This window comes from Lacinutrix sp. YIN62 (genome assembly GCF_057219185.1).
Genome location: NZ_JBXVVH010000003.1, coordinates 115,343 through 173,013 on the forward strand (window position 1 = coordinate 115,343; position 57,671 = coordinate 173,013).

Below are 57,671 nucleotides of genomic sequence, written 5' to 3' on the forward strand. Positions count from 1 at the left end.
TTTAGAGTCTCTAATGTTTTAAAAACTATAGAGAATCTATTATCTAGAGTTCCTGCGTCCAATGCTAATGACACTGGCCCCATACTCAAATTATGAAACGAATCATTACTATTATCTTTAAGGTAGACCTCAATATTCTCATCAAGATGCGCTATTCTATCGATTCCTAAACTATAATTTCCTGGATTTGTAACGTGTACTCCTAATGGAATTTCTTCTTCCGTTACCAACGTATTTAATGCCTGAATACTAAGCGCTTGATCATTTAAAACCCAATACAATCGGTCTTCAAAAGCATCATAAGATAAGGCGTCATAACCATTATCATAAGCATTTGTCGCCAAAGTATCAAACCCGAGACCAATGGTTCTTTTTATTTGTTGTTCATCTTTAAAACTTAGCCATAATTTTGTTCTTTCATCTGTATTATCTTCTTCATCTTCCATTACTCTATAAAAAATAGAATCATTATTAGACTCCTTAGCAAAAATTCGTTGTCTATTGTTAAATACAAGGTTTCCATTATTTCTTATATTTATAAAAAAAGCTTGTCCTACTGCAATTTTATTACTTGGCGCTCCTTTTGAAGGACTTCCTCCACTGGCTAATGTTGATACTGCCTCTAAAGACATCATCAAATTATAAGTTGCATATCCGCCTTCATAAGCTACAGTGACATGGCTATTGTTTGACGCAAAATGCTCCCAGAAATACAAAGTTCCATCTATAACTCCTACATTATCTGCTATAAATTGATCTGCATCTATTGCAGACGGATAAGGATTTCCTACTAAAAAATCATTTCCACTTGTTACAGAAAAGGAATAATTACCATCATTAGGCAAACCTCTAAAAATATATTCTTGTATTGTATTTGCTGCTCCAGAACCTTTCATTGAATAACCTCTTCCTGGAAATATTGGGCTTGTTGGCGTAAATGCTTGCCATCCATAATATTCACCTTCTGTAGCATTAAAACCATACAACCATCTATTGCTCAATGTTATTGGGTTTGTTGCGGGATTGGCATCATATGTGTTTTGAAAATTAACAACACCATTTGCATCTTCTAACTTTCCTATTTCCCAAACGCCACCAGTATTTACAGGAGCACTCCAGAAATTATAATTATACATATTGGACGTTCCTTGTTGTTTTACCGTAAAGCTCCCAACACCGCCATTTGCCGTTATATTCATATGGTTTTGAATTAATTGAGATTCCCCCAATAAATCCATTGTCCCATTTATTACAATTTGATTATCTACTTCTAATAAAACCCCATCAGCAACTTCGAACTGCCCGCCTGGTTCTATCTCAATTTCTCTAACGTGAGCATTTATTGTTAACGTTGACATAGCGCCTGCTTTTACAGTAAACTTTAAACAATGATCGGTATCATTTAACATATTCCCCGCTCCCGATCCATTAAAAAAAGTGGTACCATCCCAAACAATTTGATCTAAGTATTGAAGCGTAAAATAATCTCCATCTGTAAAATCAATATTTGTGACTGTTGCAATGCCCCCTGTTATGGTTAAATCATAGCTAACACCCGAAGAAAAATCGCTATTATTATCGACCACTAATTTTAAGGGCTGACAATTTTGTTTCCCAGAGATATCAATCATTGAAAGATCAAAACTAAGATCGACTGTACCTAAATTATTAACTTTACTCACACGCCATTTAGAGTCTAACTGTTCCATGTGGCTTGCATTTGTAATGAAGCTATAATTAGGGATCTTACTTTCTTCTCCCCAAAACAAATAATCGCCATTAGATACCGCTGAAGGGTTACTAATTCTTACTATTCCCGTTCCTTTGGAGTCGATATGATTTGTTCCGTCTACAGCTTGCCCTATACCGGCTACATTATAATCGTAGTTACCATTTGCTGGCGTATCTTGAGCATATAAATCATTTTGAATATTAATACTTCCGTATTTTGCTGATAAATAATTTTCTACAATAATACGTTGTGCCGTATTCAATTTAGAATTATAAACAACAACTTCATACATATTGTAATTAGCCTTATCTAAATTATTACGCCCTAAAGCTCCTATAAATAATGGGTTCCCTGACACATTTAAAGTTTCAGCGACATTATTCCTTCTAATCGTAAGACTGTTTGAACTCGCTTCCTTATCATAAGAAATAATCCCATTAATATCAAATACAGAATTTAAAGACGAGACATAATCTTGAACCCCATATCGTGTATATCCTATTCTTCCAGAATTATTCCACTGTTCTAGACGAAGGGATCTTAAATTATCATCAAACAACGTGTTTGATTGTCGTCCGCCATCTACACCATTCAGTGCAAAAAAAATAGTTCCGCCATTAAAATTATGAAATGAATTAGGAGTCATAACATTATTATTTACAGCCAGAAAATCAACAGAGTTAAATTCTCCTTCACTGTAAATAGGAGGAATTGTCCCTGTTGTTGAAAAATCATTTCCTTTACCACTAAAATCTTTCCAGACCGCGACATTTGTACCATTAGAAGGGTTATTATTTACTAGTGCATCGCCATTAATATCGTCGGCTCTAAGCCAAACACTCAAAGCGGAGCTTCCGTTAATAGTTCCCACGCCTCCTGGACCTGTTTGCGAGTATCCGTTTACAATAAAAAGTAATAAAAATAGTGCTAAAGTAGTGTAGGTTTTGTGCATAAATCAAAAAAATTTATGCAAAAAAAATAAAAATTAAAGACTATTATACTAAAAAAACAGGAAAATGAACCATAAATCGATAAACATCCAAAAACATTCGGTTAAGTTCTCATTTATCCCAAATTATTCAAACTTGTTTTAAGAACTTCTATTTTGGCTAATGCATCCGACTCTTTTTTGCGTTCATTTTCAATAACTTGCTTAGGAGCTCCAGCTACAAACCGCTCATTCGACAATTTTTTTTGCACAGATTTTAAAAACCCTTCCGTGTAACTTAACTCTTCGGTTAGTTTCTTTTTTTCGGCTTCCACATCTATACTTCCAGCCATTGGGATAAAGTATTCATTAGATTTAACTCTAAAGGTTAAAGCTCCTTCTACTGTTTCTGAAACATAATCTACAGCTTCTATATTTCCCAATTTAGCAATAACTTTATCGAAGTCTGTCTTTACTTTTTCGTTATTTATTACAGAAAAACGTATCGCATCTTTAAATGCTATATTTTTTTGTTTTCTAATATTTCTAATTCCAGAAATAACTTCCGAAGCAAAATCAAAAGCCTTTATTATACTTTCATTTACAGGTTTAATCTCTGGCCATTTCGCTATAATTAATGCTTCTTCTGGTGTTCTTTCAGAAATATGCTGCCATAATTCTTCTGTTAAAAAAGGCATAAACGGGTGCACAATTTTTAAATTATCTTCAAAAACAGCGATAATACTTTTTAACGTTTTGCCATCTATAGGTTTTTGATAACTTGGCTTTACCATTTCTAGAAGCCATCCACAGAAATCATCATAAATCAATTTATATGTCGTCATTAAAGCATCACTTAAGCGGTACTTGCTAAAATGATCTTCAATTTCAATTAATGCCTTTTGAAACTTTGATTCATACCATTCAATAGCTATTGTACTAGAATCTGGTTGTGGTAAATTTTCATCGACATCCCAACCATCAATTAAACGAAAGGCGTTCCATATCTTATTTCCAAATCCTTTACCTTGTTGGCACAATGCTTCGTCGAACATTAAATCATTTCCTGCGGCACTACTCAATAACAACCCAACTCGCACACCTCCTGCTCCATAATCTTCTATTAGTTTTAATGCATCTGGAGAATTCCCTAATGACTTACTCATTTTACGGCGTTGCTTATCTCTAACTAGTCCTGTTAAATACACATTTTCAAACGGTTTTTGATCCTTGTACTCGTAGCCTGCAATAATCATACGTGCCACCCAAAAGAACAGAATATCTGGCCCTGTTACTAAATCGTTAGTTGGGTAGTAATATTTTATTTCTTCGTTCTCTGGGTTTCTAATCCCATCGAAAACACTCATTGGCCATAACCAAGACGAAAACCATGTATCTAATGCATCTGAATCTTGCTTTAAATCTTCTAATTTTAAAGTAGGATTCCCTATTTTTTCTTGTGCTTTTATTAAAGCCTCTTCTTTAGTTTCTGCGACAACAAAGTCTTCTTTCCCATCACCATAAAAATAGGCTGGGATTTGCTGTCCCCATAGGAGTTGTCTAGAAATATTCCAATCTCTAATATTTTCCATCCAATGCCTATAAGTATTCTCAAATTTCTTAGGGAATAATTTAATATCGCCATCTTCCAAAACCGCTTTTATAGCTGGTTTCACCAATTCTTCCATTTTAAGAAACCATTGGTCACTTAATCTTGGTTCTATAACTGCCTTAGTCCTTTCCGATGTCCCTACTTTGTTTGTATGTGTCTCTGTTTTAGTTAAAACGCCTGTTTCTTCTAGTTCTTTAGCGACAGCTTTTCTTGCCACGAACCGATCTAAACCTTCAAAGTGCATTCCAAAGCTATTTAAAGAAGCATCTTCATTAAAGATATCTATAACACTCAAATTATGTTTATCTCCAAGCATTTTATCATTTTCATCATGAGCAGGTGTTACTTTTAAGCATCCTGTTCCGAATTCAACATCTACATACTCATCTTCTATAATAGGGATCACTCGATTACAGATAGGAACAATCGCTTTTTTCCCTTTTAAAGATGCAAAACGTTCGTCATTAGGATTAATACATATTGCGGTATCTCCAAAAATGGTTTCCGGTCTCGTTGTCGCAATAGTTAACAGCTCTTCACTCCCTTCTATTTTATAGTTTAGGTAATATAATACCCCTTGGCGTTCTTCATGAATAACTTCTTCATCAGACAAGGTCGTTTTTGCCTCTGGATCCCAATTAACCATACGGTAACCTCTATAGATCAATCCTTTTTCGTATAAATCTACGAACACCTTTATTACTGCCTCCGACATATCGTCGTTCATTGTAAATTTTGTACGTTCCCAATCACAAGAACACCCCAGCTTTTTAAGCTGTTCTAAAATCACACCGCCATATTCTTCTGTCCATTCCCATGCATGAGCCAAAAATTCTTCACGCGTCAAGTCATTTTTATCAATACCTTGCGCTTTCAGCTTGGCTACTACTTTTGCCTCTGTAGCAATAGAAGCATGATCTGTTCCTGGTACCCAACAGGCATTTTTGCCTTGTAATCGTGCGCGACGAATTAATACATCTTGAATCGTATTATTAAGCATATGTCCCATATGTAGCACCCCTGTAACATTTGGTGGCGGAATAACAATTGTATATGGTTCTCGCTCATCTGGTGTAGAATGAAAATAATTGTTCTTCATCCAGTAGTCGTACCACTTGTTTTCTACCTGTTTTGCATCGTATTTTGATGGAATGCTCATACCTTTGGAATAATTTTGGAATAATAATCAGCAAAAATACTTATATTTCTGCTCCTGTGAAATTATAACAGATATTAATGTGCTGTTAAATGTGACATATATATTCTCAAGAGTGCATTATGTCTATTTTTTTTGCAGAACGACTAAAAAGTAACTAGATTTACAACGAATTAAAACAGAAATAGTGATGAAACATTTATTGACAATATTATTTATCGGACTGGTTGGCTTTTCAGTTAATGCTCAAGATAAAGTAGCAAAAATTGAATTTAAACAGACTACAATAGATTACGGAACTATTGAAAAAGGAGCTAATGGTGTTAGAACCTTTGAATTTACAAATACTGGTAACGCCCCTTTAATAGTAAGTAAAGTAAGTTCTAGTTGTGGCTGTACAGTCCCTAAAAAGCCAAAAAAACCTATTATGCCAGGTAAAACTGGAGAAATTGAAGTTAAGTATGACACCAATAGAGTGATGCCTATTAGAAAAACGATTACTGTAATCTCTAATGCAGAAACGCCTACTATTGCACTAAAAATTAAAGGAGAAGTTATAGATCCTTCAAAAACAAGTGTACTTAATAACAAAAAGAAAAGCGTAATGGAACAATAAGAAATCCCTTCTTATTATAAAAGTTTTTAAAGTCGAAACTACACGTTTCGACTTTTCTATTTTAAAAGCGATTCTAAATGAAAGATCACATTTATCCTAATTCCGTTTCTTTCAACACCTAATCGAATTTTCTTACCCTCTTCTCCAAAAAACAACTCCATAATTTCCTGTAAGGTGTAATTCTCGGCATTCCTACTATTAATAGACACTACAACATCTCCTCTTTTCAAGCCCACACGAGCTGCGGGCGAATTAGGCCTGACATTCCCTATGCTATAAGCGGGCTTCACTACAAGGCGCTCTTTAACAAAAACAGCCTGTACACTTAATGGTTCTTTTTTATAAACTAACGTATTTTCACGGATACTTTTTGTTTCGGTTACTAGACGTACTCCATCATGTTCTAACTCTATTCCACTTTTATTATATTCGAATGGAGCATAAAAATTAGAATTCTTTTTCAAAGACATCTTTGCATTTCTATAATCCATTGTAATATTAAATCGCTTAAGTATTTCTCCTCCTAAACTCCCATTTCGTCCATTTATTTTTCTTATGCTTGCTATAATTGTAGAATCTGGAAAGGCCACTTTTGGTTTTTGTAACCGAAAATCACTTAACTTAAGCTCATCTATCTTAGACCGTTTCCCATGTACAACTCCACTCAACCCATACCCCAGAAAATCATTAAAATAATTAGTTCCAGACCTTAGTCCTAAAGTATCATCTTCAAAAAGCCACAACGCATCACTACTTCCTGAATCTATAAGCAACTTAACGGGGATTGTATTTGCATCTACTACAGCTTCTATATTAAAATAAGGTTTATCATTATGAAATTCTAAATTAAATACCTCACATTTTCGGCATGATTTATAACGATAACCCTCTGGATTTGTAAGTTTTATATATTTATTTTTATAATTAACATCAACTATCAAATCCTTAAAAAGATCATAGCCTATAATACCATTAATAGGTGTTCCAAGTTTAGGCGCAAAATTTATTGAAGAATCAAATACAACATAAAAGTTTTGTGCTTTATTTACAGCCTCTCCAATTTTAAATTCATTTCTGGATGACCTTAAAGCCTCAACCAAACCACCATTCCCTAAACCTTTTAAATAGATTTTTTCCGCATTTAGAATCTCTAAGGAATCAGAATCTTTTAAAAAATTAAACACAATAGGTCGGCTAACTCCAGTATCCAACAAAAAGGATAATTCAACACCGTTAACTTCTACAGGGATAATTATGACATTATTTATGAGTTTAAATTTTATTTTAGTCGTCCCTTTTTCATTATTAATATGATATTTACTTTGAGACAAGCAATACGTTAACATAAAAAGACTAAAAAATAGACAACAAAAAAAACGTTTAAACTTCATAAAAAAACAAATCGTAAGTTTGAGGTTTCACAACATAGGAAAAACGCTCCTATTAAAAGCTTTTTTTTAAATAAATTTTAAAATATTTTTTCGCAACTTTGCATTTTTAAAAATTGCCACTATGCCAATAATATCTAAAAAGGGCGCATTAATGCCTCAATCTCCTATAAGAAAACTGGTTCCTTTTGCTGAAAAAGCTGAAAAAGAAGGTAAATCCATATATTACTTAAACATTGGTCAACCAGACATTAAAACTCCAGAAGTAGCGATAAACGCTATCAAAGATAGTAATATCGATGTTCTATCCTACTCTAGATCTGAAGGTTCTGAACAATACCGAGAAAAACTAACAGCATATTATGCAAAAAACGATATCAATATTACTCACAGTGATATTATAGTAACAACGGGGGGTAGTGAGGCCTTGTTATTTACTTTCGGCAGTATTATGGATGTAGATGATGAAGTTATTATCCCTGAACCTTTTTATGCTAATTACAATGGGTTTTCAACAGCTTCTGGTGTAAAGGTTGTTCCCGTTATTTCAGAAATAGACAACAACTTTGCGCTTCCTCCAATTGAAGCTTTCGAGAAATTAATCACACCAAAAACTAAAGCCATACTCATTTGTAACCCAGGGAATCCAACCGGTTACTTATACTCTAAAGAAGAAATACAACAGCTAGCTGCTATAGTAAAAAAACATAATTTATTTTTAATCGCAGATGAAGTTTATCGTGAATTTGCTTATGATGGCGCTAAACACTACTCCATATTACAAGAAAAAGATCTTGATGAGCACGCCATAATTATAGATTCCGTTTCTAAACGCTATAGTATGTGTGGCGCACGAATAGGCTGTTTGGTTTCTAAAAACAAAGCCGTAATACAAACAGCATTGAAATTTGCGCAAGCAAGATTAAGCCCTCCTACATTGGCTCAAATTGCTAGCGAGGCCGCTTTAGACACCCCGCAAAGTTACTTCGATAATGTTATTGAAGAATATGTAGGCAGACGAAACACTTTAATTGAAGAATTAAACAAAATTGAAGGATTAAAAGTAGCAAATCCAAAAGGAGCTTTTTATTGTATCGCAGAGCTTCCTGTAAAAAATAGTGATAAATTTGCGCAATGGCTACTAGAACACTTTAGCATTGACAATGAAACTGTTATGGTCGCGCCAGCTGCCGGTTTTTATTCAACTCCTGGAGTGGGTCTAAACCAAATTAGGATTGCATACGTACTTAACAAAGAAAGCTTAGTCAAAGCTGTTAATATTATAAAAGAAGCTTTAAAAGTCTATAAAGATTAGTGCATATAAAAACAAACATATCTTTAAAACCTTACAATACATTTGGTATCGATGTTTTAGCGAAACATTTTGTTTCAATAACGTCTTTACCTGAGCTTATATCTGTTTTAAAACTTGAGGATTACTCAAAAAAAATAATCCTTGGTGGCGGTAGTAATATTCTACTCACCAAGGATATTGACGCCTTGGTTATCCACATTAATATAAAAGGGATCGCCATAATTTCAGAAACAGACACTTCGGTTTTAGTTAAATCTGAAGCTGGAGAAAATTGGCATGAGTTTATTTTATGGTGCTTAAATAATAATTATGGCGGATTAGAGAACATGTCATTAATTCCTGGAAATGTAGGAACAGCACCGATTCAAAACATTGGAGCATACGGCGTGGAATTAAAAGACCATTTTGTAGCTTGTGAAGCTTTAAATTTAGAAACATTAACAATAGAAACCTTTACAAAAGCCGATTGCGCTTTTGGCTATCGTAATTCTATTTTTAAACAACATGCAAAAGGAAAGTACATCATTATAAACGTTCTTTTTAAACTAACCACTCAAGCACACAAACTACATACAAATTACGGCGCTATTAAGACGCAACTTGACACTTTGGGAATTACAACACCTACAATTCAAGACATCTCTAAAGCTATAATTACCATTCGCGAAAGCAAACTCCCTAACCCAGATAAAATAGGAAATAGTGGCAGTTTTTTTAAAAACCCCATCATTTCAATTAAACATTTTAAAACCTTACAAAGCAATTTCCCTGAGGCTCCAAGTTATCCCGTTTCAGAAAACGAAGTCAAGATTCCGGCTGGCTGGCTTATTGAAAAAGCAGGTTTTAAAGGTAAAACGTTTGGAAATTATGGTGTCCATAAAAACCAAGCGCTCGTTTTAGTTAATTATAATAATGCAAAAGGTGAAGATATCCTAGCCCTTTCAATATTGATTCAAAAAACTATTTATCGTATATTTAACATTAAAATAGAAACTGAGGTTAACATTATATAACCCATCAGGACAACAGACTCGTATAACATTAAACTAACGCCTAAGCCCTCCTTAAATTGAATACGACTATAGAAAAAGACATTGTAGAGTTTATGAAAAATGGCGATAAAGCAGCCATTTCACTATTATATGAAAACTATTCTGGGGCTCTTTTAGGAGTCATAAAAAAAGTAATTACAGACGATGATTTGGCTCAGGATGTGCTTCAAGAAAGTTTCGTAAAAGTCTGGAAAAAAGGAAAAACATACAATCCCGAAAAAGCAAAACTCTTTACTTGGTTGTACCGTATTGTCTATAATACTTCCATAGATAAAGTTCGATCTTTAAATAATAAAACGAGTAAGGAAATCCAAATAGAATCTTCTAACGTATATAAACTGACTACCAAGAGTTTAAATCAAGACACTCTAGACATAAAAAAACACCTAGGCAGCTTAGATTTAAAATACCAAATAGTTATAAATGCGCTTTTTTTCGAGGGAATGACGCAACAAGAAGCAAGTGATGAATTAGAAATTCCATTAGGAACAATAAAATCGAGATTAAAAATAGGATTACGTGAATTGAAAAAAATTTACAATCCCCAAAAATAAGTGTTATGGATGTTGATATAAATACTTTTTTTAATTCTGGGTTATTAGACAGGTATCTAATCGGCCAGACATCGCCTAAAGAAACTCTTAAGGTTGAAGAATACATTAATAAATACCCAGATGTAAAACTGGCATACGATGCGCTTCAAGCGCAATTAGAATTAACGTCTCAAGTAAATGCTGTTAAAGCACCTGCTATTTTGTTAGATTCTATTTTAAACGAACTAGACGATAAGCCCATTTTTAGACTTAAACCTAGTTCTAAAAAATCTTGGTTTAATTTTGGTGTAGCTGCAAGTGTAACAGCATTATTATTTGCAGGGTTTTCATTTTACTTTTTCATTCAAAATCAAAAACTCGCAAATGAAAACCAAGTTGTTGTGGATGAGCTTTTTGACTTAAGGAATGACATCAATCAAAACAATAGCAGGTTAGAATCCTTAATGGAACAATTTGCGCAATTAAACAATCCAGAAACAGAAAAATACATCATTACTGGAAATAAGAGAGCAAAAAACTTAAAAACGGTAGCTTACATAAACCCAAAAGAAAAAACATCCATGATAGATGTGGTTAGTCTCCCAACATTACCGAAGGAGCAGTGCTACCAAATTTGGGCTGAAATGCAAGATAAAATGGTTAATCTTGGTATATTAAGTGATGCCGATAGACGCCTACAAAAATTACCTTATACAGAAGATGCCCTTGGCTTAACCATAACTATAGAACCTAAAGGCGGCAGTTTAAATGCCTCTGGAGATACTCCTGTAGCCGAAATAGAATTAAAGGTTAATAGTAATGACTAACTAAGCAGTTGCTTTTTTATAAAAAGAACACGAACGATATTCTTTAACTTTATTTAGATACTGACTTAAAACCTTTATCTTTGCTGTTCTCTAATTAAAACATAAAAACAAGTGAAACTTCTACTACTCACATTAGTATTATTAGGATTGGCAGTTGCAGGAATTGCTATTAAAATATGGGCAAAGAAAGACGGTAAATTCGCTGGAACTTGTGCGAGTCAAAACCCGATGTTAAATAAGGATGGAGAAGCGTGTGGTTTTTGTGGAAAAACGCCAGATCAGTTTGTTGATTGTAACGAATCTCAACATTCTTAAAAACATATGATTATACTTGATATCGTATTTTACAGCTTTCTAGTTGTATTTTGCATACAAATTATATTCTATGGTATTATATTTAGCCCTTTTGCCTTTGGAAAACCCCAAAACAAAACCTTAAAAGACACAACAGCAGTTTCTGTTATTGTATGCGCAAAAAACGAAGCCGAAAATTTAAAACATTTTCTACCTTCCATATTAAATCAAGACTATCCTGACTTTGAAGTGGTTTTAATTAACGACTCTTCATATGATGAGACTTTAGAAGTAATGGAGTCTTTTGCTAAAAAGCATGATAACATTAAAATCGTGGATGTTAAAAACGTAGAAGCCTTTTGGGGGAATAAAAAATACGCATTAACCTTAGGTATTAAAGCCGCTAAAAATGACAATCTGCTTTTTACAGATGCAGATTGCAAACCCGTTTCCAATCAATGGGTCAAAACGATGAGTGCTCATTTTTCTGAAACTTCAACTATTGTTCTTGGTTATGGAGCTTATAATAAAATTAAATTCTCTTTACTTAATAAATTAATCCGTTATGAAACACTTTTAACGGCGATTCAATATTTTTCTTTTGCTAGAATAGGTTCTCCATATATGGGAGTGGGACGTAATTTAGCATATAATAGATCTGAATTTTTTAAAACTAATGGGTTTATAAAACATATAGACATTCGCTCTGGTGATGATGATTTATTCATAAACGAAGCTGCAAACGCGACCAATACAAGCATTTGCTTTTCTAAAGAAGGGTTTACAACCTCCAATCCAAAAACAAGCTTTAAAGATTGGTTTACACAAAAAAGGAGACACGTTTCTACTGCTAATAAATATAAATTTATCCATAAAGGACTGCTCTCTACCTTTTATGGCTCGCTCTTTTTATTCTGGTTGCTTTCCACAACACTCTTATTAACCCTCTTCTCCTGGAAAATTACACTTTCATTAATTATAGTAAGGGTTATTTTACAGTTTTTAATTGTTGGGTTTTCGGCAAAAAAATTAAATGAACTCGATATTTTATTTTTACTGCCCTTTTTAGAATTATTTTTAATTGTTTTTCAATTGTTTATATTTATATCTAACCTTATTTCAAAACCTAAACATTGGAAATAAAAGAAGCGATACAAAAAGCAAAACAAAATAATCAAAAGGCTTTTAACTTCCTGTTAGATGAATTCTGGGATAGTGTTTATGGTTTTCAATTAAAACGCATAGAAAACGAAAATGATGCTGAAGATATTACGATTCAGACATTCTCTAAGGCTTTTGATAAAATAAAAACATACAATGAAGATTATAAGTTTCAGACATGGTTAATTACTATTTCTAAAAACATTCATATCGATTTACTACGAAAGGCAAAAAGTTCTATAAACTATAAAATTACCGATCATCAAGACGATACTGTTTATAAAGTTGCCGATGAATCGCCTTCTCCAGAAGATAAATTAATAACCGAACAGAATTTAACCAAATTACTTAGAGACATCAAACAATTGAAACCACATTATCAAAAAGTTATAAACCTGCGTTATTTTCAAGAACTCAGTTACAAGGAAATTAGTAATGAATTAGGAGAACCTATAAACAACATAAAAGTAAAATTACTTCGCGCTAAAAAACTACTAGCAGACATTATTATTAAAGATTAAGTATAGTCTAAAAGCTTTTTTAAAAGCTTCCGCTTAAATTTAATATTCTCTAAAACGAGTATTTTCTTTATAAAAATTCAACCTTTTGTATATTGTTACTTTATGAAATAATTAATAGAATACTTTGTATCTTTGTCCCTTAAGAAATAATGTATTTATGAAGAGTGAAACCCGTTCCGCTATCTTACCAAAAGAGAGACAAGGCAAACCCAAATGGTTGCGTGTAAAACTTCCTACAGGTAAGAAGTACACAGAACTCCGAGGATTGGTAGACAAATACAAATTAAACACCATCTGTACTTCAGGTAGCTGCCCAAATATGGGAGAGTGTTGGGGAGAAGGCACAGCAACTTTTATGATTTTAGGTAATATTTGCACACGCTCTTGTGGTTTTTGTGGTGTAAAAACGGGAAGACCTGAAACGGTAGATTGGGATGAGCCGGAAAAAGTAGCCCGTTCTATAAAAATCATGAATATAAAACATGCCGTTTTAACAAGTGTAGATCGTGATGACTTAAAAGACATGGGAAGTATTATGTGGGCAGAAACGGTAAAAGCTGTACGTAGAATGAATCCTGAAACCACATTAGAAACACTTATTCCTGATTTTCAAGGCATAGAAAAACACTTAGATCGTATTATACAAGTCGCCCCAGAAGTTGTATCTCATAACATCGAAACAGTAAGGCGTTTAACTCGTGAAGTTCGTATACAAGCAAAATACGACAAAAGTTTGAGTGTTCTTAAATATTTGAAACAACAAGGGCAACGCCGCACAAAATCTGGTATTATGCTAGGCTTAGGTGAGACTCGCGAAGAAGTCATTGAAACTCTCCACGATTTACGTAGTAATGAGGTAGATGTCGTTACCATTGGGCAATATTTACAACCTAGCAAAAGGCACCTCCCTGTAAAACAATTTATACTCCCTGATCAATTTGCTGAATACGAAGAGATCGGATTAAAATTAGGATTTAGACACGTAGAAAGTAGCGCACTGGTACGCTCATCATATAAAGCCCAAAAACACATAAACTAATGACTACTGTTGCTATAAATGGTTTTGGTCGTATTGGCCGACGTGTTTTTCGTTTGCTTAATGCATACCCTAATATTAAAGTTGTTGCTATTAATGATTTAGCAGATGCTAAAACACTAAGTCACTTATTAAAATATGATAGTATACATGGTATTTTCAAGGCTGATATCACTCACAATGAGAATCATATTATTGTAGACAACTCTCCCGTTGTGCTTTTAAATGAAACACAACCTAAGAACATAAATTGGACACCTTATAACGTAGATATAGTTATTGAAGCTACAGGTAAATTTAAAACCAAAGAAAGCCTCGAATATCATATTAACAATGGTGCTAAGCAAGTTATTTTAAGTGTCCCTCCAGAAAACGACGACATTAAAACCATTGTTTTAGGAACCAATGAGCATATTCTGGACGGAAATGAAAGCATTATATCTAATGCGTCCTGCACAACAAATAACGCCGCGCCAATGATTGCCATTATTAATGAGCTCTGTGGTATAAATCAAGCCTACATAACGACAATACATTCCTACACCACCGATCAAAGTTTACACGACCAACCTCACAGAGATTTACGTCGTGCTAGAGCAGCTGGGCAATCTATAGTTCCAACAACAACAGGAGCTGCAAAAGCTTTAACAAAAATATTCCCAGATTTAGCAAATGTTATTGGTGGTTGTGGTATTAGAGTCCCTGTAGCCAATGGATCTCTTACAGACATCACTTTTAATGTAAAAAAGGCCGCTTCAATAGAAGCCATTAATACGGCTTTTAAAAAAGCATCACAAACACAATATAAAGGCATTTTAGAATACACTGAAGACCCCATCGTTTCCATAGATATTGTAGGCAACTCACACTCGTGTATTTTCGATGCTCAAATGACCTCTGTAATTGGTAACATGGTTAAGATTATTGGGTGGTATGATAATGAAACAGGCTATTCTAATCGGGTGATTGACCTCATAGTCAATTTGTCTAAAAAAAACAGTTCTTTAACCTAAAAAAAATTATATTTGTTAGTAAAACAACATAATAAATGCTCTTCCCAAACAATTTTATTTATGCTTTTTTACTTCTATTAAACTTAGGCATAAATGCTCAAAATTTAACAGAGGAGACCACCAAACTAACACAAGAGGAAATTGATCTTGCAATTCACTCATCTAAAGAGCACACAAATAACAGCGATTATGATCAAGCTTTATTAGACCTAGAATCTATTATAAAACAAATTGATAATCTGGGTACTACAAAAAAAGCAGGAGCTATTTATTTTAAAATAGGAACACTTCAACATACATTGGGCTATTTAGATGAGGCTATAAAAAGCTTTTCTAATGCAATAAAAATTCAACACATACATAAAGACTTTATCCCCTTAGGAAAGACCTATTATAATATAGGTTTGGTATATGCTGCTCAAGGTAATTTTGATAAAGCTTTAGCCTTTTTTAAGGATGCTAAAACAATTTGCAAGCTAAAAAAACTTGAGCTTCTAGAAGCCAAAGTATTATTACATGAAGGCAAACTACTTCTTAAAATTAAAGAATTAGAAAAAGCAAAAATAGCCTTTAATGCTTCTATAAAATTAGCAGAACAAAACAAAGCAGATTCTATTCTAAGTTCTGGGTTATTACAACTGGGGAAAACACAATATCTACTAGGTTCCCTAAAAGAAGCATTAAAAAATGCTAATAACGGTTTTAATATTGCTAAAGCAAGAAATTACACAAGCATTATAAGCCATGGTACTATCATACTTAGTGATTTATATCTAAGTGAAGGTAATCTTAAATTATCTAATAACTATTTAAAATACTATATCAGGTTGTCTGATTCCATTCACGCTGCAACGAAAACAGATTTAGAAGCAAAAAGAAAAAATGGGCTTGCAAAAACCAAGCAAATAGAAGTTTCAAAAAAAGAAGAAATCCCCAATGAAAATCCTTCAAAGTCTAATACTTTTAATCAATTAACAACCATACTTAGTATCGCATTAATTACAATTCTATCATTACTAACCTTATCGTTGTATAAAAACAATAATATAAGATTAAAATCTAATAACGTATTACACAAGAAGAATGCCGAATTAATAGTAGCTAAAGAAAAGGCTGAATTAGCTTCTAGAACAAAAGCAAATTTCTTATCCACTGTAACTCACGAGCTTAGAACTCCGCTTTACGCTGTTACGGGATTAACTAATATGTTATTAGACGAAAATCCGAAACCCGATCAAGTACAGCATTTAAAATCACTTAAATTCTCAGGGGATTATCTACTAACTTTTATTAATGATATTCTTCAGATTAATAAAATTGAAGCCAACAAAGTCGATATTGAACCCGAAACTTTTAATCTCAAAAAGAAAATATCTAACGTTATTTCTGCACTAAACAACTCTGCATTGGATAACAACATTAAATTACATCTAGAATACGATAAAGCACTCCCTTTAAACTATAATGCCGACCAATTAAAAATATCTCAAATATTAATCAATCTTATTGGGAACTCCATCAAATTTACCAAAGATGGTGATATCTGGATTAGAGCTTCAAAAATTAATGAAAAAGAAGGCCTTTACAATATTCGCTTTGAAGTTGAGGACAATGGTATCGGTATTGGTATGGAGAAACAAGAACACCTTTTTGAAAGTTTCTCACAAGGTTCCATACAGATAAATCGTAAATATGGCGGTACAGGTTTAGGTTTATCTATTGTAAAAGGATTGATCGAAATTTTAAACGGAAAAATATACCTTGAAAGTGAATTAGGCAAAGGATCTATTTTCTTTTTTGAAATCCCAATGCAATATACCAGTGAGATTATTAAAGAAAAGAAAATAAATTATTTCAACGAAGTCAACGAATTAGAACTAAGTAAAATTAAAATATTAGTGGTTGAAGATAATAAAATCAACCAAATGATCACAAAGAAGATCTTAAACAAAATGAAACTTAATTGTGATGTTATAGACAACGGAGAAGAAGCTGTAGACCGAGTAAAAACAACTAATTATGATGTTGTTTTAATGGACATACACATGCCAGGAATAAGCGGTATGGAAGCTACTAAAATTATACGAACTTTTGATAAAAAACTAACTATTTTTGCATTAACGGCCGTTACTATAGAAGACAAAATGCAAGAATTTGAAGAAGCTGGTTTTAACAACATTATCTCCAAACCCTTTAAACAAGAAGATTTTGAGCGCAAACTATTTGATGCGTTAATACCTAATGCCTAACATTACAATAATTAGTTAGTAGAAACAAAAGTCTTAATTAAACTATCAAATCGCTTTGAATCATCAATTTCTATTTCAATAGGAAGATAATACAACTTCCTTTCTAATGTTGGTATGCCCTTTAGCCTCATATAATCCTTTTCGGTTGTAATAATTAAATCCCTTTTAGCAATCGTTTCGATATCGGCATTTGAAAAATGATGATGATCGGCGTATTCTAGATGAGTAAAAGACAATCCCTTTTCTTGTAAAAAACGAACTAAGCTTCCTGCATTAGCGATCCCAGTTACCAAAGTAAATTTAGGCAAACTATGCAACGCTAGAGTAGCGTGCATACTAATTACAGTTTTACTATAAACAATAGAACTAAAAAAAACATTTTGATATTGCTCTGGTGCCATTTTAGTTATTATACTGTTCTTATCTGCTTCACTTATACTACTAGGGCATTTAGTAACCATTATTACTTGAGCGCGTTTAGCGCCACTTTTAGGCTCTCTCAAATTTCCCGTTGGCAACACCCAATCGTTAACATACAACTTAGAATAAGTCGTTAATAAAATATTAAACCCCGCTTTTACTTTTCTGTGCTGAAAGGCATCGTCTAGCAAAATAACCTCTGGAACGGGTTTTAAAGCTAAGAGCTTAGCTATTCCATTTTGTCTGTTTCCATCCACAGCAACATATATATCCCTAAAAAAACGATTATAAAATTGAAACGGCTCGTCTCCCAAGCTTTCTGCAGTAGCGCCTTTTGTACCTAGCACAAAACCGGCTGTTTTTCGTCCGTAACCTCGACTTAAAGTAGCGAGTTTCTTATCTGCCTTTAATAACCGAATCAAATACTCAACCATTGGAGTTTTACCTGTACCTCCTGTACTTAAATTACCGACGCAAATTACTGGCAGGTTATATGACTTAGACCTTTTTAGATTATGGTCGTAAAGTAAGTTACGTAACGTTGTTACCATATAATAAAAGGGGCCTAGAGGAAAAGCGATGTACCGTAATAATTTCATTTATTAACAATAAGTATGTCTATTAAATATGATGCTCTCTTTATAGTAAAAAACTTTATAGTAAGAAGATTCATCATAACGAAAGTAAATATTTTATATTTGTTTCTAATTCAATTTAGAAAATAATATGATTCTTCAAGACGTTATTAATCACTTAGAAAGTTATGCTCCTTTAGCATATGCTGAAGATTTCGACAACGTTGGCCTCTTAGTAGGAGACAAAAACACTAAATTAACTGGAATCTTAGTTACTTTGGACACACTAGAAACAGTAGTTGATGAAGCTATTGCAAAACAATGCAACCTAATTGTTAGTTTTCATCCCATAATATTTAAAGGCTTAAAAAAAATAACTGGAAAAAATTATGTAGAGCGTGTTGTTTTAAAAGCCATAAAACACGATATCGCAATCTATGCCATACATACCGCGTTAGATAATCATATTAATGGTGTAAATGATATAATATGCAACCAATTGGGTTTACAAAATAAAAAAATACTCATTCCACAAACCCAAACCATAAAAAAACTAACCACTTTCGTACCTAAAAATGAAGCCAAGGCCCTAAGAGAAGCTTTATTCTCTATAGGTGTTGGAAACATAGGCAACTACGATCACTGTAGTTTTAACTTAGAAGGGTTAGGCACTTACAAAGCAAATAAAAAGGCTTCTCCAACTAAAGGTAACAAAGGGAATATCCATTATGAAAATGAAACTCAAATTTCTGTAACCTTTGCTAAACATTTGGAGTCTAAAATTATTAATACCTTATTAGAAAACCATTCGTATGAAGAAGTCGCTTATGAGGTTACAACTTTAGAAAATAAAAATCAAACTATAGGAATGGGAATGTATGGCATGCTTAAAACGCCAATGTCTGAAATAGACTTTTTAGAATCTCTAAAGCAACAAATGAACACTAAAGCTATCCGCCATTCTAGATTATTAAACAAACCAATACAAAAAGTAGCTGTATTGGGAGGTTCTGGAAGCTTTGCGATTATGAAAGCAAAAGCAATAAAAGCCGATATATTTATTACAGCAGATCTTAAATATCATGATTTTTTTACTGCTGAGGACCAAATAATTTTAGCCGACATTGGACATTATGAAAGCGAACAGTTCACAAAAAACGGTTTAGTAGCACATCTTACAAAAAAAATCACTAATTTTGCAGTCATTTTATCAAACACAAATACCAATCCTGTTAAGTATTTTTAAAGTATGGCAAAGAGTAAAGAAGTAACTGTAGAAGAACGCTTAAGGTCTTTATACGATTTACAATTAATCGATTCAAGAATTGATGAAATAAGAAATGTTCGTGGAGAACTACCTTTAGAGGTTAGCGATTTAGAAGATGAAGTTACTGGCTTAAATGCTAGATTAGACAAACTTGTTGTTAGTTTAGAATCTGTAGATAGTGAGATTAGTGCCAAAAAAAACAGCATTGAAGAATCTAAATCACTTATAAAGAAGTATACAGAACAACAAAAGAACGTTAGAAACAACAGAGAGTACAACTCTATAACGAAAGAAATTGAGTACCAAGAACTTGAAATAGAACTCGCTGAAAAACACATTAGAGAGTTTAAAGCTCAAATAGAGCAAAAGAAAGAAGTTGTTGAGAAAACAAAACAACATACTAAAGACAGAGAGACGCATCTTAAACACAAAAAAAGTGAATTAGATGCTATTTTAGCTGAAACGGAAAAAGAAGAAGAGGCTTTAATCAAAAAATCTGAAGATTATAAAAAGAAAATCGAAGAGCGTTTGGTAAAAGCTTATAATAGAATTCGTAAAAATGTAAAGAATGGCTTAGCAGTTGTACCTATTGAAAGAGGCGCTTCTGGAGGATCATACTTTACGATTCCACCACAAGTACAAATGGAAATAGGCGCTCGCAAAAAGATTATTACAGATGAGCATAGTGGACGTATCTTGGTCGATGAACTTTTAGCTATAGAACAAAAAGAGAAAATGGAAAAATTATTTAAAAAACTATAAATAATACTTTCATTAAAGAATAACTTAAAGCCTCTACTAAATTAGTAGAGGCTTTTTAGTTAAAAAATATTAAACCGGATTTAAGTTTCAGTGTTTTTTACGACAAACTAGAAAATGACAAAGACCATGAAAAAAATAATCCCAATACTAAGTATTCTATTATTACTTAGTTGCCAAAACACGGCACAAAACTCTAAACAAGATAAAATAAAAAATGCGACTCCAATCGAAGTCCCTATGGAACACGGTATGGCAAAAGCATATTTCGCCAGTGGTTGTTTTTGGTGCGTAGAAGCCATATACGAAAGTGTAAATGGCGTAAGTGAAGTTGTTAGCGGCTATTCTGGTGGCCATACCAATAATCCCACATACGAAGCAAGTAATACTGGACGTACAGGGCATGCGGAAGCTGTTGAGGTTATTTACAACCCAAAGGTTGTTAGTTTTAAAACCTTAGTCGATGTTTATTTTGCTTCGCAAAATCCAACACAAGTTAACGGGCAAGGTCCAGATAGAGGCTCACAATACAGGTCTATTATTTTTTATCAAAATGCGACTCAAAAACAAATTATAACTACAAAAAAGCAAGCTTTGGCAAAAAAACTAGGTAAAACTATTGCTGCGGAAGTGTATCCTTTTCAAAAATTCTGGATTGGAGAAGATTACCATCAAAACTATGAAAAGTTGCATCCTAATCAAAGTTATATTCGAGGAGTATCTGTACCTAGATTAAAACGTTTTCAAGCGAAAATGCCAGAAGTTTTAAAGAAGAATACACATTAAAGTTTTGTTGCTTTGATCTCAAAAAGAAGTGGATATAGTTTATCTGCAGTCACATAATTCCCCGATTGGGTTTTTACTAAGTCGGGGAATACATTGTAAGGAGAGGCATCGTACTCATTTAAATATTCTACTTTTAAACCTGCTGCTACTAAAGCATTAACAACCGCACTCAAACCGTGGTTCCATCCATATTCTTTCGTTTTTATATTAGCATTCATATTAGCATAAGTTCCTTCATACTCTTCATAGATAACAGCGTCTTGCATATAACCATATTTCATTATCGCTTTACCTTCCAGATAATCGAACATCCAAACAATAGGATGAAATTCAATAATATAAAACGTCCCGCCTTTTTTTAATCGCTCAGCAATCATTCTTCCCCAAGGTTTTAAATCGGGTAACCAACCTATAACACCATAGCTTGTAAAAACAATATCAAAAGTTTCGGTAACATACTTTGAAGTCTCTAAGACATTACAACATACAAATTGAGCATTTAAGTCTAGCTCATCATTTAATGCTCGGGCTAATGCGATCCCCTTATCACTAATATCTACACCAAGACAGGCTACACCTAACCGACTCCAACTTAGAGTATCTTGCCCAAAATGACATTGCAAATGCAATAACGATTTACCTTTCACATCACCTAAAGCCTTAATTTCATAGGCATTTAAGGACGATTTACCAGCTTTAAAAGCGGCCATATCATACATCTCACTCTCAGAATGCACTTCTACCTTAGCATTCCAAGTTGCTTTATTTACATTAAAATATTCTGAATTATCCATTTCTTAGCGCTTTGTTAGCTCTCACTTTAAAATTAAATTTACACAATTACTATCAATCTTAACCATTATTACCTGTAAATCAACACTTAGTTTAATTTTTCTATATTTACACCTTTTTGAAACACTGTACACGAGATAAAACAGATTAATTTACTAACAACACATAATAACAACAAAACACCGTTTACTACAATCACAATATTATCAATACATTGCGCTAAAAAACAACTCCTAACCGACTAATTTAATTAATCAAAAAAGCAATAAAAAATGAACTATTTTAAAATGTCCCCTTTTATCCTAATAGTACTACTTTTTTCATGTACTGAAAGTGACGAAGAAATGCTTGAAATAACGGTTTCTATTTCCAATTTCACAACAACGATTAACGAAAATCCTCCCCCAGGATTACCATTAGGTGTTATTGAAGCCTCAACAAACCAAGGAAGCCTATCCTTTTCGATTACCGAGCAATCACCAAATGATGCACTAACTATAAATCCTGCTTCAGGTGAGCTCACTGTGTTAACTGAAAATGTTTTTAATTTTGAAACCAACCCAACGATTACGGGAATAGTAAAAGCTGAAAATGGGGATATTGCGCATACAGCTAGCATAACCATTAACTTAAATGATATAACCGAACAAAATTTACAAGAAAGACTTAATAGCGGAGAAACACCTTGCGAAATATATCAAACAAATAATGCTTTACTAGATGAACTTTATGGTCTCACCTATCAAGGCGGCTTAATCGCTTATTTAAATACTACAGATTGTAGTGGAATAATTGCTGCGCCATCAGATCAAAGTACTAATGCTAAATGGGGCTGCTATCAATCCTATATTGCAGGTGCAGCTAACCCAAACATTGGAAGCGGACTATTAAATACAAATACGATATTGGACACTTGTAATGAAACAAACATCGCGAGCCGTTTATGTGCCAATTTGATTTTAAACGGTTATAGCGATTGGCACTTACCTAGTAAAGATGAACTTAATACACTATACAACAACCTACATCTCAACGGCTTTGGAAACTTTGAAAATGGTGAAACTAATTGTTGTAATGGCTGGTACTGGAGTTCTACAGACGGAGAAACAAACGGTGAAGCTGCTTGGGTTCAATCTTTTAGAAACGATCACAATGGCTTACAAGCCACATACGATATTGGCATAAAAACCTTTGAAAATCAAGTTAGAGCCGTAAGACGTTTCTAAGAACTAAAACGATACAAAGTACACTTGTCAATATCCTTCCGCTGAATAAAGATACGCTTACAACTTACTAATAATTCTAAGCGTTTCTTTTTCCATAATGAGTTTGCTTCCTCTAGGTTAATCATTTACCTTTCGGCAAATAAAAAAAGAGTTGATATCAATCTAAATTAAAACTAAATTTTAAAATGAAAATCAATAAAATGAAAAAATTCAAAATCTTACTTTTAATCATAATTGGCGTCCTTTTTGCCTGTACAGATGATGATTAAGAAACTATCGAAACAACCATTACGGTAGCTAATTTTTCTACAACTATTGAAGAAAATCCTAACGCAGGCTTATCTTTAGGAACTATAGAAGCCTCAACAAATCAAGGAAGTTTAACGTATTCCATTATAGAACAGTTACCAAATGATGCTATTACAATAAATTCTGAGACTGGAGAATTAATGGTACTGACTGAAAGTGTTTTTGATTTTGAAACCAATCCTATCATTACAGGAATAGTTAAAGTTGAAAATGGAGATATTTTCAAGACAGCTAATATTACCATTAATCTCAACGAAATGATTACTGAAATCACAGTAACGGCATCAGATCTAGAAATTAATTTAGATCACATCCCGAATGAAGGTGAAATTATTGGCACTGTAGAAACTGAAACAAATGGGACTGGTGTAACCTTTGAAATTTTACAACAAAATCCTAACGAGATATTGCAAATTAATCCAAATACTGGTGAATTAGAATTCGCTTATTTCAACAATTCTTTTTTTATTAATACCCCGACCATAACAGCAACTGTTCGTGTTTCGAATGAAAATAATTTTGAAGACATAGCTGTGACTGTTAATTTAGTCTTAGCTTGTGAAACGGATCAAACACCTATGCTATTAGCGTCGTATCCTATGAATTCAAATGCTATGGATGATAGTGGATTTAATAATCATGGAATGGTTAATGGACCAACACTTACCAATGATAGATTTTCTACGTCTAACTCTGCCTACCATTTTGACGGAATCGATGATGTAATTGTCGTTCCAGACAATAGTCAAATTAGATTAACAGGTGAATTTACAATTTCAGCTTGGGTATTTACTGAAGAAATAAAATCACAATCGATAATAAGAAAAGGCGCTGCTGTTAATGGAATCTACGCTTGGCCATTTGGACTTTCTATGTCTGCAACTAACGATATCGTATTTTCATTAACTACTGATGATCAATTGACGCAAGCTAGAAAAGAAGGCTATAATATTAATGAATGGTACTTAATATCTGGTGTTTACAAAGATCAAACGATGTATTTATATGTTAATGATGAATTAGTAGCTATTGAAACTGTTGAAGGAGAATTTAACTATAATACTTCACCCTTTTTAATTGGAACAAGACTAAGCCTTCCATCGAGTACTTTTAAAGGTATTATTGATGATGTTAGAATTTATGACAAAGCATTATGTAGTGACGAAATCACAGAGCTTTTTGAAAACTAGAATATAGTAATATAAAACTATAATAATAAACAGCACAGTTACGATTATATAGTCGTAACTGTGCTGTTTATTATTATATACCCTCTTCGCAAGCGTTTCTGTACCTTACTAGAACACTCTAGTAACCTAACTTAGAAACAAATAGCAATCAATTTACAAATCAAGAAACTAATTTAATGTAAACCCTAACCTTTAGGTTGTGCTAACTATATCGTTTTAAACTCTTTTACGGAGAATAACTTTAACGCAAACAACATTAGAAAACAAATGTAATAAGAAACTCCTTTTTCCTTAATGAATAGTTAAACAAACATACCACTTGTGCTTTTTTATATACATTTGTAGTATGCAACAAGAATTAAAATCTGAAATCACCAAACAACACATTAGACATGAAGCATTCAACCTGTTCTACAAAAACGGTTTTAAAGCGACAAGCATAAATGAGATAATGAAAGCTGCAAAAATGACTAAAGGTGCATTCTATCATCATTACAAAAGCAAACAGCAGCTCGGGTTAGAAGTTATTGAATTAAAAATTTTAAAGCGTGTTTATGAGGGAATGATTTTACCTTTAAAAGCACCTGGTAATGCCATAGAAATTTTAGAACGCACTTTTTTAAATAGAATTAGATCTTTTCCCTTTTATGACAAACAACACGGTTGCCCTATGAATAACTTCATTAATGAAATAGGAAATTATGAAAGTAGTTACCAATTGGCATTAAAAAATATTGTTGAAACATGGAAAGAAGCTCTTGTTATGCTTATTGAAAAAGGAAAGCAGCAAAACAATATAAAAAAAGAAATATCAAGTGAAGCCGTAGCTATTTATTTAATTAGTGCTTTTGAAGGTATTAGAGGCATTAGAAAATTATATGATAATGATATTATCCTTGAGCAATATATTTCAGGCTTATCAATATACATAAATCAAGTGAAAGCGTAATTTTTTTTATCACAAAACATACCTATCAGAATGTTTTAATTATAACCATTAAACAATGAAAAACAACAGAAGAAACTTTATAAAAAAAACAGCATTACTTAGCATTACTGGCGCGACACTTCCGCATTTAGCATTAGCAAAAACTAGTATAGACAAAGCGGAAGCTAAAACTCTTGAGCTAAGACCAAAAGTATTATTTTTTGATGTTAATGAGACTTTACTAGATTTAACCGCTATGAAAACAAGCGTTGGGAAATTACTTGGTGGCAGAAGCGAACTCTTACCACTTTGGTTTACCACTATGTTACAATATTCCTTAGTTTCTACTGTAGGTAGACAATATAATGACTTTGGAATAATTGGAACAGCAGCACTACAAATGGTAGCAGCAAACCATGGTATTTATATTTCAGAAAAAGATGCTAAAGACGCTATTTTAGGCCCAATACGTTCCTTGCCAGCACACCCTGAAGTCAAAACATCTTTACAACAGTTAAAAGTTTCCGGCTACAAGCTAGTTTCATTCACCAACTCATCAAATAAAGGTGTAAAAAAACAATTTGAAAACGCTGGCTTATTAGACTATTTTGATGAAAGATTGAGTATTGAAGACATCGGTAAATTTAAACCACATACAGATGCCTACGATTGGGCAGCAAGAAAAATGGCTATCGCACCATCTGAAAGCCTACTAATTGCAGCACACGGATGGGATATTGCTGGTGCGCTCTGGGCGGGTTGGAGAGCTGCTTTTATTAGTAGACCAGGAGCACAATTATATCCACTAGCGCCAAAACCAGAAATTAATGAAAATAACCTCGCACTTGTTACCCAAAAATTAATCCATTTAAAATGAAAGAAAAAGCAAGTCAGACCATAAATATAATCGCTATTGTAGCGATGGTCTATTTCTCGATTCCGAAACTCATAGCTAAACCAAGAAGTGTTGCGGGGTTTAAACAATTTGAAACCACTTTACATATAAACGCTGATTTTTTCAGGATTTTTACTGGTATCGCAGAACTTACCATGACGCTTATGTTACTTTATTTTGCCTTTTCTCAAAAAATAAAGGTTGGCAAATTTGTTTATCAGTTCTTGTTAATTACAATGTTTACAGCTTTGTGTCTAGAATTTTTTGCAAGACCAGAGCCCAAAATGATACTAGTTTTAATCGCTATTATACTTACACTCTTTTCTCTTTATCAAATATTATATCTAAAAAACAAAACATTATGAATCTAGAAAACAAAGTAATTATCGTTACAGGATCTTCCAAAGGGATTGGGAGAGAAATAGCCCTTCTTTTAGCTAAAAATGGTGCAAAAATAATTATCAATCATTCTAATAGTCAAAACGAAGCAAATAAAACGGTAGAAACTATTATTAAAAATGGTGGCAGTGCCTTAGAAATTCAGGCTGATGTTAGCAAAAAAAGACAAGTTACCGAACTATTTGATAAAACTATAGAGACTTATGGTAAAATCGATGTCTTGATAAATAATGCAGGCATTATGTACAATAAACTTTTAAAGGACAATACACAAGAAGAGTTTTCTAATCTGTTTAATGTAAATGTTCGAGGCATTTTCAATACTCTTCAAGAAGCAGATAGTAAACTAGCGGATAATGGGATTATTATTAATTTCTCATCAAGTACTGCTAAATTAATGTTCCCTAAATACGCTTTATATTCGGCTACAAAAGCAGCAGTTGAACAAATAACAAAAGTCTTTTCTAAAGAAATAGGAAGAGGAATTTCTGTTAATGCAATTGCCCCAGGCGCTACAGCAACAGAATTATTCTTAAATGGAAAATCACAAGAAACCATTGATAAACTAAGTGCTATGAATGCCTTTAATAGATTAGCAGAGCCTATTGATATCGCGAAAGTGGTTTTATTTTTAGCAAGTGATGATTCTAAATGGATTTCAGGACAAATAATTGGTGCAAATGGAGCTTTAGTTTAAAGACCATAATTATCAATAGAGAAATAAAATCAAGGCTACTTTTTTAATTCCATAATTTAAAAAAACAATTTATTAAGACTTAAAGTTAACATTTAACTTGAGTAAAAAGCACGTCTTTAATAAACATTAAAACTGTAACATCTCTAAAAAAGTTTAATCTTTAAAGGAAAACAGTTAAAATGTATCAAAAAGCAATTTTCACAGTATGCCTATGTATTACAACAATAATAAATACACAAAAAAAACCACTTGATGTGGTAATAATTGGAGCTGGTCTTTCAGGTTTAGCAGCTGCTCATTATTTAAAAACAGACAATGTTCTAATTTTAGAAAAAAATAATTCAAAAATAAAATATAACTCAGAAGTCATTTCGGTAACTCAAGAACCTAATAATCTTTTAAAAGTAAAAACCATAGTTAACGGCAAAGAAGTAATCTTCAAAACCAAGAATGTTATTTGCACTACCCCTGCCCCCATAACAAAAGACATTTTAAAAGAATGTGTTTCTGAAAATGTAATAAATGACCTATCAAAAATTAATTATGGCCAGTGTATTACCATAAATATTTTTACAGAAAAAAGGTGGCTCAAAGAAGCTTGGACAATTTCGTGTTTAGATAATTATTTTACTTCAATTTAAGACGTTACAAGAGTACAAACGGAATCAAATTACCACAAAAAAAGTATTATAAGCGCCTACATTCCAAGTACAAGGTCAAGAGATAAAACGTTTATTAATCAAACCAATAAAGAAATTTTTCAAAAAACAATTAATGGAATGGAATTATATTTCTCAGGTATTTCAGATACTTAATAGGATATGACGTTCAGCGATTTAAATACGCATACCCTATTTTTGGAAAAGGGTAGTATCAAATATTAAAAAACTTAAATACAGACAACTCACTAAACAACAACATTTTCCTAGCTGGTGATTATATGAAATACGCTGTTGTTGATGGCGCATTAATAAGTGGCCTCAATGCAGCTGAGAGAATAAATAAAAGCGCAACACATTAAGAAAATCACTTAAATACATTTGTGTTATTAACCATTCTAAACAAAAATAATGGAGTTGTTATTGCTTTTCCTAAACATTATAAAATCCAATTGCCTTTCAAATTACAAAACAACTATTAATTAGTATTCACGATATACAAATAAAAAACCTCTTCTTTTTATATGCTTATGTATTACACGTTATTAAGTGTAGATAACCCCTATTTAAAACACTATAATACTCTTTCTTTTTTGTAATAGAACAACAAGCAAAACGACTATAATTAACGTCTCCTTGAGGATTTTATCAAAAATCTATTTCTAAAACAACTAAATATTTTGTATTTTAAAAATAGAAAACAATATTAAATATAATTCCCTCAATTATAAAACCATTGAATAAAAACAGTTATGTCATTTATAAAAAATTTATATCGAAAAAAAAGAATTTATTTTTTTAACTGTATTTTACTTTTTTGCTTCCTTTTTGCAAAAGCACAAGACAAACCTTTGCCTCTAATTATTGATGCCGATACAGCGAATGAAGTTGATGATCTGTATGCTATTGTTAGAGCTATTTTAGAACCCAAATTCAATTTAATAGGAATAAGTTCTGCACAATTTCACACCTCTCCATTAGCCTCAAGCAATACCGTTAACGAAAGTCAAAAAATAAATCAAAAAATCATACAATTAATGCACGTTAAAGGAATTTCTCTGCCATTGGGGAGTAACACGCCTTTAAAAGAATATGGTACGCCTGTTTCGTCTGAAGCTTCACGATTTATTATTAAAACAGCTCATCGTATGAAACAAAACCAAAAATTGAATGTAGTGGTCTTAGGTTCTTGTACCAATATAGCTTCTGCTATTTTAGAAGATCCTTCAATAATCGCTAAACTTAAAGTCCATTATCTTGGTTTCTGGCATACACCAGAAACAAATGTTTATAATAAAAAAGAATTTAACTCAAGAAATGACCCAATAGCTGTAGAAGTTTTACTCAACACAAAAACACTTGACCTTAGTATAATGTCCGCTACTACTAGTCAACATTTAGTATTTAATAAACAAGAAATCGATACCCATTTAAAAAACAAAAGTAGTATTGCTAATTATTTAGTTAACAGATGGGAAACTTATAATCGGTGGTGGACAAAAGAGGATCCTAAAAAAGAAAAATGGATAATGTGGGATGTCGCCATTATTGAAGCTTTAGCACATCCAGAATGGTCTACTGTAAAAAAATTTTTAACTCCCCCAGAAAACACACAACGTACTATTAAAATACATACAGCCATAAATACAGATAAAATGAGGCCTCATTTTTGGACTATTTTAAAAAACTTATAATCAAATACTTTTATGTTTATTGAGCAACACACTTCTAGAGAATCAATTAAAAATCTACTACAACAAATTGGTTTTTTAAACTCAAAAAAAGAAGAGATAACTAAAGTCGTTAAAGCTGGTGAAGGGAATATGAATGTTGTATTACGTATTCAAACCAATTCACGTTCATTTATTTTAAAGCAATCTCGTCCTTATGTACAAAAATACAAAACGATAAAAGCACCGATAGAACGTATTGATGTTGAACACCAATTTTACACAACTATCGCTAACAATTCACTACTCAAGCAACATATTCCCAAGGTCTTACACTATAATGAAAAATACCACTTATTAATTCTAGAAGACTTAGGAGAATGTGATGATATGACTAGTCTATATTACTCTAAAAACATAGCCTTAAAGCAATTAACTTTACTTATTAATATTCTAGCCAGTATTCATGAAACAAAAGTATCTAACGATTATCCTGAAAACAAAAGTTTACGTTTATTAAACTATCAACATATCTTTGAACTTCCTTTTGCAGCAAACAACGGTTTTTCCTTAAACACTATTCAGCCTGGTTTAGAAGCACTTTCTGCACCTTATAAAAAAGATGATTTACTTAAAAAGGAAATAAAAAAAATAGGCGCTACATATTTAGCCGCAGGAACAACCTTGTTACACGGTGACTACTATCCTGGTAGCTGGATTGCAAAAAAAGAACATCTTTATATTATTGATCCTGAGTTTAGTTTTTTAGGATTTCCAGAGTTTGACCTTGGTGTATTTGCTGCGCACTCTATTTTAATTTCACAAAACAGAACCACTCTTTCTACCATTGAAAAAAAATACCCAAATACTATAAACAGTAAGCTTTTACACCAAATAACAGGTATTGAAATTATGCGTAGACTCATTGGTTTGGCACAACTCCCATTATTACATTCTATTAAAGAAAAAGAACGTCTCTTGCAATTAGCTTATACGTTAATAATGCATTCTTAAAAACTGTAACGGCACATTTAAAAAGATTAATAGCGTAATTTAGGCATAAAAAACTTATCTAAATCTAGCGTAACCCCAAATTGAGCAGAGACAATAATATCATCATATCTAATATTTAAATAATCTCTACCATAGTATACAAAAAACAAATACCCAATAGAGCGGTGTACCTTTGGAGAGAATTCTATTAAGCCCCTTGCATTAAATCTATATTTTTTTGAATCGTTTTCTAGGTTAGGAATAAACTCATCTAAATTCCCCGCAATGTATCCTATATTCGCTCTAAAATGCCAATCCTTTTTTTTACCAAAACCATTTTCAAATCGATTTGTTCTATAATCGTAATACGCTATAAATCGATGGCGGCCATAGGACTTTTCTTGCTCTTCTGAATAGGCAAACAGAGAAGCTTCGGTTCCTAAATCTAGTCGATAAGCCAAACTTAATTGATGAAGTGATAAACTTTTATTATTATACCAGCCTTTTGTGACTTGAGTATAGATATAATTTGTTGAAAAATCACCGCTAGCATAAGCGTTTCTTCTTTGGTTGGAGGGAAGAGAATCGTTTGGATAGAAAAACCCTGGAGGCTGGCCATTACTATAATGATGAGCCTTTATAAGAACATTTACAAATTTTAGATTTTTATTAGACGAATTAATTTTAGACTTTAAACTGTCATTATCATCTTCAAAAATATACCCTGTATAGTTATTATAAACGTTAATATGCCAACTAAGTCCTACTTTATGACTACTGGGAAGTATTGGTTTAGAGCTATCATTAGACATTCGAAAATTACCGTTATAATCCAGCAAAACTCTATGGCGTTTATTAAATCCACTTCCTACTTCTCGCCCAAAAAACAAAGGGAATGAAAGATTTAAATTGGCCTCTAATAAATTAACATTACCATTAGCACCTTCTCCTTCATTTAAAGGAATTCTTCGTTTTCCAATTGAAGAAACATAAGGTCCTACAGTAAGGTAAGACGGTTTTGAATTAGCTCTCCAAGTTCTTTGAATGAGGTAATAAATCGTTTTTTTATGTTCTTTAATTAATGAATCTTTTCTGGCAGGGTCTAAATAAAATTCATTCTGTGAAAATGCACTTTGTGCTATTAATAATATAACAGTCAAGGCTAATTGTTTCATAGGTGAAAAAAAAATTAAGTCGCTTAATAAAAAGCTAACATTATAAAACAAATAGGGATAAGGACACCTAAATATAATAAATACCTATAAATCAACACACAATAAAACACGTTTTTTAAATATTACATTTATTAATTTAAGAAGCAATAAGCTAAGAGACTCGTGTTAACACATGGTATTTCTAGCCTTTTGTTATAGTGTTAATAGCCCTTTAATTACGGCTTATTTATTTTAGTTTATTATCTTTAGCGCTATGCTGTTTGTAACAACACACAAGTCATATTTCTTTTTGCTTTAATCAAATTAAGTTTTAGATTTTCAACCACTAATTAAACTCAAAAGTCAACGATAGGATAGTTATAACAAATAAGCAATTTGTTCTGTTTCTTTCTAAAACTATTTTATTTTGAAAAAAACATTGTTTTGACAAAAAAATATTTATGGAAAAATATAAAATTATAATTTACGCACTTTTAGCACTTTCTACACTCACATGTAATAATGAGGATGATAATCATTCAAGTAATACTTCCCTGCCTATTGAATCTGTAAATATTGGCCATACAACGATTACGTTTAACGATGAGAATCGAAATCGAGCAATAGAAACTCAAATATATTATCCCGCTGTTAATTCTGGTCAAAACACTAACATAAAAATAGGGAGCTACCCTATAATAATATTTGGACATGGTTTTTTAATCGATTGGCAATCCTACCAATCGTTATGGGAAGCGTTGGTACCAAGTGGTTATATTATTTGCTTTCCTACTACAGAAATGGGGTTTAACCCCAATCATGAAAATTTTGGTATAGATTTAAGTGTTATCGCCACACAAATGCAAAGTCAAAATGAGAATGAAAATTCTATATTTTTTAATTCTATAAACTCAAAAACAGCATTAATGGGACACTCTATGGGTGGTGGTGCAACATTTCTTGGAGCAGAAAACAGCTCTAATATTAATACGATTATTAGCTTTGCTGCTGCCGAAACAAATCCTTCAGCAATATTAGCTGCAGCAAACATTAATGTTCCTGCATTACTATTCTCTGGTGAAGAAGATTGTGTTGCACCCGCAAGTGAACATCAAGATCTTATGTTTGAGAATTTAGCATCACAATGTAAAACTCATATAAAAATAATAAACGGAACACATTGCTTTTTTGCCGATTCAAGTACTAGTTGTAATTTAGGAGAGGCTTTTTGTAGCTCTGATTTTAATATATCAAGAGCGTCTCAACAAACCACAACTTATTCTTTTTTAAAACAATGGCTTAACTATACTTTATACAACAATCAGGATGCTTTTATTAATTTTAACAATGCCTTAGAACAGTCTGCATCTCTAACAGATTACACACAGGTTTGTCCCTAAAACGCTATTAATTTAAATAAATGATTTTTAAAGCTTATTATTACTAGGCTAAAGAACTCTACCTGTAGATTTAAGGTTTTACAACATCCTAGCTTACAGGTATTATATCCCTTAAAAACGACTAAGCGAAACCAGCCTTTAAACTTCATTTACACAAAGCTTATATTATGCGGTTTAAAAATAAAACCCAAAGCTCCCAGTAACGCCAAACTTTCTAGCGTTAGGATTAGTTGTTTCATTTAAATAATTTCCTCTAAAATTAAAATCTAACCGAAACACCTTAAAAATATTCCCCACCCCTATACTATATTCATAATAGGCTTCTTTTGTAGGTGCTTTATAAGTCAATCCAGAGGCGTTCAAATCTATATTTTCTTGAGAAATATCTCCTACCACTGCTCTAAACCCAGCAATAGCTCTTAAATTGTATTTCTTCAAGAATGGAATACGAGAAAACAAGCGGCCATTAAAATTATGTTCTACGTGTAATGTAGCGTATTCATCGGTTACGAATTCATAATAATCTAATTGTGAAAAAGAATTATAGATTGAGAAATAGGTTTGATTTCCAGGTATTACACTCATTAAGCCCAATGGAACTTCCCCAAAGGTTTTCCCAACTTCTACAGTAGTAAATAAGCGCCCGAACCCACCAATGGCCCACGGCTGTAAGTATGAAAATTGTAGTTTTGTATAATCGAAATCGCCATTAAATACGCTTTTATCGCCACGGGTTACTTGAGCAAATAAACGGGCAAAATCATCGTTCTTTTCACGACGTTCAACACCAAAACCTGTCATTTCACGCTTAGGAAAATAAGACATAGAAAAAGACGTTTCAAATTGCTTCACATCAGACGCTGTTTCTGTTCGTGCATCATTAGTATAATAATCTAGACTAAAGGTTGTAGATGCCGATTCTAAGGTTCTGTATGTTCCGCTAAGTCGCGCGATAAAATTTCTTAAAGGCTCTACCTGTACTGCTACTGTTGATAAATTCACATTGGTTAATTTATCATTAGAACCTGTTCCTGCTATTGATGACGATGCCAAGCTACGGCCTAAAACATCTGTAGATGTTGTTAAACTAGCTCCTATTTGCTCAACATCTCTTCTATTACCACCTGAAATAATCAATCTGTTTTTTTTATCGATTAGCCATTTCCCTGAGATCCCATATTTAAACTTATCGTCTCTAAATCCATAAGCTAAAAAACCTTCTAAGCGCCAAAGATCGTTTTGCCCAAAATAAGTTCGGCCGCCACCTCGCAATCTTAAACCTTCTACATCATTAAACCCAAAGGTTGAAAAAATAGGTCCATAATCCAATTTCACACTAGGAAGCTCTATGTATCCTGAAGCCAAAACACTTCCTAAATTATATAAGCGTTTAAACTTCTTTGTTTTTTTTAAAGAATCTAACATGGTATAGACTCCTTTTTCATCCTTACTAAGAGTCTCCATTCTATTTTTTTCCCAAAACGCATCACTTTGGTTATACAAATCTTGATCAAAGCTATAGACCTTCTCCTTATAGAATTTCGGCTCTTTTTCTTTATCAAACTCGTAATTATCATACAAAGTCGTACGTTTACCATAAATACCTTTAGATTTCTCCTTTTTATTTAAAGCAAAGTCCGACATAAAATAATCGCGCTTTATTAAAAACACAGAATCATTCAGCACATCGAATTCTTGTTCTATATAAATTTCTTTTACCCAATTTATATTCGCACTTTTAGACGCTTGCATATTAATACTCTTTATAGCATAAGTGGTATCTGCTACCCAAAAATCGCCTTTAAACGTTAATTCATTTTTACGCCTTGGATAGTATATAATATTATAACACCATTTATTATCTATATAAGTACTATCCGACAAGACATAATTATACGTTTGAATTCCTGTTCTAGAAATAGGGCTTGTAAAGCTTTTATCGAAAAATTTCAGATAATTATCATAAACATCATAATCTGAATATAAATCATCTACAAAATCGATAATAACCTGATTATTACTAAATCCAGAGTTTTTATTTCCTTTCAGTATTTCTCGCTTTTCTTTAATAATGTTATCGCCATAAACCTCACTTGAAGATTCATTAATAAACATTGGCAAATACGTTTTTCCTGTTACTTTAGAAGTATCGACCTGATCAAAAACAAATTCCATACCTCTAAATAATTTGCTTTTAATTGTAGCACTATCTATAGTATTAAGGTCAAATTCTACTTTCTCATACTTATCGTATCTATATTGCTTATATTGTTTTAACCCATTACTTCTTTTATTTTTCCATATTTTCCTTAGAATATCAATGGCTGGATTATTTTTTTTAGGCTGCTTTCCAGAAATAATTACAACTTCATCCAAAGCCGCGACTTCCTCTTTCAAGACATACTTTAAATTATAATTCACTTTTTTATCCAACGGCACTATTAGTGTTTCATAACTAATAAATGAAATTTCCAATGCATCCTGATGGTCTGCACTCTCTAAATAAAACTTTCCGTTTTCATTGGTTATTGTTCCTATACTTGTTCCTTTAAATACCACATTAGCATAAGCAATAGGTAAATTGTATTCATCAAAAATGTGGCCGCTAACTTTTGTTTGCCCTAAAATGGAAAAAGTTCCGAGGCAAAAAAAGAAAAAAAGTAACTTATAATTATTCATCTAATAGCATTAATAAACAAAAAACTTCATCAACAACTCTGTTAATGAAGCTTAAATAACGTGAAAAAATCTTACATTTCCTGCACAAATGTCTTTATTTGTACATTACTTTTTTAACAGCTTTAATGACATCTTCACTATTAGGTAGCCACTCTGCCAAAAGTACTGGAGAGTATGGTGCTGGTGTGTCTGCTGTATTTATTTTTATAATTGGAGCATCCAAATGATCAAAAGCTTCAGACTGTATAATGTAAGTTAATTCTGTAGACACATTTCCAAAAGGCCAAGCTTCTTCTAAAACAACTAAGCGATTTGTTTTCTTTACAGATTGTAGAACTGTTGCTTTATCTAAAGGTCTAACGGTTCTTAAGTCTATAATCTCACAAGAAATACCTTCCTTTGCTAATGCATCTGCTGCCTTATAGGCTTCTTTTATAATTTTACCAAAAGAAACAATTGTAACATCCGATCCTTCTCGCTTTACTTCTGCAACTCCTAACGGAATAGTATATTCTCCTTCTGGAACTTCCCCTTTATCGCCATACATTTGCTCACTCTCCATAAAAATTACAGGATCGTCATCTCGGATAGCAGATTTCAATAACCCTTTTGCGTCATAAGGGTTAGAAGGCACTACAACTTTTAATCCAGGTGTATTCGCAAACCAGTTTTCGAAAGCTTGCGAATGTGTTGCTGCCAATTGTCCTGCAGATGCCGTTGGTCCGCGAAAAACAATAGGACATTTAAATTGCCCACCAGACATTTGTCTAATTTTCGCAGCATTGTTTATAATTTGATCTATTCCCACTAACGAAAAGTTAAAAGTCATATACTCTACAATAGGCCTATTACCCGTCATTGTTGAACCTATAGCGATTCCTGCAAAACCAAGTTCTGCAATTGGAGTATCTATAACACGTTTTGCTCCAAACTCATCTAACATTCCTTTAGATGCTTTATAAGCACCATTATATTCAGCTACCTCTTCCCCCATTAAATAAATGCTCTCATCTCTGCGCATTTCTTCACTCATCGCTTCAGCTATCGCCTCTCTAAATTGAATTGTCTTCATTTATTCTTTTTAATTGAAAAGCAAAAATAAGAATTAATGAAAACTATTGATAAAAGATTTATTTAAAATTTACTTCAAATTAATTTTTTATAGTATTTTTTTAAGGCTTCCGACCTTCTAAACAAGCTTAGAATACTATAACACCTATAGTACCAGTGCGCTTACAACGACTCATTACTCACATATCGCTCCTTTATTTATCTAACTGAACGGTTTCAATACATCCTTTTTTAGCACTAATTTTACTATGCATGCATAGTATATATTTAGAATAAAATAATTACCTTCGTAACCTCAATAAATTAGACCTCGTTTTAGAGGGAATTAAAGTTATAAATAGCTTAAAATTTACTCCCTAGAAAGGTATAGTAAAACTCAAAGCTACATTAAATAAATAAAATAATATAATATGAAAATCTTAGTGTGTATTAGTCACGTTCCAGACACTACATCAAAAATTAATTTTACTGATGATGATTCTAAATTCGACACCAATGGGGTCCAGTTTGTTATTAATCCAAATGATGAGTTTGGTTTAACTCGTGCGATGTGGTTTAAAGAAAAACAAGATGCTAGTGTTGATGTTGTAAATGTAGGAGGTGCTGAAACAGAACCAACGTTGCGTAAAGCTTTAGCTATTGGTGCAGATACAGCTATTAGAATTAATACCCCTGCTACTGATGGTTTTCAAGTCGCAAAAGAATTATCTAAAGTTGTAAAAGATGGTGCTTATGATTTAGTTATTGCTGGTCGTGAATCTATTGATTATAATGGCGGAATGGTCCCTGGTATGCTAGCTGAATTGATTGCTGCTAATTTTGTAACAAATTGTATTAGTCTTGATATTGAAGGCACAAATGTTACTGCAATTAGAGAAATAGATGGTGGAAAGGAAACCGTTACAACGGCTTTACCTTTAGTAATAGGAGGACAAAAAGGGTTGGTAGAAGAAAGTGATTTACGTATTCCTAATATGCGAGGTATAATGATGGCTCGTAAAAAGCCACTAACCGTTATTGAGCCTAGTGTTTCTGAAACTGAAACAGCATCTGTGAAATTTGAAAAACCAGCACCTAAAGGAGCTGTAACATTAGTAGATGCAGAAAATCTAGATGAATTAGTGAATTTACTTCACAACGAGGCCAAAGTCATTTAATAACCTTCTTAAATTAAAAAAATGTCAGTTTTAGTATATACAGAATCAGAAAACGGAAAATTTAAAAAGACAGCTTTCGAAGTTGCCTCTTATGCAAAAGCAGTCGCAGATCAACTAGGAACAACAGTAACGGCTATAGCTATTAATGCTAACGACAGTTCGGAATTGAACAACTATGGTGTGACTAAGGTTTTAAATGTATCAAATGACACATTAAGCAACTTTAATGCCAAGTCTTACGCTGCCGTTATAAAACAAGCCGCTGAAAAAGAAGCTACAAAAGTTGTTATTGTTAGTCAAAGCGCAGATAGTAAATACTTAGCACCTATTTTAGCTGTTGGCTTAAATGCTGGATATGCATCTAATGTTGTTGAAGCGCCTTCTAGTACAAGTCCGTTTACAGTAAAGCGTACAGCTTTTACCAATAAAGCCTTTAATTTAACAACCATAAGTACGGATGTAAAAATAATAGGAATATCTAACAACTCCTTTGGATTAATAGCACATCCTACAACTGGATCTATCGAAGATTTTGCTCCTACAATCCCTACTTCAGGTGTAAAAGTAGAATCTGTAGATAAAGCAACAGATAAAGTAACCATCGCAGATGCTGAAATTGTAGTCTCTGCAGGACGCGGTATGAAAGGCCCTGAAAATTGGGGGATGATTGAAGAACTCGCAGGAGTTTTAGGTGCTGCAACAGCGTGTTCTAAACCGGTTAGTGATTTAGGATGGAGACCTCATAGCGAACATGTTGGACAAACAGGAAAGCCCGTTGCCTCAAACCTTTATATTGCTATTGGTATTTCTGGAGCGATCCAACACTTAGCAGGGATTAATGCTTCAAAAGTAAAAGTTGTAGTAAATACAGATCCAGAAGCTCCTTTTTTCAAAGCTGCAGATTATGGCGTTGTTGGAGATGCTTTTGAAGTTGTGCCAAAACTTATAGAAAAGCTAAAAGCTTTTAAAGCCGCAAATGCTTAATTTTTAACTTGACACATTTATAAAAAAGAACTGTTTAAATTTAATTTCGTTAACTTTAAATTTATTTTAAATTTTGTGAAATTTACGACTATAAATACCAAATCTTTACATACAGTTGGTAAAGTCCCAATTTAAACAGTTCTTTGTGTTTTAAATAACTATGAGTTTAGTCCGACTAAATATTAAGGGAATATCATACAGCCAAACCCAGAATGGCGCTTACGCTCTGATACTAAATGAAGTAGACGGAGATCGAAAATTACCAATTGTCATTGGTGCTTTTGAAGCTCAGTCTATAGCTATTGCATTAGAAAAAGAAATTAGACCGCCTAGACCACTTACCCATGATCTTTTTAAAAACTTTTCCGATCGTTTTGATATCGTGGTGAAACAAATCATTATTCACAAATTAGTCGATGGGGTTTTCTATTCTAGTCTAATCTGTGAACGCGATAAGATAGAGGAAATTATTGATGCCAGAACCAGTGATGCCATTGCTTTAGCATTACGTTTTAAAGCCCCGATTTTTACTTACAAAAACATATTAGATAAAGCAGGTATCTATTTAAAAGTAGACCCTAGCACAAATGAAGGTGAACATAAAGATAGTATTTTAGTTGAAGACATTCTCAATGAAGAACTTGAAATCACTTCACCTCAAGACACCTATGCTTCGCATACCCTCGAAGAACTACACAACTTATTAGATGACGCAGTAAATAATGAAGATTATGAAAAAGCTGCTAAAATTCGAGATGAGATATCTAAAAGATAACTAAAATTATTATGAAAAAAATTACACTAGCTATTGTAGCTATTTTTTTTGGAATAAATGCGCTTGTTGCTCAAGACATTAATAAATCATGGCAATTGGATGCTATTCAAAATGAAACAGATAATGCCTTGTTTCCAATTGTTGAAAATGACATTTTAGAATTAAAAAATGGAGAGTTTGAGCATTTAACCCAAACCAAAGATAGCTTAAAAGCTTCTGGAGATTACATTTTTCAAAATAACTTATTAGTCTTTTATTTCACAACCCCAAAGGACACCATCCGTAGATACAAAATAACAAAGCTCACAGATTCTACTTTAGTTTTCAATGAGAAAAATATTAAGTACCTTTTTAAAGCGGAAAAATCAAAAGCATTAATAGCAGATGTTGCAATAGCAAAAACAACAAATACAATAATCCCAAGCCAAGGGCTATCTGTAAATAGTCTATGGAGAGGCCTTTTGGGAATGGTCTCTTTAATTTTTATTGCTTTTCTTTTTAGTAGTAACAGAAAGGCTATTAATTGGAAAACCGTTGGAATTGGTTTAACATTTCAATTAATAATCGCCGTAGGTGTGTTAAAAATAGGCTTCATTCAAAGTGCTTTCGAACTTGTTGGCCAAATGTTTATAGATTTATTAGAATATACTAGAGCTGGTAGTGTTTTTCTTTTTGGAGATATTATGGATGTTAGTTCTTATGGATTCATATTTGCCTTCCAAGTTTTACCAACAATATTATTTTTCTCCGCATTAACTTCAGTGCTATTTTACTTAGGTATTATTCAAAAAATAGTAAAAGCTATGGCTTGGTTATTATCTAAAGTACTAGGAATTTCTGGCGCAGAAAGCTTAAGTGTTGCTGGAAATATATTTTTAGGACAGACTGAAGCGCCTTTACTTATTAAAGCCTATTTAGAAAAAATGAATAAGTCCGAAATTCTTTTGGTTATGATTGGTGGTATGGCAACTGTTGCAGGTGCTGTTTTAGCAGCTTACATTGGATTTCTGGGTGGAGATGACCCTGTTTTAAGGCTTCAATTTGCAAAACACTTATTAGCAGCTTCAGTAATGGCTGCACCTGGCGCTATCGTTATTTCAAAAATACTGTACCCGCAAACCGAAAAAATAAACAAAGATGTAACCGTTTCTCAAGATGAAATTGGATCTAATTTATTAGACGCTATAGCCAATGGAACTACAGAAGGTTTAAAACTGGCCGTTAATGTTGGGGCTATGCTACTCGTTTTTGTAGCATTTATAGCAATGATGAATGGCCTTTTAGGTTGGCTAGGGAGCATTTCAACCATCAATGGATGGGTTGCTGAAAACACCCCATACAAAAGCATCTGTCTTGAATTCCTTTTGGGATATATTTTTGCGCCTTTAATGTGGTTAATGGGTGTTGCTAAAGAAGATATGGCATTAATGGGACAGCTTTTAGGTATTAAACTCGCTGCTAGTGAGTTTATTGGATACATACAATTAGCAGACTTAAAAAATGCTGCAAACGCTACACACTTAACTTATAACAAGTCTATTATTATGGCAACTTATATGCTATGTGGTTTTGCAAATTTTGCTTCTATAGGAATACAAATAGGAGGTATTGGTTCTTTAGCTCCAGGCCAACGTAAAACATTATCTCGATTTGGAATGAAAGCTTTAATTGGTGGTACAATAGCTTCGCTTATATCTGCAACTATTGCAGGTATGATAATTGGTTAATAATTTATTTATAAATTAAAAGGGCACTCTAAAAAGTCTCATGCTAACCTTAAATAAAAGAAGGCGATAACAATACTAAATCTACTGGTTAATAACTTTTAATATTATATAAAGAACGAGCCTTATACATTTATTTTTTATTTTTAACATATAAAGTTTAGTTGTTAATTTAATGAAACTTCTGGATAATACAGAACACAAATATGAAACAGTATCACGATCTAGTAAAACACGTTTTAGAAAACGGTAACGAAAAAGGAGACCGTACAGGCACAGGAACAAAAAGTGTATTCGGTTATCAAATGCGTTTCGATCTTAGTGAAGGTTTCCCTATGCTTACGACAAAGAAACTGCATTTAAAATCCATAATTCACGAACTACTTTGGTTTATAAAAGGCGATACTAATATTAATTACCTCACGAGTAACGGTGTAAAAATATGGAATAGCTGGGCCGATAAAAATGGAGATTTAGGCCCTGTATATGGACACCAATGGCGTAATTGGAATAGTGATGAAATAGACCAACTTAAAGACGTTATAGAAACGCTTAAAACCAATCCCAACAGTAGACGTATGCTTGTTTCGGCTTGGAATCCTTCTGTTTTACCAGATACCAGCAAGTCCTTTGATGAGAATGTTGCCAATGGAAAAGCAGCCTTACCACCGTGTCATGCTTTTTTTCAATTTTATGTCGCTAACGGCAAATTATCATGCCAGCTCTATCAAAGAAGTGCAGATGTTTTTTTAGGAGTTCCATTTAACATCGCCTCTTATGCCTTGCTTACTATGATGATTGCCCAAGTTTGCGGCTACGAAGCTGGAGATTTTATACATACTTTTGGAGACGCTCATATTTACAGCAATCACTTTGAACAATTGGATTTGCAATTGTCTCGAGACTTACGTGCGCTTCCTAAAATGAAAATAAATCCTACGGTTAAAAATATATTAGACTTTACATTTGAAGATTTTAATCTTGAAGATTATAATCCACACCCTCATATTAAAGGCCCTGTTGCTGTTTAAAATATTATGCTTAAAATAATTATTGTTTTTCTAATATCTATTACGTCTCTTTTCTCTCAATCTAAAAGTTTTGATTCAGGCGTTACTTCATTCTCAAATTTAGGAAACACTTCATATGCTGATTTACCCCCTTCTACTTATACATATTTAAAAAATGTAGTGCTTATCAAGTATGAAGAGGTTGAAATTTTTACTAGTTGTGAAAAAAAACAACAAATAAAAGTAAACGCACTTGCAATCAAAAAAAGACTTTTCTCTTAAAAAATTTGAAACCTTATGTCCTTTCTGACCCTAAATTAAAAGAGGGGGACTATAGAATTAGCGTATTCTATGAAATATTTGTTACCTTCAATTTAATAGGGTTATTTTTTGAGTGTTATTTTAATAAATGATTTAAATAGCTGTACTGCTATTTTATTTAAAAAAAAGTATCTTTATACTATATAGTACTCGTATGTTTGGAAAAAAGAAACTAAAATCACAAGTAGATCAAGAGCAATTAGAGCTCATTCAAAACGCACAGCGTCGCATTAGACAGAAAAAACGGTTATACATTCACTTTGTCATATTCTTAATTGGTTCTTTATTTCTAGCCATAGCTAATATGGTTTTAGGTATAGGGAAAACCATTATGTATTTTGGTCATGAATGGTTTGTATTTGTTATTTTCGTCTGGTTATTCATTTTCTTACACCATGTATTTAACGTTTTTATTACCAACACGTTTATGGGCAAAAAATGGGAGAAAGAACAGTTAGACAAATTAGTCTATAAACAAAAACAACGCATTGATAAACTAAAATCAAGATTAGAAAAAGAAAAGGCTCTAATAACTCAAACGGAGACAAACTTAAAGCCTCCAAATAAACAAAACATTACAATTATTGTTGCTGCTGGTGAAAATGATGCTATTGGAAAAGACAATAAACTTATTTGGCACTTACGAGACGACTTAAAACGATTTAAAGCGCTTACCTCGGGACATCATATTATTATGGGCCGTAAAACATTTGAAAGCTTCCCTAAACCGTTACCAAACAGGACGCATATTGTTATTACCAGGCAGGAACATTATAAAGCCCCTGAAGGCGTGATTATTGTTAACTCTTTAAAAGCAGCCTTGGATGCTTCTAAAAGTGATAATCGCCCCTTTATTATAGGAGGTGGCGACATATATAAACAAGCCATTCCTTATAGTAACACTATTGAACTTACCCGAGTACATGAAAGTTTTGAAGCAGATACGTTTTTCCCTAGAATAAACACAGCACGTTGGAAAGAAACTAAAAATGAATTACATCAAAAAGATGAAAATCATAAATATGATTTTTCGTTTTTAACCTATACAAATTCTACCTTATAAATTACAAAGAAAAATTAAGTCAATTTTTTAATAAAATCAAAAACTTAGGACTGCATTGAGTCTTCAGCTTTTGATTTTATTTTTTAGCATTATTTTGTATTATTCTATATCTATACGTAACCCTAAGGATATATTATTTTGCTTTAGAGAATCGTTTTTAAATGTTTCAGATAAATCATATTTAGCATACAAACTAATATTATCTAGTCCTATGTAGGCGCCAACTCCATAAACAAAGGGATTCACATTGTAATCACGTTTAATTTTTTGTTTTACATTATCGCCATCTTCTTTATATTTCAATTTTTGTTTTGCTTCAATATTGAAACCGCCATAGCCACCTATCCCAAATTTAAGGCCTTTATTATAATATCGAATACGATTCTTCTTTTCTACTTTATCATATTGCCCAAACTCAAAATACAGCGGAAAAACTAAGTTAGTAGTCCTAAATTTAGCTTGTTTTAAATCGGTGTCAAAAGTCTCTATTGTTGTTGTATTTCCATCTTGCACAAAGTACTTGTTATCTTTTAAATCGTATTTATTCCATTGAAAAGTTAAACCGTATCTAAGTCTTATTAAATTAGATTTTTTTAAAAGCCTCGTTTTCCATTGAAAGCCTAATTCAAAAAAACCTGATCCCCCTATTTTATAAGGTGAATCCCCTAAATTACTGCCTTCTATAAAAGCATTATTTAATCCTACACCTAATACTAAACCACTGGTAGTACGAAAGTCATACACTACTGGTTTTGGTTTCTCATTATTTATTACCGCAAGGCCTATCAAATTAGCTTCATTATTTCCAAACATAATCCCGAATGAATTGTTTTTTCCTTTTGGATCTAAATTATTAGGCAAATCGTTTCTATCGTTAAAAGCGACTCTATTTTCTAAGATAGTAATACGATTCTCTATATTCAAAGCTCTTTTTTTAGCGGCTTCTTGTTTAAGTGCTTCGCCTTCCTCGTAAGTGATTTCTTTTTTACGAACACGCTCATTAATTTCTTCTACTTCTTGCTTTAAAGCAGATTTTTCTCCTGCTGTAATTTTTTCTTTTAATTGTTCTATTTTATCACTCTTAGATTCTATTTTTTTAAAATCTTGTGCTGTTACGTTTCCTATCCAAAAACTTAATAAAATAGCAATAATGTACTTAGTAATCGTTGTCATAACTGTTCGTTCTTTGCTTCCTCATTATTAAAATGAGGAAAATTGATGTTGTATTTAATTGATGTGATTTTTATTCGTTTCGTTCTGTAACGTAATCTTTTACGCTATGGTAACCGTCTTTAATAACTTTTAGCATTTTGTCTCTAGGGGATTCTTCTAAATCCTCCTCAACGTCATTAAGTAAAGCATTATAATCTAGATTGTGTTTACTCTTCTCTTTTGCAGCTTTCGCTAGACGCTGTTGTGCGCGGGCAAGAAGGGTTTCAATTTCTAGATTAGTTACCTTAGCGTCGTCTACAGTAGAGGCTATTAAAATAGTATCTACACTAGCATGCATTTCATTTATAGGTGTAACTTCATTCTGTCTTAAACCTTTAAACACAGCTATATCATACGTTTTTTTCTTTTCTGAATCCTTACCCGTTTTTGCTTTTAAAAGTTTAATCCCTGCTAAGCTTTCTTTTGGCATTAATTTATTAGGCTTAGGTATTTTTGCTAGCAGATTATCTATTAGTACTTCTTTTTTATGGTCTTTTTCATGAGCTACAGGTTCCTTTTCCTCCGCCTTAACAATCTGTATCTTCTTTTTTTCAACTGTAGTTTCTGTTGGTTGTAGTATAGCCTCCATATTAACTATAGTTGGAGAGCTTGGTTTTATCTCTGAATTAAAAAATGTATTTATCATTAATAAAACACCCACAATACTTGCTGCCATAACGAACCACCATCTTTCTTTTTTTCGACTTTTTCGAGTATTCCCATCCAATTGTATTGACAATTTATCCCAAGCATTACTAGAAGGGCTAAGGCTTCTTTTTTCGAGTTTTTCTTTTATATTTTCTTCAAAATTAATGGGTGCCATAACTCGATGTTTTTAATTTATTTATTTTCTGTTGAAGTATTTTTCGAGCTTTAAATAACTGCGATTTTGAAGTGCCAATACTTATATCTAATAAGGTTGCTATTTCTTGATGCTTATACCCTTCTATTGCATACATAACAAAAACCATTTTATACCCTTCTGGTAGTTCGTCTATTAACTGCTGTATTTGATCGACTTCTATTTCGGTTTGAATATTATTTGTACTGTTGTTTTGTATTTCTACATCTTCAACAGAAAATACAACTTCTTTTTGCTGCCTTAAAAAAGAAATAGATTCTCTAACCATTATTTTTCTAATCCACCCTTCAAAACTGCCCTTAGCTTTAAAGTGCTTTACGTTTAAAAATACTTTAAAAAAACCATTGAGCATCGCCTCTTCTGCATGCTGTAGATCCTTTATATAATACCGACATACACTTAACATTTTTGGAGCATATAACTCGTATAATACGCGCTGTGCTTCGCGATTATTTTGAATCGCTTTTTTTATAAGCTTGGATTCGTTCTTAAATAATTGAATTACCTTCAAAAAGTTGATAGTTTAAGTCTTCTATATATAAAGACGTAAAAGTTAAAGGAAAGGTTGCCTGAGGAAAGAAAAAATTATTTTTTTCTTTCAATCACATAATTTACCATTAACTCCAATGAAGATTTATATTTGGAATCTGGGAATTTGTGTAATATTTCTAAAGCTTCAAACTGGAAGGCCTTCATTTTTGACACCGCATAATCTAGACCGCCATTATTTTTCACAAAAAGAATAACTTCCTTTACTCGCTTTTTGTCTTTATTATGATTTTTAATGGAATTAATTAACCATCTTTTCTCTTTCTTTTCACAAGTATTGAGTACATATATTAAAGGTAATGTCATTTTTTGCTCTTTAATATCTATACCTACAGGTTTCCCAATATTTTTGGTTCCGTAATCAAACAAGTCATCTTTTATTTGAAAAGCCATTCCTATTAATTCACCAAACTTACGCATAGACTCTACCTCTGGAGAATCTGGCTTAACAGATGCTGCTCCTAAACTACAACAAGCCGCTATAAGTGTTGCCGTTTTTTGCCTGATAATATCATAGTAAATAGCTTCTGTTATATCGAGTTTTCTTGCCTTTTCTATTTGTAGCAATTCTCCTTCGCTCATTTCTCTTACAGCTACAGAAATGATTTTTAATAAATCGAAATCGCCATTATCTATGGATAATAATAATCCTTTAGACAATAAAAAATCACCTATAAGTACTGCGATTTTATTTTTCCACAGGGCGTTAATTGAAAAGAAGCCACGACGCTGATTACTATCATCGACAACATCGTCATGAACAAGAGTGGCTGTATGAATTAACTCTATTACAGAAGCACCTCTATAAGTACGCTCTAAGACTTCTCCATTGGCCACCATTTTGGCTACCAGAAACACAAACATAGGACGCATTTGCTTCCCTTTCCTATTTACAATATAATGGGTAATACGGTTTAATAAAGCAACCTTAGAAGACATTGATAAACGAAACTTCTTCTCGAAGAGTTCCATCTCATAATCAATTGGTTGTTTTATTTGTTCAGTTATTTTCACAGATTTAGCAAATATAATACTTCATTAAAATAAAATGAGAATTTTAGCTCTTATTTGCTAATTGGCCACAAGCAGCATCGATATCTTTACCTCTACTCCTACGCACATTAACGACGATTCTATTTTTTTCTAAGTGATGAATATAGTTATCGATAGCCTGACTTTTTGCTTGCTGAAATAATCCATCGTCTATGGGGTTGTATTCTATAATGTTTACTTTACAAGGAACGTACTTACAAAATCGTACTAAAGCATCTATATCTTTTTGAGAATCGTTAATACCATCCCAAACCACATATTCATAAGTAATTTTACGTTGTGTTTTTTTGTACCAATATTCTAATGCTTCTTGTAAATCCTTTAGCGGAAAGGTTTTATTAAAGGGCATTATTGTGGTTCTTACTGTATCTATTGCAGAATGTAGTGATACTGCTAAATTAAACTTAACCTCATCGTCTGCCATTTTTTTTATCATTTTTGGCACTCCCGAAGTAGAAACAACGATTCGTTTTGGAGACATTCCTAATCCTTCTGGGGATGTTATTTTATCAATGGCTTTAATAACATTATTATAATTCATAAGCGGTTCTCCCATACCCATAAATACAATATTACTCAATGGCCGGTTAAAATAAAGCTTACTTTCTTTATCTATAGCTAATACCTGATCATATATTTCATCAGGATTCAGGTTACGCATTCGTTTTAATCTCGCTGTCGCACAAAACTTACAATCTAAGCTACAGCCCACCTGACTTGAAACACAAGCTGTTGTTCTCGTTTCTGTAGGAATTAATACCGATTCTACTATTAAACCATCGTGTAAGCGTACGGCATTTTTAACGGTACCATCATTACTCCTTTGCATTGTGTCGACTTCGATATGATTAATAACAAAGTGCGTCTCCAACATTTCACGCGTTTTCTTTGAAAGATTAGTCATATCCTCAAAAACATGAGCGCCTTTGCTCCAAAGCCACTCGTATACTTGATTGCCACGAAAAGCCTTATCTCCTTCTTTTACAAAAAACGCTCTTAATTGGTCTTTTGTTAATGCCCTGATATCTTTTTTATTAACTCCCATAAGTCTTGCAAAAATAGTGAAACGATTATGCATTTGCACCTTTTGATTTACGAATTCTAATTTAACTTATTTTCAAGCCCTTTTTGTATCCTTTTCCCTTTTAATACAATAAAACCCTGACTTTAATAAAAGTCAAGGTTTTATATCTTTAGTATGTGTATGAAATATTAGATAATTAACATCGCATCGCCATAACTATAAAATTTATATTTCTCTTTCACAGCTTCCTCGTAAGCTCTTAGAATGAAATCATGTCCTGCAAAAGCAGATGCCATCATTAAAAGTGTTGATTTTGGTGTGTGAAAATTTGTAATCATTGCATTAGCAATACTAAAATCGTAAGGAGGGAAAATAAATTTATTTGTCCAACCGTCGATTTCATTTAGAGTCAAATTAGAAGACACGGCACTTTCTACCGCTCGCATTGCTGTTGTACCTACAGCACAAATACGCTTTTTATTTTTTAACGCCGAATTAATTTGTTCTACAGTTCTTGGTCCAATAAACACTTCTTCACTATCCATTTTGTGCTTAGACAAATCTTCTACTTCTACAGGGTTAAATGTTCCTAAGCCAACATGAAGTGTTACTTCGGCAAAATCTACTCCTTTTATTTCCAAACGTTTTAACAAATGCTTTGAGAAGTGTAGTCCTGCTGTTGGTGCTGCTACAGCTCCTTCTTCTTTTGCAAAAATAGTTTGGTAGCGGTCTTCATCTTCTGGCTCTACTTCTCGCTTAATATATTTTGGTAGAGGTGTTTCTCCCAACGCTTTTAACTTCGCACGAAATTCTGTATAAGACCCATCGTATAGAAAACGTAATGTTCGTCCTCTAGAAGTTGTATTATCTATAACTTCTGCAACTAAACTCTCATCGTCTCCAAAATACAGTTTATTTCCTATTCTTATTTTACGAGCTGGATCTACTAAAACATCCCAAAGGCGTTGTTCTTCATTTAATTCTCTTAATAAAAACACTTCTATTCTTGCTCCTGTTTTCTCCTTATTCCCATATAAACGCGCAGGAAACACCTTTGTATTATTAAGAATCATAACATCATCTTCTTCAAAATAATCGATAAGATCTTTAAATTGCTTATGCTCTATGGTTTGTTCTTTTCTATTCAAAACCATTAAACGAGACTCATCTCTGTTTTCTGATGGGTATTCTGCTAATAATTCGTCTGGCAATTCAAAGCCAAAGTTAGATAGTTTCATGTATTCGTTTTTATTATTTTATGCCTATAAATGCACATTTGATCCTTTAGCATATCGCTATACTTTATGAAACTTTAAATGCGCGCTCTTTGCATCGTTCATTTTTGAAAGTTGCAAATATACAATCTCAAGATAGGCGTTGTCAAGTAAATGACTGATTATTATTAATTAAACTGAAATCCAATGGCTCTTAAATCGTCCCAAAACGTTGGATATGATTTTGACACGACTCCAGCATCTTCAATAATCACGGGCACTCTTAGTGCTAATGGTGAAAATGCCATTGCCATTCTATGATCGTTATAGGTTGTAATAGAAATGTTTTCTTTTATTGTTTGGGACACTGCTAAATTTAAGGAATCGTTTGTAATTTTAATTGTGCCTCCTAATTTTTCTATTTCCGTCTTCAAAGCCTTCAGTCTATCTGTTTCCTTAATTTTTAAAGTGTGAAGTCCTGTTAGCCTACATGCCATGCCTAATGCAAAGGCAGTGACTACAATTGTTTGCGCGATGTCTGGAGAATTTGCTAAATCCAAATTAACAACTACTTCTGGTGAAATAGCAGCCTTTTTATTAAGCACGATGTTATTGTTACTAAAACGTGTTTCAACACCAAAAAGGGTGTAAATTTTAGCTAAAGCAGAATCGCCTTGCAAGCTATTTTTCATATAAGATGACAATACTATGTGCGTTCCTTTTGCTGCCAAAGCCACAATACTATAGAAATAAGATGCAGATGACCAATCGGACTCTACAACTAATGGTCTATTAATATTTATGTTTTGAGGATTGGGTTTAACGGTAATGATATTGTTTGAAAAATGAGTATCAACGCCTATTTTATTTAACAAACGCAATGTCATATTAATATACGGCACCGATGTGATTTCCCCCTCTAAGTTAAGTTCAATCCCGTTTTCTAACTTGGAAGCGATAAGCAACAATGCTGAAATGTATTGACTGCTTACATTAGCCTTTAAACGCACTTTATCCTTTGTAATCTTAGTGCCTTTTATTAATAATGGTGGATAACCTTCAGTTTCCTTATAACGAATATCTGCTCCCAATTGATTTAAGGCATTAACCAAAATTGCAATGGGACGTTCTTTCATTCTTTGGGATCCTGTAAGCTCTATTTCTCGTCCTTCTTGAGTCGCAAAGAATGCAGTTAAAAATCGCATAGCTGTTCCTGCATGATGGATGTCAATTATATTAGAATGCGTTTTTAATGCTTTTGTCATTAATTGAGAATCATCAGAATTGGATATATTCTCAATTTGAAGCTTAGGAAACAACGCTTGTAATAATAATAATCGGTTGGATTCACTTTTTGAACCCGTAATAACAATCTTGGATTCACGATTCGTAAGTCTTGATTTTTGAATGTGTAGATGCATACAGGAATTTATTTTTTAAGATCAAGATGAAGCCTTGATTTACCGAAGGTGGTATTATTTTAATTTTTGATTATTTTGATGTCTGTCATGATCCCGTTTTGTTTTTAGATCTAACTTCTTATCAAACGCGTTTTGTAAATCTATTCCTGTCTGATTTGCTAAACATAACACAACAAACATAACATCTGCAAGCTCTTCGCCTAAGTCTTTATTTTTATCGCTTTCCTTTTCACTTTGTTCGCCATAGCGTCTTGCAATTATACGTGCAACTTCTCCAACCTCTTCAGTAAGCTGCGCCATATTGGTTAGCTCATTAAAATAACGAACACCATGTTCTTTTATCCAATTATCGACCTCTAACTGTGCGTTTTTAATGTTCATTGTTTTCATTTTTAAAATACAAAAATAACAAATCCATAATGTACAGAATACGGTTATGCTTTAATTCGTTAAAAATAATATTAAGTTTATTTGAGTCATAAATGAAAAAACACTAAAATCATCTCAATTTTCTTAATACGATCTTAGACTTATCATGCTTTACTATTTTTAAATAAAATGCTCTAAACTCCTGATAGTCCTCTTTTTTATAAAGTCCTTTATTTAGGATTAATTCTCTTTTATAAGTAAATTGATTATCGGATTGTTTTTCCATAGAAACTCGGTATGATCCAAATTTATTTTTTAGTGCTATAGGCGCTTTTAGTGCTTCTATTGTCAACCCGTTTGATAGTGTTATGACATATTCGTCTGTATTAACAAACCCTCTATTAATGGCTACAGGCTTGTTTCTATTTTTATATTTTGGGGGCACTCTAGTCGTTTTATTAAACATATTGGGTTCTAGTAGTAACCTATCGCCTATTCTCGAAACATATTTTTTTGTAGCTATAGTTATCGCTTCTTTAAAGACAATACTATCTTTATCATTGTTATGAGATAATGCTGTTATTTCCAAATCACTTATGTTATCTAAGTCTCTTTTATAAAATAGAATCTTTTCTTTTTGCTTTTTATTTTCTATGTGTTTACGGTAACCGTAATGTGTTCCTTTAGATTCAATTTGGACCTGCGCCGAAATATCCCCCGATAGACCCAAGTTTATTTTTGCTGTTGTTGTTTGAGAATTCTCAAGCGTTTTATAAATTTTTGTATGTACTATTTCTCCGCCTTCTGGAGTAATGATAAGAGCATCTCTATCGTCTGTAAAATTAGCATTATAACCAAATGGGCTGGTTTGACTTGTACATTCTAACCAAATATAGTCGTCTTTATTTGGTATGGCCAAGATAGCATGGTTCCCTTCTGCAGTAGAAAAATCAACGTCTATATTTCTTGGACTGTCTCCACCATAAATTAGAGTGTAATAAGACGCAACCCCGACTTCATCCAACAATGCCTTGGTATAATTTGTTAGTGCTTTGCAATCTCCATAACCTAATCTGTCTACATCACTTGCTAGCATAGGCTTCCAACCTCCAATACCTACTTGAACACTAATATATCTCGTTTTACCCTGCATATACTCATAAACTAATTTAGCCTTCTCTAGGTTAGAGATTGCATTTTGTGTTAAAGATTTCATTTCCGCCTTAACATTTTGGGGTAATTCTTGAGTATTTGCCACTAGTTTATCATTCACCCATTTCCCAAAACTACCCCAATCCTCATTTCCGCCTTCTATGCCATCCATAACAAAATTCGTTAAGGCAACTTTTAGAAAAGGGGCGTAATTTATAAAGGCAGGCGCATAAGACTCCCTTTTAAGGGCTTGTAATTTTTTAGCAGAATAATTGAAGTCTTCATTTTTCTCAATATTATAAGCTTCGAAATTCGTTTCTTTTAGTTTTAAATCTATGCCTGATGTATTTATTATCTTATAGTTAGATTCTTCCGTACTTACATAAAATCCTTCTAGAGGTCTCCAACTAGGAATAAAGGCTGTTGATCTATTTTCTATTTCTGCTTCAAAAACGACTGTATAGGGATAACTAACGGGCGTATATTTTAATCGTTTAATTCGACTATCAGAGTACAATGTCCCATTTGGAACAGCACTAATATCCTCAAAATCGTTCTTTTTTATTTTCTTTATTTTTTCTCCCAAAGCATCATATATCTCCACCTCCATCTGCTTTATTTTTACATTATTATCATAATGTACAGCAGCTCTTATATCGTAATTCCCAGCTTCGTTAAGCACTGTCACCACCCTTTTTACGTTATACAAATACTTATTATGAGCTTCTATGCTTATAAGAACATTGTTTAATCGTACAACTGCATTTGCATTTTCCTTTAAACTTTCATCTATGGTAAATACCGTTAACTTTTCTTGAGAAAATGTGATTATAGAGGTAAATAAGAGGGTAATACTTAGGATTATTTTATAGTGCATTAAAATTCGTTTAATGTGTTATATTAATTGTGTAACCAACGGTAGAAATGCTACAGATTAACTATAATCGTTAGTCTTTATTTTTTGTGTCAATTATTATGGTTACTGGACCATCATTTAACAGTGCTACTTTCATATCGGCACCAAATGCTCCTGTTTGAATTGCCCTTCCTATATTTAATTCTATTTGTTTTATAAAGGCTCGATATAAAGGGATCGCTATGTCTGGCTTAGCAGCTTTGATATAACTAGGTCTGTTCCCTTTTTTGGTACTCGCATGTAATGTAAACTGGCTAACGACAATAACCTCGCCTTTAGTTTCTAATAAAGACTTATTCATAACGCCGTTTTCATCACCAAAAATGCGAAGGTTTATTATTTTATTAGACAACCATTTTATATCTTCTGGAGTATCTTCTGGAACTATCCCTAGTAAAATTAAAACTCCACCAGTTATAGCGGCCACTTTTTCATTTTCAATAGTTACACTAGCCTCTGTAACACGCTGAATTACTGCTTTCATTCTTTAATAAATTCCAAAATATTACGTCTATTCCTTTTCCCAAATATCTGTTCTATAATGCTGCTCGTCTCCTTCTATTATTTGCGTATAACTATGGTAACGTGACGCTGCAACCTCATCTTTATCTAAGGCTTTTTTTACAGCACATTTGGGCTCTTCAAGGTGCAAGCAATTATTAAATTTACAATCTTGTTTTAATGCAAAAAACTCTGGAAAATAATCGCCTATTTCTTCTTTTTCCATATCGACGACACCAAAGCCTTTAATTCCTGGCGTGTCGATTATTTTAGCCCCAAAGCTTAAATCAAACATTTCTGCAAAGGTGGTAGTATGCTGCCCTTGCATATGCTGCGTAGAGATCATTTTCGTTTTAAGGTCTAAATTAGGTTCTATTGTATTTACTAAAGTAGATTTTCCAACTCCTGAATGCCCTGTAAACATACTTACCTTATCGTTCATCAATGCTTTAACCTTGTCTATATTCTCCCCTGTTTTTGCCGATATACCAATACATTCGTAACCAATCTTGCGGTAAATATGAGCAAGATATTTTACCTCTAGCAGCGTCGCTTCAGTATAAGTATCGACTTTATTAAAAAGCAAAACGGTTTTAATAGCATAAGCTTCGGCAGTGACTAAAAATCGATCTATAAAACTAGTAAAGGTGGGTGGGTTATCTATGGTAATCAATAAGAATACCTGATCTATATTTGATGCAATAATATGTGTTTGTTTAGATAGATTAACCGATTTACGAACAATATAATTCTCTCTATCGTGAATATTTGTAATAACACCCGTTTCTTGATCACTTTTGGTATCTAGGTCAAAATCCACATAATCCCCTACGGCAATAGGGTTTGTACTTTTTATTCCTTGTAATCTGAATTTACCTTTTATACGGCATTCATAAATAGCACCCAATTCTGTTTTAACTGTGTACCAACTTCCTGTAGATTTGTATACTAATCCTGTCATTAATGCAAAGATGGAAATTATTAGATTGCTATACAACAAAAATGCCTTGAAGAACATTTCAAGGCATTGAATAGAATCCTTTTAGAGCTGTTATTTTTAAACGTTAACCTTTTATTATTCTCTCTTGATGATTAATAGACTCTTGGTGAATTGCTTTAAACATTTTAAGGATAAACTCCTCACTCAGCCCTTTTTGTTCTCCTTCTAACACCATTTTTCCAAGGATCTCATTCCAACGTTTACTTTGTAATACAGCTACATTTCTTTGCTTTTTTAAGACCCCAATCCCATCCGCGATCTTCATACGTTTACCGATTAAATCAATAATCTGATTATCTACAACATCTATTTGCGCTCTTAAGTTCCCTAATTCATTGTTATACTCGGCTTCTGGATCGCTTTCTTTTCGAATACGTAAATCTTCCATCATCTGTACCAATGTTTTTGGTGTGACTTGCTGTGCGGCATCACTCCACGCATTATCTGGGTCTGTATGAGTTTCAATCATTAAACCATCAAAATTTAAATCCAATGCTGTTTGCGACACATCAAAAACCATATTTCGTTTTCCTGTAATGTGAGAAGGGTCATTAATTAAAGGCAAATCCGGGAATTTATTTTGAAACTCTATTGCCAACTGCCATTCTGGAATATTTCTATATTTTGTTTTTTCATATGTGGAAAACCCTCTATGTATTGCTCCTAAATTTTTAATTCCTGCGGTATACAATCGCTCTATACCCCCTAACCACAACGCTAAATCTGGATTTACAGGGTTTTTAACCAAGACTATTTTATCTGTCCCTGCTAAAGCATCTGCTAATTCTTGCATAATAAAAGGACTAACAGTAGAGCGTGCGCCAATCCATAATAAATCCACATCATGTTCTATCGCTAGTTTTACATGAGCTGCATTTGCCACTTCAGTACAGATTTTCATTCCTGTTTCTTTTTTCACTTTTTGTAACCATTTCAACCCTAAAGCCCCTACTCCTTCAAACATTCCTGGTCGTGTTCTTGGTTTCCAAATACCAGCTCTAAAATAACTCACGTCTGTATTTTTTAGCTCGTGTGCTATTTTTAAAACTTGCTCTTCTGTTTCCGCACTACATGGCCCTGCTATTACCAATGGGTGATTTAACTCTAAATCATCCAGCCATGTTCTCATTTCTTTTTTATTTTCCATCTTATTTTAATTTACTCCTGCGAGTTTAATATTTGTTTTATATAATTAGTGGCTTTCATTTCATTGAAAACACCTTCAAAATCATCATTCTCCATCAATGTTTTAAATTGTGTAAGATTTGCAATGTAATCTTCTAAAGTCGCTATAACATTATTTTTATTGTCTTTAAAAATTGGCGTCCACATCGCTGGCGAACTTTTGGCTAACCGTACAGTAGATTCAAAACCACTCCCTGCCATATCAAAAATATCACGCTCGTTTTTTTCTTTCTCTATTACTGTTTTTCCTAACATAAATGAACTTATATGAGAGAGGTGTGACATATAAGCAATATGTTTGTCGTGAGACTCTGGATTCATATAACATATTCGCATGCCTATTTCTGAAAATAAATACAATACTTTTTCCTGAAGTTTAAATGCTGTTTTCTCTATTTCGCAAACAATATTCGTTTTCTCTAGAAATAAATCATGAAGTGCCGCCTTAGGTCCGGAGAATTCGGTTCCTGCAATAGGATGTGTGGCCAAAAAATTCCTGCGTTTTGGATGGTTTTCTACTGCTTTACAGATATTTAATTTTGTAGAACCGACATCTATTACGATACTTAAATCTGAAACAGCATCTAAAATTGTAGGTAATAGTTTTACCGAGGCATCCACAGGAACAGATAATATAACTAAATCGGCTTGCGTTAAATCCTCGACAGTGGCTTTTTTATCTATAATTTTACGTTCCAATGCTAACTTAAGGTTATCTGCATTGTTATCGATACCATAGATCGTACTTTCTGGTCGTTTCCGTTTTATATCTAATGCCAAACTGCCCCCTATTAAACCAACTCCTATTATGTATATCTTTTGTATCATATTCTTTCTATTGCTTCTTTTATAACTTCATTTTCAGCACATAATGAGA

At 32.8% G+C, this 57,671-nt stretch carries 54 protein-coding genes (2 of these 54 running past the window's edge); 32 read left to right on the forward strand and 22 right to left on the reverse strand.

Going from position 1 to position 57,671, the window contains the following annotated elements; all coding sequences use genetic code 11:
* Together AC2D8I_RS03015 and AC2D8I_RS03020 are read right to left on the reverse strand one after the other, a co-directional pair.
* Nucleotides 1-2,684, reverse strand: the 5' portion of a protein-coding gene (locus AC2D8I_RS03015) for a T9SS type A sorting domain-containing protein (RefSeq protein WP_484704508.1). The gene continues 259 nt to the left of window position 1, outside the view; only the first 2,684 of its 2,943 coding nucleotides appear in the window; it begins with the start codon at nucleotides 2,682-2,684; its stop codon lies off the left edge, out of view.
* A gap of 113 nt (nucleotides 2,685-2,797) precedes the next feature.
* Complete coding sequence (locus AC2D8I_RS03020) at nucleotides 2,798-5,431, reverse strand: valine--tRNA ligase (protein ID WP_484704509.1); 2,634 nt, start codon at nucleotides 5,429-5,431, stop codon at nucleotides 2,798-2,800.
* 187 nt (nucleotides 5,432-5,618) lie between these two features.
* Between AC2D8I_RS03020 and AC2D8I_RS03025 the strand changes: the two genes are divergently transcribed.
* The gene (locus tag AC2D8I_RS03025) at nucleotides 5,619-6,044 is read left to right on the forward strand and encodes a DUF1573 domain-containing protein (protein WP_484704510.1); all 426 of its coding nucleotides are present in this window, start codon (nucleotides 5,619-5,621) and stop codon (nucleotides 6,042-6,044) included.
* Nucleotides 6,045-6,100: 56 nt separating this feature from the next.
* Here AC2D8I_RS03025 and AC2D8I_RS03030 read toward each other — a convergent pair whose 3' ends face one another.
* Complete coding sequence (locus AC2D8I_RS03030) at nucleotides 6,101-7,390, reverse strand: pepsin/retropepsin-like aspartic protease family protein (RefSeq protein WP_484704511.1); 1,290 nt, start codon at nucleotides 7,388-7,390, stop codon at nucleotides 6,101-6,103.
* Nucleotides 7,391-7,556: 166 nt separating this feature from the next.
* Here AC2D8I_RS03030 and AC2D8I_RS03035 point away from each other — a divergent pair, with 166 nt between their 5' ends.
* The 10 genes from AC2D8I_RS03035 to AC2D8I_RS03080 all read left to right on the forward strand — a co-directional run bounded on the left by AC2D8I_RS03035 (nucleotide 7,557) and on the right by AC2D8I_RS03080 (nucleotide 17,433).
* The gene (locus tag AC2D8I_RS03035; RefSeq protein WP_484704512.1) at nucleotides 7,557-8,747 is read left to right on the forward strand and encodes a pyridoxal phosphate-dependent aminotransferase; all 1,191 of its coding nucleotides are present in this window, start codon (nucleotides 7,557-7,559) and stop codon (nucleotides 8,745-8,747) included.
* Entirely contained in the window at nucleotides 8,747-9,760 is a 1,014-nt protein-coding gene (gene murB, locus AC2D8I_RS03040) for a UDP-N-acetylmuramate dehydrogenase (RefSeq protein ID WP_484704513.1), read from the forward strand. Before AC2D8I_RS03035 ends, murB begins: the two co-directional genes overlap by 1 nt.
* A gap of 56 nt (nucleotides 9,761-9,816) precedes the next feature.
* The gene (locus tag AC2D8I_RS03045) at nucleotides 9,817-10,353 is read left to right on the forward strand and encodes an RNA polymerase sigma factor (RefSeq protein ID WP_484704514.1); all 537 of its coding nucleotides are present in this window, start codon (nucleotides 9,817-9,819) and stop codon (nucleotides 10,351-10,353) included.
* 5 nt (nucleotides 10,354-10,358) lie between these two features.
* Entirely contained in the window at nucleotides 10,359-11,159 is an 801-nt protein-coding gene (locus AC2D8I_RS03050; protein ID WP_484704515.1) for an anti-sigma factor, read from the forward strand.
* Nucleotides 11,160-11,270: 111 nt separating this feature from the next.
* Entirely contained in the window at nucleotides 11,271-11,474 is a 204-nt protein-coding gene (locus AC2D8I_RS03055) for a membrane or secreted protein (protein ID WP_484704516.1), read from the forward strand.
* A 6-nt stretch (nucleotides 11,475-11,480) separates the two neighbouring features.
* Nucleotides 11,481-12,596 (forward strand): glycosyltransferase, encoded by a 1,116-nt coding sequence (locus tag AC2D8I_RS03060; RefSeq protein ID WP_484704517.1) that lies wholly within the window; start codon nucleotides 11,481-11,483, stop codon nucleotides 12,594-12,596.
* Nucleotides 12,587-13,135, forward strand: a complete 549-nt coding sequence (locus AC2D8I_RS03065; RefSeq protein ID WP_484704518.1) for an RNA polymerase sigma factor — start codon at nucleotides 12,587-12,589, stop codon at nucleotides 13,133-13,135. The genes AC2D8I_RS03060 and AC2D8I_RS03065 overlap by 10 nt, the downstream gene beginning before the upstream one ends.
* A 157-nt stretch (nucleotides 13,136-13,292) precedes the next feature.
* Entirely contained in the window at nucleotides 13,293-14,174 is an 882-nt protein-coding gene (gene lipA / locus AC2D8I_RS03070; protein WP_484704519.1) for a lipoyl synthase, read from the forward strand.
* Complete coding sequence (gene gap, locus AC2D8I_RS03075; RefSeq protein WP_484704520.1) at nucleotides 14,174-15,184, forward strand: type I glyceraldehyde-3-phosphate dehydrogenase; 1,011 nt, start codon at nucleotides 14,174-14,176, stop codon at nucleotides 15,182-15,184. The genes lipA and gap overlap by 1 nt, the downstream gene beginning before the upstream one ends.
* A gap of 35 nt (nucleotides 15,185-15,219) precedes the next feature.
* A complete protein-coding gene (locus AC2D8I_RS03080; RefSeq protein ID WP_484704521.1) occupies nucleotides 15,220-17,433 on the forward strand; it encodes an ATP-binding protein in 2,214 nt (737 codons plus the stop codon).
* Between the two features lie 11 nt (nucleotides 17,434-17,444).
* On the opposite strand, the gene lpxK is transcribed toward AC2D8I_RS03080, so the two are convergent.
* Nucleotides 17,445-18,452: a tetraacyldisaccharide 4'-kinase gene (gene lpxK, locus AC2D8I_RS03085; RefSeq protein WP_484704522.1), complete on the reverse strand. Its 1,008-nt coding sequence runs from the start codon at nucleotides 18,450-18,452 to the stop codon at nucleotides 17,445-17,447.
* 127 nt (nucleotides 18,453-18,579) lie between these two features.
* Here lpxK and AC2D8I_RS03090 point away from each other — a divergent pair, with 127 nt between their 5' ends.
* The 3 genes from AC2D8I_RS03090 (at nucleotide 18,580) to msrA (ending at nucleotide 21,240) form a co-directional block, all read left to right on the forward strand.
* Complete coding sequence (locus tag AC2D8I_RS03090; protein WP_484704523.1) at nucleotides 18,580-19,674, forward strand: Nif3-like dinuclear metal center hexameric protein; 1,095 nt, start codon at nucleotides 18,580-18,582, stop codon at nucleotides 19,672-19,674.
* Between the two features lie 3 nt (nucleotides 19,675-19,677).
* Entirely contained in the window at nucleotides 19,678-20,457 is a 780-nt protein-coding gene (locus AC2D8I_RS03095) for a zinc ribbon domain-containing protein (protein WP_484704524.1), read from the forward strand.
* 126 nt (nucleotides 20,458-20,583) lie between these two features.
* A complete protein-coding gene (gene msrA, locus AC2D8I_RS03100; RefSeq protein ID WP_484704525.1) occupies nucleotides 20,584-21,240 on the forward strand; it encodes a peptide-methionine (S)-S-oxide reductase MsrA in 657 nt (218 codons plus the stop codon).
* Here msrA and AC2D8I_RS03105 read toward each other — a convergent pair.
* Entirely contained in the window at nucleotides 21,237-22,034 is a 798-nt protein-coding gene (locus tag AC2D8I_RS03105; RefSeq protein WP_484704526.1) for a class I SAM-dependent methyltransferase, read from the reverse strand. The genes msrA and AC2D8I_RS03105 overlap by 4 nt on opposite strands.
* 270 nt (nucleotides 22,035-22,304) lie before the next feature.
* Here AC2D8I_RS03105 and AC2D8I_RS03110 point away from each other — a divergent pair, with 270 nt between their 5' ends.
* The 10 genes from AC2D8I_RS03110 (at nucleotide 22,305) to AC2D8I_RS03155 (ending at nucleotide 31,019) form a co-directional block, all read left to right on the forward strand.
* Nucleotides 22,305-23,258 (forward strand): Lcl domain-containing protein, encoded by a 954-nt coding sequence (locus AC2D8I_RS03110; protein ID WP_484704527.1) that lies wholly within the window; start codon nucleotides 22,305-22,307, stop codon nucleotides 23,256-23,258.
* Nucleotides 23,259-23,707: 449 nt separating this feature from the next.
* Nucleotides 23,708-24,757, forward strand: a complete 1,050-nt coding sequence (locus AC2D8I_RS03115) for a LamG domain-containing protein (RefSeq protein ID WP_484704528.1) — start codon at nucleotides 23,708-23,710, stop codon at nucleotides 24,755-24,757.
* 346 nt (nucleotides 24,758-25,103) lie between these two features.
* The gene (locus tag AC2D8I_RS03120) at nucleotides 25,104-25,706 is read left to right on the forward strand and encodes a TetR/AcrR family transcriptional regulator (protein WP_484704529.1); all 603 of its coding nucleotides are present in this window, start codon (nucleotides 25,104-25,106) and stop codon (nucleotides 25,704-25,706) included.
* A 55-nt stretch (nucleotides 25,707-25,761) separates the two neighbouring features.
* Complete coding sequence (locus AC2D8I_RS03125) at nucleotides 25,762-26,562, forward strand: haloacid dehalogenase type II (RefSeq protein WP_484704530.1); 801 nt, start codon at nucleotides 25,762-25,764, stop codon at nucleotides 26,560-26,562.
* Nucleotides 26,559-26,945, forward strand: coding sequence for a DoxX family protein (locus AC2D8I_RS03130; protein ID WP_484704531.1), 387 nt, complete (start codon nucleotides 26,559-26,561; stop codon nucleotides 26,943-26,945). The genes AC2D8I_RS03125 and AC2D8I_RS03130 overlap by 4 nt, the downstream gene beginning before the upstream one ends.
* Nucleotides 26,942-27,676, forward strand: a complete 735-nt coding sequence (locus AC2D8I_RS03135; RefSeq protein WP_484704532.1) for an SDR family oxidoreductase — start codon at nucleotides 26,942-26,944, stop codon at nucleotides 27,674-27,676. The genes AC2D8I_RS03130 and AC2D8I_RS03135 overlap by 4 nt, the downstream gene beginning before the upstream one ends.
* Before the next feature lie 254 nt (nucleotides 27,677-27,930).
* On the forward strand, nucleotides 27,931-28,317 hold the full coding sequence (locus tag AC2D8I_RS03140) for an FAD-dependent oxidoreductase (protein WP_484704533.1): 387 nt from the start codon (nucleotides 27,931-27,933) through the stop codon (nucleotides 28,315-28,317).
* A 278-nt stretch (nucleotides 28,318-28,595) separates the two neighbouring features.
* The gene (locus tag AC2D8I_RS03145; RefSeq protein WP_484704596.1) at nucleotides 28,596-28,697 is read left to right on the forward strand and encodes an FAD-dependent oxidoreductase; all 102 of its coding nucleotides are present in this window, start codon (nucleotides 28,596-28,598) and stop codon (nucleotides 28,695-28,697) included.
* A 489-nt stretch (nucleotides 28,698-29,186) separates the two neighbouring features.
* On the forward strand, nucleotides 29,187-30,029 hold the full coding sequence (locus AC2D8I_RS03150; protein WP_484704534.1) for a nucleoside hydrolase: 843 nt from the start codon (nucleotides 29,187-29,189) through the stop codon (nucleotides 30,027-30,029).
* A gap of 12 nt (nucleotides 30,030-30,041) precedes the next feature.
* On the forward strand, nucleotides 30,042-31,019 hold the full coding sequence (locus AC2D8I_RS03155; protein ID WP_484704535.1) for a phosphotransferase: 978 nt from the start codon (nucleotides 30,042-30,044) through the stop codon (nucleotides 31,017-31,019).
* Between the two features lie 26 nt (nucleotides 31,020-31,045).
* On the opposite strand, the gene AC2D8I_RS03160 is transcribed toward AC2D8I_RS03155, so the two are convergent.
* The gene (locus tag AC2D8I_RS03160; protein WP_484704536.1) at nucleotides 31,046-32,173 is read right to left on the reverse strand and encodes a hypothetical protein; all 1,128 of its coding nucleotides are present in this window, start codon (nucleotides 32,171-32,173) and stop codon (nucleotides 31,046-31,048) included.
* Nucleotides 32,174-32,613: 440 nt separating this feature from the next.
* Between AC2D8I_RS03160 and AC2D8I_RS03165 the strand changes: the two genes are divergently transcribed.
* Nucleotides 32,614-33,552 (forward strand): alpha/beta hydrolase family protein, encoded by a 939-nt coding sequence (locus tag AC2D8I_RS03165; RefSeq protein ID WP_484704537.1) that lies wholly within the window; start codon nucleotides 32,614-32,616, stop codon nucleotides 33,550-33,552.
* 174 nt (nucleotides 33,553-33,726) lie between these two features.
* Here the strand turns inward: AC2D8I_RS03165 and AC2D8I_RS03170 are convergent, their stop codons facing one another.
* Entirely contained in the window at nucleotides 33,727-36,231 is a 2,505-nt protein-coding gene (locus AC2D8I_RS03170; protein ID WP_484704538.1) for a DUF5686 family protein, read from the reverse strand.
* 94 nt (nucleotides 36,232-36,325) lie between these two features.
* A complete protein-coding gene (locus AC2D8I_RS03175; protein ID WP_484704539.1) occupies nucleotides 36,326-37,303 on the reverse strand; it encodes a pyruvate dehydrogenase complex E1 component subunit beta in 978 nt (325 codons plus the stop codon).
* Between the two features lie 409 nt (nucleotides 37,304-37,712).
* On the opposite strand from AC2D8I_RS03175, the gene AC2D8I_RS03180 reads away from it, so the two are divergent.
* From AC2D8I_RS03180 to AC2D8I_RS03210, 7 genes are all read left to right on the forward strand, one after another.
* The gene (locus AC2D8I_RS03180; RefSeq protein ID WP_484704540.1) at nucleotides 37,713-38,459 is read left to right on the forward strand and encodes an electron transfer flavoprotein subunit beta/FixA family protein; all 747 of its coding nucleotides are present in this window, start codon (nucleotides 37,713-37,715) and stop codon (nucleotides 38,457-38,459) included.
* Nucleotides 38,460-38,480: 21 nt separating this feature from the next.
* A complete protein-coding gene (locus AC2D8I_RS03185; RefSeq protein ID WP_484704541.1) occupies nucleotides 38,481-39,443 on the forward strand; it encodes an electron transfer flavoprotein subunit alpha/FixB family protein in 963 nt (320 codons plus the stop codon).
* Nucleotides 39,444-39,603: 160 nt separating this feature from the next.
* Entirely contained in the window at nucleotides 39,604-40,218 is a 615-nt protein-coding gene (locus tag AC2D8I_RS03190; protein ID WP_484704542.1) for a bifunctional nuclease family protein, read from the forward strand.
* Nucleotides 40,219-40,229: 11 nt separating this feature from the next.
* Nucleotides 40,230-41,945, forward strand: coding sequence for a NupC/NupG family nucleoside CNT transporter (locus AC2D8I_RS03195; protein ID WP_484704543.1), 1,716 nt, complete (start codon nucleotides 40,230-40,232; stop codon nucleotides 41,943-41,945).
* Between the two features lie 203 nt (nucleotides 41,946-42,148).
* Nucleotides 42,149-42,973, forward strand: coding sequence for a thymidylate synthase (locus AC2D8I_RS03200; RefSeq protein WP_484704544.1), 825 nt, complete (start codon nucleotides 42,149-42,151; stop codon nucleotides 42,971-42,973).
* A gap of 6 nt (nucleotides 42,974-42,979) precedes the next feature.
* A complete protein-coding gene (locus AC2D8I_RS03205; RefSeq protein ID WP_484704545.1) occupies nucleotides 42,980-43,234 on the forward strand; it encodes a hypothetical protein in 255 nt (84 codons plus the stop codon).
* A gap of 193 nt (nucleotides 43,235-43,427) precedes the next feature.
* Complete coding sequence (locus tag AC2D8I_RS03210) at nucleotides 43,428-44,336, forward strand: dihydrofolate reductase (protein WP_484704546.1); 909 nt, start codon at nucleotides 43,428-43,430, stop codon at nucleotides 44,334-44,336.
* A gap of 99 nt (nucleotides 44,337-44,435) precedes the next feature.
* Here AC2D8I_RS03210 and AC2D8I_RS03215 read toward each other — a convergent pair whose 3' ends face one another.
* The 14 genes from AC2D8I_RS03215 to AC2D8I_RS03280 all read right to left on the reverse strand — a co-directional run.
* Nucleotides 44,436-45,509 carry a porin family protein gene (locus AC2D8I_RS03215; RefSeq protein WP_484704547.1) on the reverse strand — a complete coding sequence of 358 codons (1,074 nt, stop codon included), beginning with the start codon at nucleotides 45,507-45,509 and terminating at the stop codon, nucleotides 44,436-44,438.
* A 70-nt stretch (nucleotides 45,510-45,579) separates the two neighbouring features.
* The gene (locus AC2D8I_RS03220; RefSeq protein WP_484704548.1) at nucleotides 45,580-46,371 is read right to left on the reverse strand and encodes a hypothetical protein; all 792 of its coding nucleotides are present in this window, start codon (nucleotides 46,369-46,371) and stop codon (nucleotides 45,580-45,582) included.
* A complete protein-coding gene (locus AC2D8I_RS03225) occupies nucleotides 46,358-46,921 on the reverse strand; it encodes an RNA polymerase sigma factor (protein WP_484704549.1) in 564 nt (187 codons plus the stop codon). The genes AC2D8I_RS03220 and AC2D8I_RS03225 overlap by 14 nt, the downstream gene beginning before the upstream one ends.
* Before the next feature lie 74 nt (nucleotides 46,922-46,995).
* A complete protein-coding gene (locus AC2D8I_RS03230; RefSeq protein ID WP_484704550.1) occupies nucleotides 46,996-47,973 on the reverse strand; it encodes a polyprenyl synthetase family protein in 978 nt (325 codons plus the stop codon).
* Between the two features lie 43 nt (nucleotides 47,974-48,016).
* Nucleotides 48,017-49,057: a dual-specificity RNA methyltransferase RlmN gene (gene rlmN, locus AC2D8I_RS03235; RefSeq protein WP_484704597.1), complete on the reverse strand. Its 1,041-nt coding sequence runs from the start codon at nucleotides 49,055-49,057 to the stop codon at nucleotides 48,017-48,019.
* Between the two features lie 167 nt (nucleotides 49,058-49,224).
* A complete protein-coding gene (gene queA / locus AC2D8I_RS03240) occupies nucleotides 49,225-50,274 on the reverse strand; it encodes a tRNA preQ1(34) S-adenosylmethionine ribosyltransferase-isomerase QueA (RefSeq protein WP_484704551.1) in 1,050 nt (349 codons plus the stop codon).
* A 164-nt stretch (nucleotides 50,275-50,438) separates the two neighbouring features.
* Complete coding sequence (locus tag AC2D8I_RS03245; protein ID WP_484704552.1) at nucleotides 50,439-51,671, reverse strand: 3-phosphoshikimate 1-carboxyvinyltransferase; 1,233 nt, start codon at nucleotides 51,669-51,671, stop codon at nucleotides 50,439-50,441.
* A 54-nt stretch (nucleotides 51,672-51,725) separates the two neighbouring features.
* Nucleotides 51,726-52,052: a nucleotide pyrophosphohydrolase gene (locus AC2D8I_RS03250; protein ID WP_484704553.1), complete on the reverse strand. Its 327-nt coding sequence runs from the start codon at nucleotides 52,050-52,052 to the stop codon at nucleotides 51,726-51,728.
* A gap of 118 nt (nucleotides 52,053-52,170) precedes the next feature.
* Nucleotides 52,171-54,069: a DUF3857 domain-containing protein gene (locus tag AC2D8I_RS03255; protein WP_484704554.1), complete on the reverse strand. Its 1,899-nt coding sequence runs from the start codon at nucleotides 54,067-54,069 to the stop codon at nucleotides 52,171-52,173.
* 70 nt (nucleotides 54,070-54,139) lie between these two features.
* A complete protein-coding gene (dtd, locus tag AC2D8I_RS03260) occupies nucleotides 54,140-54,592 on the reverse strand; it encodes a D-aminoacyl-tRNA deacylase (protein ID WP_484704555.1) in 453 nt (150 codons plus the stop codon).
* Between the two features lie 27 nt (nucleotides 54,593-54,619).
* The gene (gene rsgA / locus AC2D8I_RS03265) at nucleotides 54,620-55,570 is read right to left on the reverse strand and encodes a ribosome small subunit-dependent GTPase A (protein ID WP_484704556.1); all 951 of its coding nucleotides are present in this window, start codon (nucleotides 55,568-55,570) and stop codon (nucleotides 54,620-54,622) included.
* A gap of 103 nt (nucleotides 55,571-55,673) precedes the next feature.
* Nucleotides 55,674-56,756, reverse strand: a complete 1,083-nt coding sequence (locus tag AC2D8I_RS03270; protein ID WP_484704557.1) for a chorismate mutase — start codon at nucleotides 56,754-56,756, stop codon at nucleotides 55,674-55,676.
* An 11-nt stretch (nucleotides 56,757-56,767) separates the two neighbouring features.
* Complete coding sequence (locus tag AC2D8I_RS03275) at nucleotides 56,768-57,622, reverse strand: prephenate dehydrogenase (RefSeq protein ID WP_484704558.1); 855 nt, start codon at nucleotides 57,620-57,622, stop codon at nucleotides 56,768-56,770.
* Nucleotides 57,619-57,671: the final stretch of a pyridoxal phosphate-dependent aminotransferase gene (locus AC2D8I_RS03280; RefSeq protein WP_484704559.1), read on the reverse strand. It continues 1,090 nt past the right edge of the window; 53 of the gene's 1,143 nt are visible here — the last part of the coding sequence; its start codon lies beyond the right edge, outside the window; its stop codon occupies nucleotides 57,619-57,621. The genes AC2D8I_RS03275 and AC2D8I_RS03280 overlap by 4 nt, the downstream gene beginning before the upstream one ends.

Excerpts from the sequence above, each read along its gene's own strand:
- AC2D8I_RS03020 (WP_484704509.1), bottom strand. The coding sequence starts at position 5,431 with ATGAGCATTCCATCAAAATACGATGCAAAACAGGTAGAAAACAAGTGG.
- AC2D8I_RS03025 (WP_484704510.1), top strand. The coding sequence starts at position 5,619 with ATGAAACATTTATTGACAATATTATTTATCGGACTGGTTGGCTTTTCA.
- AC2D8I_RS03030 (WP_484704511.1), bottom strand. The coding sequence starts at position 7,390 with ATGTTAACGTATTGCTTGTCTCAAAGTAAATATCATATTAATAATGAA.
- AC2D8I_RS03035 (WP_484704512.1), top strand. The coding sequence starts at position 7,557 with ATGCCAATAATATCTAAAAAGGGCGCATTAATGCCTCAATCTCCTATA.
- AC2D8I_RS03050 (WP_484704515.1), top strand. The coding sequence starts at position 10,359 with ATGGATGTTGATATAAATACTTTTTTTAATTCTGGGTTATTAGACAGG.
- AC2D8I_RS03060 (WP_484704517.1), top strand. The coding sequence starts at position 11,481 with ATGATTATACTTGATATCGTATTTTACAGCTTTCTAGTTGTATTTTGC.
- lipA (WP_484704519.1), top strand. The coding sequence starts at position 13,293 with ATGAAGAGTGAAACCCGTTCCGCTATCTTACCAAAAGAGAGACAAGGC.
- gap (WP_484704520.1), top strand. The coding sequence starts at position 14,174 with ATGACTACTGTTGCTATAAATGGTTTTGGTCGTATTGGCCGACGTGTT.
- AC2D8I_RS03080 (WP_484704521.1), top strand. The coding sequence starts at position 15,220 with ATGCTCTTCCCAAACAATTTTATTTATGCTTTTTTACTTCTATTAAAC.
- lpxK (WP_484704522.1), bottom strand. The coding sequence starts at position 18,452 with ATGAAATTATTACGGTACATCGCTTTTCCTCTAGGCCCCTTTTATTAT.
- AC2D8I_RS03090 (WP_484704523.1), top strand. The coding sequence starts at position 18,580 with ATGATTCTTCAAGACGTTATTAATCACTTAGAAAGTTATGCTCCTTTA.
- AC2D8I_RS03095 (WP_484704524.1), top strand. The coding sequence starts at position 19,678 with ATGGCAAAGAGTAAAGAAGTAACTGTAGAAGAACGCTTAAGGTCTTTA.
- msrA (WP_484704525.1), top strand. The coding sequence starts at position 20,584 with ATGAAAAAAATAATCCCAATACTAAGTATTCTATTATTACTTAGTTGC.
- AC2D8I_RS03105 (WP_484704526.1), bottom strand. The coding sequence starts at position 22,034 with ATGGATAATTCAGAATATTTTAATGTAAATAAAGCAACTTGGAATGCT.
- AC2D8I_RS03110 (WP_484704527.1), top strand. The coding sequence starts at position 22,305 with ATGAACTATTTTAAAATGTCCCCTTTTATCCTAATAGTACTACTTTTT.
- AC2D8I_RS03115 (WP_484704528.1), top strand. The coding sequence starts at position 23,708 with ATGGTACTGACTGAAAGTGTTTTTGATTTTGAAACCAATCCTATCATT.
- AC2D8I_RS03120 (WP_484704529.1), top strand. The coding sequence starts at position 25,104 with ATGCAACAAGAATTAAAATCTGAAATCACCAAACAACACATTAGACAT.
- AC2D8I_RS03125 (WP_484704530.1), top strand. The coding sequence starts at position 25,762 with ATGAAAAACAACAGAAGAAACTTTATAAAAAAAACAGCATTACTTAGC.
- AC2D8I_RS03130 (WP_484704531.1), top strand. The coding sequence starts at position 26,559 with ATGAAAGAAAAAGCAAGTCAGACCATAAATATAATCGCTATTGTAGCG.
- AC2D8I_RS03135 (WP_484704532.1), top strand. The coding sequence starts at position 26,942 with ATGAATCTAGAAAACAAAGTAATTATCGTTACAGGATCTTCCAAAGGG.
- AC2D8I_RS03155 (WP_484704535.1), top strand. The coding sequence starts at position 30,042 with ATGTTTATTGAGCAACACACTTCTAGAGAATCAATTAAAAATCTACTA.
- AC2D8I_RS03160 (WP_484704536.1), bottom strand. The coding sequence starts at position 32,173 with ATGAAACAATTAGCCTTGACTGTTATATTATTAATAGCACAAAGTGCA.
- AC2D8I_RS03165 (WP_484704537.1), top strand. The coding sequence starts at position 32,614 with ATGGAAAAATATAAAATTATAATTTACGCACTTTTAGCACTTTCTACA.
- AC2D8I_RS03170 (WP_484704538.1), bottom strand. The coding sequence starts at position 36,231 with ATGAATAATTATAAGTTACTTTTTTTCTTTTTTTGCCTCGGAACTTTT.
- AC2D8I_RS03175 (WP_484704539.1), bottom strand. The coding sequence starts at position 37,303 with ATGAAGACAATTCAATTTAGAGAGGCGATAGCTGAAGCGATGAGTGAA.
- AC2D8I_RS03180 (WP_484704540.1), top strand. The coding sequence starts at position 37,713 with ATGAAAATCTTAGTGTGTATTAGTCACGTTCCAGACACTACATCAAAA.
- AC2D8I_RS03185 (WP_484704541.1), top strand. The coding sequence starts at position 38,481 with ATGTCAGTTTTAGTATATACAGAATCAGAAAACGGAAAATTTAAAAAG.
- AC2D8I_RS03190 (WP_484704542.1), top strand. The coding sequence starts at position 39,604 with ATGAGTTTAGTCCGACTAAATATTAAGGGAATATCATACAGCCAAACC.
- AC2D8I_RS03195 (WP_484704543.1), top strand. The coding sequence starts at position 40,230 with ATGAAAAAAATTACACTAGCTATTGTAGCTATTTTTTTTGGAATAAAT.
- AC2D8I_RS03200 (WP_484704544.1), top strand. The coding sequence starts at position 42,149 with ATGAAACAGTATCACGATCTAGTAAAACACGTTTTAGAAAACGGTAAC.
- AC2D8I_RS03205 (WP_484704545.1), top strand. The coding sequence starts at position 42,980 with ATGCTTAAAATAATTATTGTTTTTCTAATATCTATTACGTCTCTTTTC.
- AC2D8I_RS03210 (WP_484704546.1), top strand. The coding sequence starts at position 43,428 with ATGTTTGGAAAAAAGAAACTAAAATCACAAGTAGATCAAGAGCAATTA.
- AC2D8I_RS03215 (WP_484704547.1), bottom strand. The coding sequence starts at position 45,509 with ATGACAACGATTACTAAGTACATTATTGCTATTTTATTAAGTTTTTGG.
- AC2D8I_RS03220 (WP_484704548.1), bottom strand. The coding sequence starts at position 46,371 with ATGGCACCCATTAATTTTGAAGAAAATATAAAAGAAAAACTCGAAAAA.
- rlmN (WP_484704597.1), bottom strand. The coding sequence starts at position 49,057 with ATGGGAGTTAATAAAAAAGATATCAGGGCATTAACAAAAGACCAATTA.
- queA (WP_484704551.1), bottom strand. The coding sequence starts at position 50,274 with ATGAAACTATCTAACTTTGGCTTTGAATTGCCAGACGAATTATTAGCA.
- AC2D8I_RS03245 (WP_484704552.1), bottom strand. The coding sequence starts at position 51,671 with ATGCATCTACACATTCAAAAATCAAGACTTACGAATCGTGAATCCAAG.
- AC2D8I_RS03250 (WP_484704553.1), bottom strand. The coding sequence starts at position 52,052 with ATGAACATTAAAAACGCACAGTTAGAGGTCGATAATTGGATAAAAGAA.
- AC2D8I_RS03255 (WP_484704554.1), bottom strand. The coding sequence starts at position 54,069 with ATGCACTATAAAATAATCCTAAGTATTACCCTCTTATTTACCTCTATA.
- dtd (WP_484704555.1), bottom strand. The coding sequence starts at position 54,592 with ATGAAAGCAGTAATTCAGCGTGTTACAGAGGCTAGTGTAACTATTGAA.
- rsgA (WP_484704556.1), bottom strand. The coding sequence starts at position 55,570 with ATGACAGGATTAGTATACAAATCTACAGGAAGTTGGTACACAGTTAAA.
- AC2D8I_RS03270 (WP_484704557.1), bottom strand. The coding sequence starts at position 56,756 with ATGGAAAATAAAAAAGAAATGAGAACATGGCTGGATGATTTAGAGTTA.
- AC2D8I_RS03275 (WP_484704558.1), bottom strand. The coding sequence starts at position 57,622 with ATGATACAAAAGATATACATAATAGGAGTTGGTTTAATAGGGGGCAGT.